46 protein-coding genes and 1 pseudogene are annotated in these 50,095 nt (G+C 64.2%); 24 read left to right on the top strand and 23 right to left on the bottom strand.

Translation table 11 applies throughout. The features are described from left to right. Positions 1-46 precede the first annotated feature (46 nt). Together ARC63_RS17285 and ARC63_RS17280 are read right to left on the bottom strand one after the other, a co-directional pair. Positions 47-1,015: a polysaccharide deacetylase family protein gene (locus ARC63_RS17285; RefSeq protein WP_057503915.1), complete on the bottom strand. Its 969-nt coding sequence runs from the start codon at positions 1,013-1,015 to the stop codon at positions 47-49. A gap of 70 nt (positions 1,016-1,085) precedes the next feature. Next, positions 1,086-1,745 carry a hypothetical protein gene (locus ARC63_RS17280; protein ID WP_057503914.1) on the bottom strand — a complete coding sequence of 220 codons (660 nt, stop codon included), beginning with the start codon at positions 1,743-1,745 and terminating at the stop codon, positions 1,086-1,088. A 133-nt stretch (positions 1,746-1,878) separates the two neighbouring features. On the opposite strand from ARC63_RS17280, the gene ARC63_RS17275 reads away from it, so the two are divergent. Further along, positions 1,879-2,559 (top strand): hypothetical protein, encoded by a 681-nt coding sequence (locus ARC63_RS17275; RefSeq protein ID WP_057503913.1) that lies wholly within the window; start codon positions 1,879-1,881, stop codon positions 2,557-2,559. A gap of 91 nt (positions 2,560-2,650) precedes the next feature. On the opposite strand, the gene ARC63_RS23530 is transcribed toward ARC63_RS17275, so the two are convergent. Then, positions 2,651-2,824, bottom strand: coding sequence for a hypothetical protein (locus tag ARC63_RS23530; protein WP_005412082.1), 174 nt, complete (start codon positions 2,822-2,824; stop codon positions 2,651-2,653). Between the two features lie 9 nt (positions 2,825-2,833). Next, positions 2,834-3,646 (bottom strand): alpha/beta fold hydrolase, encoded by an 813-nt coding sequence (locus tag ARC63_RS17270; RefSeq protein ID WP_057503912.1) that lies wholly within the window; start codon positions 3,644-3,646, stop codon positions 2,834-2,836. A 221-nt stretch (positions 3,647-3,867) separates the two neighbouring features. Here ARC63_RS17270 and ARC63_RS17265 point away from each other — a divergent pair, with 221 nt between their 5' ends. Further along, complete coding sequence (locus ARC63_RS17265; protein ID WP_057503911.1) at positions 3,868-4,347, top strand: DUF4440 domain-containing protein; 480 nt, start codon at positions 3,868-3,870, stop codon at positions 4,345-4,347. A gap of 75 nt (positions 4,348-4,422) precedes the next feature. Beyond that, positions 4,423-4,839 (top strand): XVIPCD domain-containing protein, encoded by a 417-nt coding sequence (locus tag ARC63_RS17260; protein ID WP_049454430.1) that lies wholly within the window; start codon positions 4,423-4,425, stop codon positions 4,837-4,839. A gap of 62 nt (positions 4,840-4,901) precedes the next feature. On the opposite strand, the gene ARC63_RS17255 is transcribed toward ARC63_RS17260, so the two are convergent. The 4 genes from ARC63_RS17255 to ARC63_RS17240 form a co-directional block, all read right to left on the bottom strand. After that, positions 4,902-5,972: an XVIPCD domain-containing protein gene (locus tag ARC63_RS17255; RefSeq protein ID WP_057503910.1), complete on the bottom strand. Its 1,071-nt coding sequence runs from the start codon at positions 5,970-5,972 to the stop codon at positions 4,902-4,904. Between the two features lie 35 nt (positions 5,973-6,007). After that, the gene (locus ARC63_RS17250; RefSeq protein ID WP_010484173.1) at positions 6,008-6,583 is read right to left on the bottom strand and encodes a hypothetical protein; all 576 of its coding nucleotides are present in this window, start codon (positions 6,581-6,583) and stop codon (positions 6,008-6,010) included. Positions 6,584-6,726: 143 nt separating this feature from the next. Beyond that, the gene (locus tag ARC63_RS17245; protein ID WP_057503909.1) at positions 6,727-7,872 is read right to left on the bottom strand and encodes a YncE family protein; all 1,146 of its coding nucleotides are present in this window, start codon (positions 7,870-7,872) and stop codon (positions 6,727-6,729) included. A 179-nt stretch (positions 7,873-8,051) separates the two neighbouring features. Next, positions 8,052-8,978 carry an XVIPCD domain-containing protein gene (locus ARC63_RS17240; protein WP_057503908.1) on the bottom strand — a complete coding sequence of 309 codons (927 nt, stop codon included), beginning with the start codon at positions 8,976-8,978 and terminating at the stop codon, positions 8,052-8,054. Between the two features lie 501 nt (positions 8,979-9,479). On the opposite strand from ARC63_RS17240, the gene ARC63_RS17235 reads away from it, so the two are divergent. From ARC63_RS17235 to ARC63_RS23340, 9 genes are all read left to right on the top strand, one after another. Then, a complete protein-coding gene (locus ARC63_RS17235) occupies positions 9,480-9,989 on the top strand; it encodes a hypothetical protein (RefSeq protein WP_057503907.1) in 510 nt (169 codons plus the stop codon). A gap of 337 nt (positions 9,990-10,326) precedes the next feature. Further along, the gene (locus ARC63_RS17230; protein WP_057503906.1) at positions 10,327-11,196 is read left to right on the top strand and encodes a hypothetical protein; all 870 of its coding nucleotides are present in this window, start codon (positions 10,327-10,329) and stop codon (positions 11,194-11,196) included. Between the two features lie 21 nt (positions 11,197-11,217). Next, positions 11,218-12,543, top strand: coding sequence for an XVIPCD domain-containing protein (locus ARC63_RS17225; RefSeq protein WP_057503905.1), 1,326 nt, complete (start codon positions 11,218-11,220; stop codon positions 12,541-12,543). Positions 12,544-12,629: 86 nt separating this feature from the next. Further along, positions 12,630-12,845 carry a hypothetical protein gene (locus ARC63_RS17220; protein ID WP_019336261.1) on the top strand — a complete coding sequence of 72 codons (216 nt, stop codon included), beginning with the start codon at positions 12,630-12,632 and terminating at the stop codon, positions 12,843-12,845. A gap of 91 nt (positions 12,846-12,936) precedes the next feature. Next, positions 12,937-13,362, top strand: a complete 426-nt coding sequence (locus ARC63_RS17215; protein WP_019336260.1) for an energy transducer TonB — start codon at positions 12,937-12,939, stop codon at positions 13,360-13,362. A 452-nt stretch (positions 13,363-13,814) separates the two neighbouring features. Further along, complete coding sequence (locus ARC63_RS17210; protein ID WP_057503904.1) at positions 13,815-14,183, top strand: hypothetical protein; 369 nt, start codon at positions 13,815-13,817, stop codon at positions 14,181-14,183. Positions 14,184-15,296: 1,113 nt separating this feature from the next. Further along, entirely contained in the window at positions 15,297-16,229 is a 933-nt protein-coding gene (locus ARC63_RS23345) for an HNH endonuclease (RefSeq protein ID WP_064968352.1), read from the top strand. A gap of 96 nt (positions 16,230-16,325) precedes the next feature. After that, positions 16,326-17,723 (top strand): ATP-binding protein, encoded by a 1,398-nt coding sequence (locus tag ARC63_RS17205; protein WP_231298652.1) that lies wholly within the window; start codon positions 16,326-16,328, stop codon positions 17,721-17,723. After that, positions 17,720-18,706 carry an O-methyltransferase gene (locus ARC63_RS23340; protein WP_139042441.1) on the top strand — a complete coding sequence of 329 codons (987 nt, stop codon included), beginning with the start codon at positions 17,720-17,722 and terminating at the stop codon, positions 18,704-18,706. The genes ARC63_RS17205 and ARC63_RS23340 overlap by 4 nt, the downstream gene beginning before the upstream one ends. On the opposite strand, the gene ARC63_RS17200 is transcribed toward ARC63_RS23340, so the two are convergent. Both ARC63_RS17200 and aceE read right to left on the bottom strand, forming a co-directional pair. After that, positions 18,696-19,802 (bottom strand): DNA cytosine methyltransferase, encoded by a 1,107-nt coding sequence (locus tag ARC63_RS17200; protein WP_057503916.1) that lies wholly within the window; start codon positions 19,800-19,802, stop codon positions 18,696-18,698. The genes ARC63_RS23340 and ARC63_RS17200 overlap by 11 nt on opposite strands. A 159-nt stretch (positions 19,803-19,961) precedes the next feature. Further along, positions 19,962-22,649, bottom strand: a complete 2,688-nt coding sequence (gene aceE / locus ARC63_RS17195) for a pyruvate dehydrogenase (acetyl-transferring), homodimeric type (protein ID WP_019660853.1) — start codon at positions 22,647-22,649, stop codon at positions 19,962-19,964. Positions 22,650-23,194: 545 nt separating this feature from the next. Between aceE and ARC63_RS17190 the strand changes: the two genes are divergently transcribed. Both ARC63_RS17190 and ARC63_RS17185 read left to right on the top strand, forming a co-directional pair. Continuing rightward, positions 23,195-23,755, top strand: a complete 561-nt coding sequence (locus ARC63_RS17190) for a PadR family transcriptional regulator (RefSeq protein WP_029379930.1) — start codon at positions 23,195-23,197, stop codon at positions 23,753-23,755. 60 nt (positions 23,756-23,815) lie between these two features. Next, positions 23,816-24,613 carry a siderophore-interacting protein gene (locus ARC63_RS17185; RefSeq protein WP_049454464.1) on the top strand — a complete coding sequence of 266 codons (798 nt, stop codon included), beginning with the start codon at positions 23,816-23,818 and terminating at the stop codon, positions 24,611-24,613. A gap of 170 nt (positions 24,614-24,783) precedes the next feature. Here ARC63_RS17185 and ARC63_RS17180 read toward each other — a convergent pair. Continuing rightward, positions 24,784-25,110: pseudogene (locus tag ARC63_RS17180) on the bottom strand (hypothetical protein); the annotation flags it as partial. 197 nt (positions 25,111-25,307) lie between these two features. On the opposite strand from ARC63_RS17180, the gene ARC63_RS17175 reads away from it, so the two are divergent. Next, a complete protein-coding gene (locus tag ARC63_RS17175) occupies positions 25,308-25,709 on the top strand; it encodes a hypothetical protein (protein WP_010484191.1) in 402 nt (133 codons plus the stop codon). A gap of 157 nt (positions 25,710-25,866) precedes the next feature. Here the strand turns inward: ARC63_RS17175 and ARC63_RS17170 are convergent, their stop codons facing one another. Continuing rightward, positions 25,867-26,574, bottom strand: coding sequence for a YceI family protein (locus tag ARC63_RS17170; protein WP_005407837.1), 708 nt, complete (start codon positions 26,572-26,574; stop codon positions 25,867-25,869). 86 nt (positions 26,575-26,660) lie between these two features. Beyond that, entirely contained in the window at positions 26,661-27,251 is a 591-nt protein-coding gene (locus ARC63_RS17165) for a malonic semialdehyde reductase (protein WP_049412235.1), read from the bottom strand. 126 nt (positions 27,252-27,377) lie between these two features. On the opposite strand from ARC63_RS17165, the gene ARC63_RS17160 reads away from it, so the two are divergent. From ARC63_RS17160 to ARC63_RS17135, 6 genes are all read left to right on the top strand, one after another. After that, positions 27,378-28,337, top strand: a complete 960-nt coding sequence (locus tag ARC63_RS17160; protein ID WP_057503902.1) for a mitochondrial fission ELM1 family protein — start codon at positions 27,378-27,380, stop codon at positions 28,335-28,337. 128 nt (positions 28,338-28,465) lie between these two features. After that, positions 28,466-28,696 carry a hypothetical protein gene (locus ARC63_RS17155; protein ID WP_010484194.1) on the top strand — a complete coding sequence of 77 codons (231 nt, stop codon included), beginning with the start codon at positions 28,466-28,468 and terminating at the stop codon, positions 28,694-28,696. Between the two features lie 48 nt (positions 28,697-28,744). Then, positions 28,745-29,596 carry a DUF2145 domain-containing protein gene (locus tag ARC63_RS17150; protein ID WP_057503901.1) on the top strand — a complete coding sequence of 284 codons (852 nt, stop codon included), beginning with the start codon at positions 28,745-28,747 and terminating at the stop codon, positions 29,594-29,596. 19 nt (positions 29,597-29,615) lie between these two features. Next, positions 29,616-30,119 (top strand): hypothetical protein, encoded by a 504-nt coding sequence (locus ARC63_RS17145; RefSeq protein WP_029379931.1) that lies wholly within the window; start codon positions 29,616-29,618, stop codon positions 30,117-30,119. 33 nt (positions 30,120-30,152) lie between these two features. Beyond that, entirely contained in the window at positions 30,153-30,668 is a 516-nt protein-coding gene (locus tag ARC63_RS17140) for a hypothetical protein (protein ID WP_057503900.1), read from the top strand. A 75-nt stretch (positions 30,669-30,743) separates the two neighbouring features. Further along, on the top strand, positions 30,744-31,304 hold the full coding sequence (locus ARC63_RS17135) for a queuosine precursor transporter (protein ID WP_057503899.1): 561 nt from the start codon (positions 30,744-30,746) through the stop codon (positions 31,302-31,304). Positions 31,305-31,427: 123 nt separating this feature from the next. Here the strand turns inward: ARC63_RS17135 and glnE are convergent, their stop codons facing one another. Further along, positions 31,428-34,223 (bottom strand): bifunctional [glutamate--ammonia ligase]-adenylyl-L-tyrosine phosphorylase/[glutamate--ammonia-ligase] adenylyltransferase, encoded by a 2,796-nt coding sequence (gene glnE / locus ARC63_RS17130; RefSeq protein WP_057503898.1) that lies wholly within the window; start codon positions 34,221-34,223, stop codon positions 31,428-31,430. A 387-nt stretch (positions 34,224-34,610) separates the two neighbouring features. Between glnE and scpC the strand changes: the two genes are divergently transcribed. After that, positions 34,611-36,125 carry a succinyl-CoA:acetate CoA-transferase ScpC gene (gene scpC / locus ARC63_RS17125; protein WP_057503897.1) on the top strand — a complete coding sequence of 505 codons (1,515 nt, stop codon included), beginning with the start codon at positions 34,611-34,613 and terminating at the stop codon, positions 36,123-36,125. A 95-nt stretch (positions 36,126-36,220) separates the two neighbouring features. Here the strand turns inward: scpC and hglS are convergent, their stop codons facing one another. The 9 genes from hglS to ARC63_RS17080 form a co-directional block, all read right to left on the bottom strand. After that, positions 36,221-37,582: a 2-oxoadipate dioxygenase/decarboxylase HglS gene (hglS, locus tag ARC63_RS17120; protein ID WP_043399955.1), complete on the bottom strand. Its 1,362-nt coding sequence runs from the start codon at positions 37,580-37,582 to the stop codon at positions 36,221-36,223. Positions 37,583-37,742: 160 nt separating this feature from the next. After that, the gene (locus ARC63_RS17115; protein WP_057503896.1) at positions 37,743-38,231 is read right to left on the bottom strand and encodes a hypothetical protein; all 489 of its coding nucleotides are present in this window, start codon (positions 38,229-38,231) and stop codon (positions 37,743-37,745) included. A gap of 31 nt (positions 38,232-38,262) precedes the next feature. Continuing rightward, a complete protein-coding gene (locus ARC63_RS17110) occupies positions 38,263-39,015 on the bottom strand; it encodes an HAD family hydrolase (protein WP_057503895.1) in 753 nt (250 codons plus the stop codon). A gap of 83 nt (positions 39,016-39,098) precedes the next feature. Further along, entirely contained in the window at positions 39,099-39,515 is a 417-nt protein-coding gene (locus ARC63_RS17105; protein WP_019662197.1) for an EF-hand domain-containing protein, read from the bottom strand. Between the two features lie 232 nt (positions 39,516-39,747). After that, entirely contained in the window at positions 39,748-40,119 is a 372-nt protein-coding gene (locus ARC63_RS17100; protein ID WP_049413267.1) for a hypothetical protein, read from the bottom strand. A gap of 209 nt (positions 40,120-40,328) precedes the next feature. Continuing rightward, positions 40,329-41,042 carry a M15 family metallopeptidase gene (locus ARC63_RS17095; RefSeq protein ID WP_057503894.1) on the bottom strand — a complete coding sequence of 238 codons (714 nt, stop codon included), beginning with the start codon at positions 41,040-41,042 and terminating at the stop codon, positions 40,329-40,331. Further along, positions 40,975-42,531, bottom strand: a complete 1,557-nt coding sequence (locus ARC63_RS17090) for a serine hydrolase domain-containing protein (RefSeq protein ID WP_057503893.1) — start codon at positions 42,529-42,531, stop codon at positions 40,975-40,977. Before ARC63_RS17090 ends, ARC63_RS17095 begins: the two co-directional genes overlap by 68 nt. Before the next feature lie 55 nt (positions 42,532-42,586). Next, positions 42,587-45,610, bottom strand: coding sequence for a TonB-dependent receptor (locus ARC63_RS17085; RefSeq protein ID WP_043399995.1), 3,024 nt, complete (start codon positions 45,608-45,610; stop codon positions 42,587-42,589). A 51-nt stretch (positions 45,611-45,661) separates the two neighbouring features. Beyond that, positions 45,662-47,134, bottom strand: coding sequence for a transglutaminase-like domain-containing protein (locus ARC63_RS17080; RefSeq protein ID WP_057503892.1), 1,473 nt, complete (start codon positions 47,132-47,134; stop codon positions 45,662-45,664). Between the two features lie 132 nt (positions 47,135-47,266). On the opposite strand from ARC63_RS17080, the gene ARC63_RS17075 reads away from it, so the two are divergent. Then, complete coding sequence (locus tag ARC63_RS17075) at positions 47,267-48,706, top strand: SH3 domain-containing protein (RefSeq protein WP_057503891.1); 1,440 nt, start codon at positions 47,267-47,269, stop codon at positions 48,704-48,706. Next, on the top strand, positions 48,703-49,797 hold the full coding sequence (locus ARC63_RS17070) for a dipeptide epimerase (RefSeq protein WP_012478950.1): 1,095 nt from the start codon (positions 48,703-48,705) through the stop codon (positions 49,795-49,797). Before ARC63_RS17075 ends, ARC63_RS17070 begins: the two co-directional genes overlap by 4 nt. The last annotated feature ends 298 nt before the right edge of the window (positions 49,798-50,095 follow it).

Here is a 50,095-nt window from a genome sequence, read left to right as displayed (position 1 = left end):
GTGAGGCTCAGCGCTTGACGGTGTGCTGGCCGTCAAGCGCTGAGCCTCACTCCGAATCCACCTTGGCCAGCTTCATCACCCACGCCGGCACCTCGGGTTCACCGGCGTAGAACTCCTTCGGTTTCTTCTCCGCCATCGCCCAGCGGTGCAACCAGCTCGGGCCGTAACGGCCGCTGTAGCCTTCGGCACCACGTGCATAGGCCGGGTCACGCATCGCTTCATCCAGTGAGATGAAGCGATAGCCGCGGCGCTTCGTCGCCGCCACCAGTTCGGCAAACGTGGCTGCATTGAGTTCGTTGGCGTGCATCAGCCAGACCTGTGGCAGCGCGTAGCCCAGCAGTGCCTGCGACTGCTTCTCGTAGTAGTCCAGCTTGTTCAGCATGTACGGCACGTAGCCCTTGCGCAGCTGTGCCAGCGTCGCCTCGCGCGCCGGTGAATCCGGCTGCTCGTTCATCACGTTGGCGTAGGCGAACGCCCACACCCACTCGCCGTTGTCGACCGTCACCGGTGCCACGCGGTAGCCATGCTGCCTGAAGAACGCGTCCATCTCCGCGCGTTCTTCCGGCGTGCGCCCGGCACGCAGATAGGGGTGACGCATCCACTGCGGCTTCAGCCCACGCTCGACCAGCAACGGCCGCAGCACCGTCTCGCCACGCAGGAAATCCTGCTGGAACGCAGGTACGCCCTTGGCGTTCAGATCCATGTGCGAGTAGGTGTGGTTGCCGAGCACATAACCGGCGTCCAGCCAGTCGCGCAGCATCTGCACCCGCGCCGGCTGCACCTGCCCGTCGATCTCAAGCTTGTTCCCGTTGACGAAGCCGACCACCGGCACGTCTGCCTGATGCAGCTGCGCCATCAGCGCTTCATGCCGCGACTGCAGGTCCGGCGGAACGATCTGGTCCACCCGCGCCCAGGGCAGGTCGTCGATGGTCACCGCAATCCGGCGATCCACTTCGGCGGCGTGCACCGCCAACGAACACAGCAGCAATGGCACAGCACGCAGCAACCAACGCATCAGCACATCCTTGCAGGAGCGAAGTGCTGACTTTAGCGCGATTGTGGATGCATGGTCGGCCACGCACCCGCTATGGGCTGCGCGACTGCACCTGACGCTCGCGCACGATCGCCCGCCACAGCATGAATCCCGCAGCCATCGCCATCAGCATCAACGCGACCAGCACCAGGGCAAGGTCATCGGGATTGCGCAGCAGCGGCGCGTGCTCGCGGGTGAGGATGCCGAATACCACCTGTTGCGCCTGTGCCAGCGGCAGCCGGCCCTGCTCGCCCAGTTCCACCAGGCACGCCGCTGGGGACAGTTTGGCTACGCTGATCCACGCCATGTCGTACAGATGCAATGCCCTGACGGCCAGCGCCAGGATCGCGGCGTGCAGCGCCATCAAGCCCCAGTTGGCGCGTCGCAGGCGTTCCGACAAGCGGCCCAGGCGGTAGACACTGATCGACATCGCGCCCAGCAGCGCCAGTGCCACGCCTGCCATCGGAATCCACTGCAACGGTTGCCATGGTGCAAGCGCAGTGGACCGCGCCAGCAGCTGTTCGGCCACCTGCATGCGCGCGACCGGGTCGGGCCCGCCGCATGCATCATCCACCGGCTCCAGCAGCAGTCCCACGCGGTAGTGGAAGAAGCCGGCTGCAAGGGCTACCGCCAGCAGCGCCACCACCTGCAGTGCCAGCAGGATCGGGCCAGGACCACAGATACGAGAGAAGCGGGTAGCAGCAGAGACCATCGGTTCATCCGTGACAACAAAGGACCATCCTAACCAAGCGCCCTGTGCTTGTCGGCTGGCGGATACGACAACCGTCGCGTGGTCCCGGTAGGATGTGGATGAGCATGGATGGTCGTATGTAGAGGTGTTGCGGATGGTCACGCTGTATCTGTGGGTGAGAACGCTGCTTCCGCTGCTGGCATTCGTGATCGCGTGGATGCTGCTGTCGCGCCTGATCAAGGCCCGCGTAGCGCGCCTTCCACGGGTTCCCTTGAACCTGCCCGAGCACAGCACCAGCCCGCGCCGGAAGGACCGGCGCATCTACGCACGCAAACTGCGGCGCAGAACGGGCCTGCGCACCGCAACGCGCCCGGCCACCGCGCCGCGCAGCTGGAACCTCGCGGCCGTGTTCGTCTCGTTCTCCGCATTGATCGCCACCGTGCTGGTCATGCCGGATGGCGCGCGCTTCCAGGTGATGGTCGAGAGCCTCACTGGCTACCCGGCCACGATTGCAGAAGTACAGGTTCCCGCTGCCGGGCAGCCTCTCGTGCTGCAGGCGTGGCAGCCCGCACTGGCGCAGCTGTCGCGGCCGGTAGCGATGCGCTACCCGATCGGGCGCACCGGCGGCGAGCACGACGCGCACGCCACGCTTCCGGTACAGGTGAGGCATCAGGGTGATCGGCTGCAGGTGGCTGCGGCACTGCCGGTGGATACCAATGTGCTGCGTGCAGAGCTTGCACGCCTGGCTGGGGTACCAGTTGAGGCCATCACCGTCCGCCAGAACAAGATCGCGCCCTGGCTGGAACCCGGCTGGAAGCCGCTGGCCAACCTGTAGAGCCGAGCCCACGCTCGGCTGCTTTTGCAGTAGATCCACGCCATGCGTGGATGGATGCAGAGCGGAGTCGAGCATGACTCAACTCTACAGATCACGATCCGCGCGGCAGCTTCGCGGCCCACATGTTGTCCACCAGATTCGGGTAACGTCGCCCATTCTCTTCCGCCCGCTGTCGCGCCGCCTCTTTCTGCGCAGGCGACAGCGGCTGCGAGGTCTGGCCCTTGGGGTTGGGCTTCTTCCACGGGGGTGTCTTGGTCTGGCGCATGGCCGCAGCTTACCGCTTCAGGAAGTTCAGCAGCGCCAGATTGAAGTGGTCCGCATGGCTGGTATTGCACCCATGTGGTGCGCCTTCCAGGATCACCACTTCGCTGCCCGGAATGGCCCGGTGCGTGCGCTGCCCAGAACCTTCAAACGGCACGATGGCGTCACTGTCACCGTGCAGGATCAGGGTTGGCACCGTGATCTTCTTCAGGTCATCGCGGAAGTCCGTGGTGGCAAACGCCTTCATGCAGCCGAGCGCCGCCGTCTGGTCGGATTGATGGCACAGCGCGATGGCCGCCTGACGCGTCTCTTCGGTCACCATCAACTGGCCATTGGCGCTGAAGAAATCGCGGGTGAAGCCATCGAAGAACGCCTCGCGATCTTTCTCCAGACCACTGCGCATTTCGTCAGCCTTGTCCTGGGTCAGCGGGCCGTCCGGGTTGTCGTCGCTGCGTAGCAGGAACGGCGGTACCGCTGCTGCAAACACCACACTGTGCAGGCGTTCCTGGCCATGGTTGGCCACGTAACGCGCTACCTCGCCACCGCCCATCGAGAAGCCGACCAGGGTGACGTCGCGCAGGTCACGTTCCTCGATCACCCCGGCCAGATCCGCCGCCAGCGTGTCGTAGTCGTAACCTTCTGCCGGCTTGTCAGAACGGCCGAAGCCACGCCGGTCGTAGCTGATCACCCGGTGCTGCGCGTCGCGCAGGATCGACACCTGCGTCTTCCAGGCATCGGCGGACAGCGGCCAACCGTGAATCAGAATGACCGGGCGGCCATCGCCACCGGTGTCTTCAACGTGCAGGCGGACGCGGGAAGCAGGCATGGGAGCTCCTGTGGAAGGGGAGGATTTCAGGCTATGGGCCAGCCCCTATCGCGACCGTGATGGAATCGCCGGTCGCCATGACACCGCCTGCACAGGGCACGCCACCCGGCCAATCCATAGATGCGGGCATTCACGCCCTGGAAATTCCGTTTCGTCGCAGCGCGGCTGCGGCCCTCGGAGCGCCGTGCGAGCCTGCATGAATCCCGCCCTGGAGCCTCGCCATGCTGCTGCTCACCCTGCCCCTGCTGGCCGCCGGCCTCGCCGCCGCACCCGCGCCCTCCGATGACCTGCGCGAGCAGATCCGCCAGGCCGACGCGCAGCTGTTCGCCGCCGCGTTCGACGACTGCGATGCCGACAAGGCCGCAGCCATGACCACTGAAGACATGGAGTTCTTCCATGACAAGGCGGGCAAGTCCGCCAGCAAGCGTGACGACTTCCGCCGCAGCGTGGCCGCCCTGTGCGACAGCACCCGCGCCAACCGCACCCATCTGCGCCGCGAGCTGATGGAAAGCTCGCTGCAGGTGTTTCCGCTGCACGACGATCGCGCTCTGGAGATCGGCGACCACCGCTTCCACGAGCGCGATGCAAACGGCATCGAGCACTGGACCGGCCAGGCCCGTTTCATCCAGGTCTGGCGCCGCGTGGACGGGCGCTGGCTGGCCGAGCGGGTGATCAGCTACGACCATCAGCCGGCGGACTGATCGCCGCGATGCGGTGGTTCACGGACCGGTTCTATACTGCCCAGGTCCGTCACGACTACCGCTGCAGATCGCCCCATGGCAGAGATCACCCCCAACCATCCCGAGTACGGCCTCAACCAGCAGATCCGTCAGGGCGTGGCTGCCCTGGATGCCCAGCATGGCCGTCCGTTCGACCAGACCAGCGAGCGGCTGACCGCCAGCCTGACCGTGCTGGCCCGCGAGCAGGGTCTGCAGCAGGTCGACCACGTGCTGGTCAGCAACGCCACGGCCAACCAGCCGGCGGGACACAACATCTTCGTGGTACAGGGCGACCCGGCCAATCCGGCGCACCTGCGGGCGATGATGCCGACCGCAGTGGCCGCGCAGATGCCGGTGGAGCAGTCGATGCAGAAGCTCGGCATTGCCCCGCAGCAACCGGCCATGGGGCAGCTGCCCGAACAGCAGGCCCGTGAGCAGGAACAACAGCAGAACCCAGCACACCGCCTGGGCTGAGCCGCCTCCAGCGTTACCGGCGGCCCACCGCGAGAACGTCGGCTCGCCTTACGCTTGCCGCCCTAGGCCATGCGCGGCCCGGACTGCTCCTGCACCTGGCGCTGCTGCAGCTCATCCTGCGTACGCGTCTGCCCAGACTGCGACAGCTGCTCAGCGCGCTCGAAGGAGATTTCTGCCGGTGTCTGCGCGGCCACCGCCGTTGGCATGCTGGCCCGCAACTGTGCCGGGTCGTTGCGCTCCCCCTGGACGATGAAGATGCTCTGCGCCACATCGGCCTGCGCGGTGCGATCGCTCAACAGCACATGGTCGACCTGGGTCAGGCCATTGGCCTTGGCCAGCGCGTACAGGCTGGCACTGATGTTCTCGCTGGTGGCATCGAAGGCACGGCCCCGCTCTGCATCGAGCCGGGCCACGCCCTGGTGGATCTGCGAGAGCAGCGGGTCGTTGCTGTGCCGGGCCGGAAGATCACCGCTTCGTTCGCCCATGCCCTCGGCATCACTCAGCATGTGTTGCTTGAGACTGCGCTCCGGCAGGGGATTGGTTTTCCTCTGGTTGAGCTCGCTGTCCGGAAACGGCGGATCAATGCTATCCACACCGTGGATGTTGCGCAGCGGTCGGAATGCATCCTTGCCTGCCCCCTTGATGTCAAGAGGAATGCGAACATCCGGAAGAAGCTGGCCGGCGGGACCACCCAACGCGTTCACGTCGATGCTGCTTTTCCGCTGGATGCCCGCGTGATTCAGCGCTTCCCAAGTGAAGTCCACGCAGTTGTGGCGAACATCCTGATAGTGCTTGCTGAAACCAAATTTCTCCGGGTCCGAGCCGAACTGCTGGAGCTTCCTGTACTGCTCTTCGCTGATCTCGAGGGTACGGGTGTAGCGCGGGTCTCTATAGACCGTTGCGTCATCCTCCATGATGGCGCCAGGACCATTCATGCTTCCGTGCTCCTTGGGAGCAAATCCATAGCTCTTCGCAGGCACGCCGGGTGCATGCAGGACGTAGAACATATGCCCTGGGGCGGACGTCTGCGGAACACCCTCAGCGTCGACGGCCTGCTTGTGCGTCCTGGGGTCGATCAGCGGTGTGCCAGGTGCAGCAATAACGATCTCTACGGTATAGCGCGGCTTGTCCATAAGGTGATTCCTTCGTTCCTTCCAATGGTAAGTGATTACTTGCCTGGCGGCCGGGCTGCGTGTACCCGCAACTGAGCCGAGTAATGCTGCAGTTCCGGCGAGGCCTGCGCAGTGCGAACCTGTACGCGATAGCGGGTATCAAGCTCCAGTGGCAGAGCAACCAGGCTCAGCGTGTATTGGCCGTCACTGCCCATGTGCGGCGACGTATACCGCCATTCGCTGGATGCATGCCATTCCGGAAGCTGTTCACCTGCATTGAGCACCCCGGCCTGATAGCTGTCGTAGGTGGGAACATCCTTCCAGGCATCAGTGCCCCATTGCTGCAGGGTCACCTCGAACGGGACCCTTGATGTGCCCACGTCAGGCTCGTCCGGCCTTCGTGTCCCTTGGCGCTGCAACTCCAGCTCCAGCGCATACGTGCGACCCGGCTTGAAGTTGCGGGCATTCGTCTCGAACTCGAACCGCACTGCCTGGCCGGGCTCGGCAACGATGATTGGCTTGACCAGATCCAGTGGCTCCGGCGCATCCGGTACGCGGCTGCTGCAGGCGCCGAGTGCGCCCGCCAGCGTGAAGACCAGGCCGGCGCGCAGCCAGCGGTGGATACCCAGCATGATTCAGATCCTTTGGCTCCCTGCCATGAGGTTCAACCCTAGCCGCCGGCTGCTGGCGCCGCAACCGGCCAATGAAAAAGGCAGGGTCTTCACCCTGCCTTCGTCACGCGGCTCGCCGCCGGGCGTGCCCCGGCGTCACCCCATTACAGCTGAATCCGTGCCACGCTCTCGTCAGCGCCCTTGTCATCCTTCTCGCCGTTCTTGATGCTCACGAACAACACGTTGTTCTTCGCATCCAGCGCCAAGCTGTTCGGGTGGGTCGGCACCTTGTAGGTCGCCACCTTCTGGTAGCTGTCACTGTTGTACGCGGTCACCGTACCGGCTTCGCGGTTGGTCACGTACAGGCGCTTGCGCGGTGCATCCAGCAGGATGCCCAGCGGGCCGGCATCGGTCGGGATGCTGGCCAGTTCCTTGCCGGTACTGCGGTCCAGCACCAGCACGCGCTGGCCCGGATGCTTGCTGACCAGGCCGCTGCTCTTGGCCTGGTAGCCACGCAGGAATTCCGAGCCCTGGTCGGTCACGAACAGGCGCTTGCCGGCCGGGTCCAGCGCGATGTTCATCGGCTGCTCGGCGGCGATCCTGTGCTGTGCCACCACCGTGTTCGAATCGGTGCCCACCACCACCAGATCGGCCAGCAGGTTGCTGGTGTAGACGCGCTTGTTGGCCGCATCCAGTGCCAGGCCCGGCGCTTTCGCATTGCCCAGGCCGTCGATGGTGTTGATCACCTTCAGCGTGGTGGTATCGATCACGAACAGAACGCTGCTCACGTCCGGCTGGCTGCTGTGGCCGGTCACGTACAGGCGGTTGGCCGCGCTGTCGACCACCAGCTCGCGCAGGTCGTGGGTGTAGGCGGCCTTGCCGTCCTTGCCGGTCTTCTTCTCCATCAACTGGATGGTGCCGACGGCCTTGTTCTGCGCGGTGTCGACCACGGTCACCGACAGGTCCACGGTGTTGCCCACGTACAGGCGGTTGTGGGCGTCGTCCAGCACCACGCCGAACGCCTTGCGCTCCAGCGGAATGCGGGTTTCCACGGCCAGCGTGGCCGGGTTCAGGCGCAGCACCTGGGCCGGGCCGGCGTCATCACCGAAGCCACCGGATGAGGCCACGAACACGGCGTTCTGCTTCGGGCTGTAGGCCAGCTCGTACAGGCCCTTGGCCACGGCCTGGCGCTGCACAGCGGCGGTGGCACTGGCGGCGGGCGCGTTGTCGGCGAACGCCGAGGGCGCGCCGAGGCTGAGCGAAACGGCAACGGCCAGGGCGGCCGAGCGGAAGAGAGGAGTACGGAACATGCGAGCGTCCTTGAATGGGCACGGGAAGGTGTCCTGGCTCGCTGGGCCGTACTGCGACGGCCCGACCTGCATCTGTCTGCGCGGGTGGGCTGGCTGGGGTTGCGGGGGAATGGTAGCAGGGGAATGGTAGCAGGTGGGGGGCGTGGCGTGCGCCGGCGCGCGTATGGCAGACGCGCGGGTTACTGCTCCTTCAACCGCAGCGAATCGGCCACATCGGTCTTGGCCGCCACTTCGGTGGCGATGCTGGCGCGGCGGTGCCCCGGGTCATTGCGATCGCCCTGCACGATGAAGATGCTCTCCGCCGCATGGCTGCTCTTCGTCGGCTGGCTGAGCAGCACGTGGTCCACGCGCGAGAGATTGTTCTGCTTGGCCAGCACCAGCAGGCTGGCGCTGATGCGCTGGCTGGCCGCATCGAACGGGCGGCCGTGCGCGGCGTCCAGCTCGGCCACTTTCTGGATCAACTGCGCGAACAGGCGATGGTCTGGATGCGAGGGGTCCAGCAGCGTGCCGGCCACTTCGATCGGCGTCGGTGGCGGCTCATCGCTGGCGCGGTCACCCTGGCGATGGTTTTCGGCCTCGCGCTCGGGCATCGCATGGTGGGTCTCGGCATTCAGGTCGCTGCCCGGGAACGGCGCGGCAATGCACTGGATTTCCGGCAGGTTGAACAGCACCGCGAACTCGCCCAGATTGCTGCCGCCATCCAGCGGTGCCGGCAGCGGATGCAGACCGGCGTAGTGCAGCGCGGCCCAGACGAAATCGCTGCAGCGGTTGATGGTGACCGGGCGATCCACATCGAATTCGAACTCGGCCGGTTCCTCGGCGAAGTCGCGCAGGCAGCCGTAATGCTCCTCGGTGATTTCCAGGGTGCGGCTGTAATACGGATCCAGATGCTCGTCGGCATCGTCATGGCGCACCTGCGCGTATTGCGCGCCGGTGGGGGATTTGCCCGGCGCGTGGCGCGGTGGTGCGAAGCCGTAGCTGTGGGCCTCGTCGCCTGCTGCTACCTGCAGGTACATGTGGCCGCGCGGCGAGATGCCCCCGCTCTTCAGTGGGGTGCCGGGCGCGGCCAGATAAAGGGTTACGGTGTAGCGTATTGCCTGCTCCATGCCTGCTCAGCCTTGTTGGGTACTGCGGTCCTGGCCGGATGATGGCATAGGTGGGATGGGGGGCAGGTGGAGAGGCGCAAGCTGCTGGATCGGCTTTCTGAATGTGTGAACCAGCGTGCATTCCGGCGGCGTAGGGCCGAGGATGTGGAGTGCGGCGGGAGGGAGTCGTATATTCTTTGGAAACAGAGCAATGGAATTGCTGATGAACACATCTTCGCAAGTCCGCGTGCCGCAATCTGAGCATGATGAGCCCCCCAACGGGACAGCGGGCAGAATGCATTCTGCCGTGTGTGATCAGGAAGATCTTGGGGGCACAGACCTTGGCCACAGACGCGACGCCTACTCCACCTCCATGCAACGGTTTCGGCCGGAGTTGATGTATGGCGCATCTCGTGATTCCTGAACCTGTGCAGCTACAGCGCCTGTTGGCGAAAAATAGCAACGCACAGGCACGCCACATTCATCATCAGCACCAATCAGCACCAATCCCAGGAAAAGACGATGCCCATTGAATTCAGGCCCGACTCCAACTCTGCATTCGATGCAACCAGCACGGTGAGAATTTCTTATCCACGGGTTCTACCTGCCACGCTGTCCGATGGACGTGACGTCACTGAGTATCAATACACTTTCCGTCGTGACGGTGAGCGAGTAGCGTCGCTTGGCATCTTTGGAACCGAAGCGCTTGCAGTTGGCGAAAACAGCCGTGAGCGAGTTTACACGTTGGACCTTAGCACCAGCGAAGTACTGAAATCGATCATCAGCTTCAAAGATGAAATCGGAAATACCGATGAGGCTTATGCATTCATCCGTGCCGTCGCGCAGGGCCTGATTAATGTGTTTTCCAATCAGCCCAGCATTTTCGAGAACATTCGCTACATCGCAGTAGCTCGGGCTGATTCATTGCTTCAACTTGGTATCGCGGTGCCGGCAGACAGCATTCGGTTACGGGACGAGGCAGTAGTCCTAGGCAGCTTGTTCGTGCCGCAGAAGCAGGCCGAGGCAGGGTGATATGCCCCAGTTCTCATTTGAAAGTTTCGCACTGACGACCCTGATGCCTGCCACAGATGCGGCCAGTGGGGCACAGCTCACCGACCAGCAGAAGGCAGAGATAGTCAGCTACCTGAAATCCCCAGGCTCCGGGCCCGACGGAGTAACTACGGTCCTGGCTGGATGATGGCATAGGTGGGATGTGGGGCAGGTGGGGGATAGAGGACGCCGATCGCGACTTACTGAATATGTGAGCCAGCATGCAGTAATGTCCCCGCGGTGGCCGTGGTCCCGGCTGCGACTGGAGCTTGCCATTCCACCGTTCTATAGTCGTTTCGATCATGCAAGGGAATCGCCCATGAGCAGAGCACCGGCTTGCCGGCTTGCCTCCTTCGCCCTGGTGGCCGTGCTGAGCACCACCGCCTGCGCGAAGGCCCCATCCACGGAAAAGGACCCGAACGGAACCAACATGTCCGAAACCGCAACCAGCCCACGAACGGTGGGTGGACATACCTATACAACGGAGCCGGTAGAGGCACGATTGGGCCCGCACCGCTTCATGTTCCCGGCCAACCTCTACTACAACCAGACGGGCCCCTTGGCCGATGGGGGCGTCATGCTCACTGTGTTCTGGCCTGATTTCGATGCAGCGCCTCCTGGTGATCGCCCGGTGCGCAGCACGCAGGACAGCCGGCGGCAGGTACTGGTCGAGCTTAGGTACATCGATCGCGTTCCCATCCAGAACTATCTGGCACGTCGGTCCAGCAGTGAGGCCACCAGCGCGCCGGGGTCGCTGGAGCGAAGAGACCCGGTAGAGAATCTTGCGCTACGCGTTGCACAACCCGAGCGATGGGGTCTGACGCCGTATGCGATCGACCCATCGTTGATGGAAGCCTATGCAAAGGAGTCAGAGGCTGCGCTGGGCAGGCCTTACGTGCACAACCCGGGGATGGAGCCAGACTGGTATGTGGCCCGCTCGGCGGAGGGACAACTGACAACGTTCATCAGCTGCGACCCGGCAGATCGCATTCCTGACGGACTTGTAGCTCAGGGAAAGACACTTGAACGCGTCGGAGAAGGCCAGATCGCAATGTGCCGCCATTCCATCGTGGATGTGGGCGACAGCATCGCCATCGAGATGAACTATGCACGCGTAATGCTGAGCGACTGGCAGCGTCTGGAAACCAGCGTGCGTGATCTTCTGAGCCGCTATCGCGTTCAGCCGTAAACCGCATCTCAAGGATGAATCATGAGCGGACTTACCGATAAGGATATTCGTGTCCTGTCCTCCTACGCGAAGGAGGGAAATCGCGAGCTGTATTGGAACTATCTCGCGCAGCTTCCCGACAATGATGGCTACGGCCTGCTTGCGTTGGGTGTTGTGCGCAACGACAGCCTCCCCGGCCGGGTGGCCAACAGCTTTGCAACCGCCGTTGCCGAGCAACAGGCCACGCTGTTCGGCAACGAGAAGAACGTAGCGTTCACCGAGCGCAGGCAAGAAGCCTTCGGCCAGGATCTGATCAGGAACGACCTGGCGGAGCGCAGAAGTTGGATGGAGGCCGGCAGGCCCGATCTGGCACTCAACCTGCCCTACACCAGCACGCTCAAATCCCACGATGTTTCGTTCGAAAAGAACGACCTCAATGTGAACTGCTGGACGCCACGCTTGCTGCTGGTGTCCACGGAGCACAAACGCGGTGAGCAGGCAGCCGAAAAGGTCTGGCAGAACATGCTCGACAACAGCGCTGCCGGCGCATTCCGTGCCGGCAAGACGGCCGTCAGCGTGCACCTGGATATGCCGCAGCCCGCTGGGCATTTCTACTTCGTTGAGCTGAGCAAGTTCGACGGCGCAGCGCTCCTGCAGCGCGACGCCGTAGATCCGAACGTGATTGGTACCAAGTTCGACTATCACAGCTACGACCCCAAGGACGGCAGCTGGAACCGCACAGTGGGTGTTCCCCCACTCGATAGAACAACCAAAGAGACCGATCCCGCCGAGATTTCCATGTTGAATGAGACCCGCGAGGTTCGCTTGGAACGCGAGGCCAAGGCGAAGCAGTTTCATCCTGAAGATCCCTACAGAGAGATCGCCAAGAGCCCGCGCGTGGTGTCTACGCAGGAGCCCGAGCCTCTCTTTACGGAAGGACGCCGCATCGCGGCGATAGAGCCAGGCAGCCCGGACTACGCGCTCCATCAGCAGATTCGCCAGGGCGTCGCTGCCCTGGACGAGAAGCACGGCCGCCCCTTCGACGCGACCAGTGAGAACCTCGCCGCCAGCCTGACAGTGAAGGCACGCGAGCAGGGTCTGGAACAGGTGGACCATGTGGTGCTGAGCAACGCCACGGCCAATCAGCCGGCGGGTCACACCATCTTTGTTGTACAAGGCGACCTATCTGACCCCGCCCACCTGCGTGCAGGGATGCCCACTGCCGTGGCTGCACAAACGCCGGTGGCTGAGTCGCTGCAGCAACTGGCTGTGGTGGGCGATCAGCGCGAGCTCGCCCGCCAGAATGAACAGCAGGCGCTGGATGCACGTACGCAGGAACAGCAGAGCCACGCCATGCGCATGGGCTGAGCGCCCAAGGTTGAGGCGGCCTCCCTCGGCGCCAGAGATCTCAGTCCCTGAGACCTTCCCAGGTCATCCTCCCCTGCTTCGGGAGGATGACCGTGACCAAGATCGACCCCGCATGGCTGGAAGCCTTCGACAAAGAGCTCCTCCACCTGTTCGCCATCGACCATGGCGACGCCGGCATGGATGAGTACCTGCTGCGCTGCTACGCAGACCTTCCACCACGCGAGGCCGCGCTTGCCTTCGGCAGCGACTACGACCTGGAGCGCGACGACGCGCTGTGGCCACGGCCGGGCATGGCTGTGTGAACCTTGCAGCCGTCCGGCATGCCGGCATTCAAGACAAGCGATGCCAGAGGATGGCCGCTATGCTTGCAGCGCACCGGAATGGAAACCACGCATGCCCCGCTTCAACACCGCCCTGGCACTGAACCTCGCTCTGATGCTGCTGGGCGCTACACCTGCCATGGCCATGGCGGCAGACCCGCAGGTCTCCACTGAAGTGTTCGTAGAGCGCGGTGACAACCCCACCTTCGAGCTACAGCAGGCGCCTGCCATTGAGTATTCAACGGCCCCTGCCACGCCGCCCGATACCTTCCTGCAGGCTCCCATGCAGGTGGTGCTGGTTGCCCAATTGGATGAGCTGGGCCACGTTTCCAACGTGATGGTGGTGCGGTCCAGCGGACTGCGGGAGCTTGACCGTGCGGCCTTTACCGCAGTGGACCAGTGGCGCTTCGAACCAGTCGTGGTTGAGGGTGTCGCGCGGCATGCGCGGGTTCGGGTGCGTTTGAGCTTCGTGCCTTCGGCCGAGGCGCCGCCCGGCTGAGCCGCTGGCCCAATCTGTCGCGATTGGCCCTACGCCATGGCCCTGACTGCGGGCATTCCTACGCTTGGGGCCAATAGCGCCAAGCCCTCCGAGACCGTTGCGGCGCAACCGCTTACCGGCTTAACACCGTGTGCGACAATGCCGAAAGCGTCAGGACTGGTAATCATCAGTTCTGCAGTTTCTTGGCATTTGGCTGCTGCACGGGTATCTCTTGGCGTGCCACCGGAAAAGGGTGGCGCGGGACTCGAAAACCCGTCTATGTACCAGATGTATGCGCTTGCCGGCCGGCGTCACCTTTTGTGTGGCGCCGGCTGGCAATCCGTTCGCGTTCCATGGCGGGCGGTGCGTGGGGATCTTTGGATCCGCCGGTCTGGTACATACCGGTTTTCGAGCCCGCACCGTCCGCCACCTTTATTGGTGGCGCTGCTATCTGTCCTGTACGGAGCATTGCCATGAACACATCGGACTTCCGTTCCCTGCACGCGCAGTACGATCCGGACAACGCCGAACCCGAGCGCGAACCGTCTGCCGACCCCAACGCCTTCGTCGCTACGCTGCACCGCATCGGAACCGGTGCGGCTGCGGATGGCCAGCCTTGGCCGGAGCGGCATCAACTGCCTGGGCGTTGCCTACAGCTAGCGGATGCAGATTGCGCGCTGGCGGGGCTGCGCGTGGTGGCGGAGCTGATGCTGGCTGCGGAGCGGACTCGGCAGAACGGCGCGCCCGAGGAGTACCTGGGGGATCGGGTGATGGAAGGGTTGAAGATGGCGTGTGTAGCGTTGACTGCGCAGGTGACTGAGCGGTTGCAGGTGCGGGGATAGAACGCGACGATCACAGATTTAGGAGCAACTTGTGAGGCCCGCTGACGAGCTTGTGCGATCATCGATCGTTCCCTTACAGCATAGAGCTGCAGGGCCTCCCACAAGTGTCCGCGACACATCATTGCTCTCGTGGCAGCGCTGATAGACGCATCACTCGTCACCTTCATCTACCCAAGGCTGGGCCTGAGCTTGTGACTTAGCCCCGGTCTCCGAGTTTGAGATTGTGACCTCATCTGAAGAAACTACGCGTCTAGTGGATGAAGCTAGGCGCTGGTAGCTTCCGAGGTCGCATCTTCGAGCTGATGCGTCAGGTCGAGTCATTCCCGATGGTGAGAGATTCACCAGCGCGGGTTCTAAGCATTGACCTGAAGGCCTGCATGTCCAAGGCGCCTCGCTCGAAGTCTCCTTTGCAACGTCGGAGAAGTTGACTGACTGGTGCGCGAAGTACATCCAGGGTACCTGCACCACACGTGAGCTCCCTAGTTGGCAGCCATGCGCTTGTCATCCATGATCTACATCCTGCTTCTATACTTAGCAACCGCGGCTACACGTCACTGAGCACCGTTGCGTACACGCGCGATAGCAGATCGACGCTCAGCCAATGTCGACTTCGCTGCCGGCTGTGGTTTAGCCGGGCTCTTCCTGCGTGAAGCGCGAAGCAGCAAAGCCCCTTCATCCTAAATCCTTCACTTGTGGCTCGCCGCGTACCAGGCAGCACCCGCGTGCCGGGAATACTCACCCGGGACGCTGTGAGCAAGGGTGTCCCGTTCCGAGGAAGACCATGCGACATCCGAGCAGTAAGTCCATAGGTTTGCTCGGGGCACTCAACCCAGAAATCGGTCCTTTCTTCTCCCGGCGCCATCCCCGCATTTAGAGATTATGCCGGAACTGGATTGTCACCTAGACATGCGCCGCGAACCGCTATGCAGACCGGTTCATTGCTGAATGTAGTAGTCGTTCAACACGCTACCACTTACGGCGCCCCCCGCGTTCTTCGCACAGATGATCCCTGAGCATCACTACTGGCGTGGTACGAATCAACCGAGCCGGTGCCAATCATGACTTCATATGTCGCAACAGGCCTGCTAGCCTTGCCATCCAACAGGAGGGCATGTGGCCAAGGCAATTTTCACTTCTTCCGAGATATCTCCATATCGGGATCTCAAGGAGCAGTGGTATCACTTCTCAAAGAACTTGCTTGCCCGGGTGCAAGAGACTATAGGTGACTGGGTCATTTTCTATGAGCCCCGGCGAAATAGCGGCCCAAGCAGCTCCGGAGGAGCTCAAGCCTATGTTGCTCTCGCGCGCGTTGTACGCATTCGTCCAGACCCCACTGCAGCGAATTACTATTTCGCCGATCTTGCGGAGTACATTGAGTTCGACCATCGGGTTCCCTTCAAATATGAAGAGCACTACTTCGAATCTGCGCTTCGAAAGGCCGATGGATCTGCGAACAAAGGAGCATTCGGGCAATCCGTTAGAGTCATACCAGATTGCGAATTCCACACCATATGCAACCTTGGATTCAAGAGCTCGCTGTCTCTGATTGATTCCGATGACCGGACCAATAATGCGGATGCTCACTATCCGGGAGATGTCAAACGCGCGATCGCCACTACAACAGTGAGCCGTGCCGTAAGGGACACTTCATTTAGGAAGCGAGTCCGCCATGCATATGGAAACCGCTGTGCATTCACCGGACTCATGTTGCTTGATCGACTTGGAAATCCTGAGGTTGAGGCAGCGCACATTCGGCCGGTATCAAAAAATGGACCAGATACAGTGAGTAACGGGATTGCATTAACAGGAACTGTCCATTGGATGTTCGACGCCGGCATCGTTTCAATTGATGAAGATCATCGAATTCTCGTGGGTAGCAACTGCGCCTCTCTTTTCCATTTGACGAGTCTGTTCCCCGATGACGGAAGAGTATGCCTGCCACGACTTCCGGACGAGAGACCTCATCGTAGGTACCTGGAGTGGCACCGTAAGAAGGTCTTTAAATCAGAAAATCTCGACAATGAATCCCCCCTTGAATTGCCATAAAAACTGACAACAGCATGGGCTTGTAGGAATTCCCCTACACCACCAACTGTGACTAGATGTCAGAATGGCCGCTCAGCCGTCCAACAGGGGACCAAATTGAGCACCGCACAAGCCTTTCCGGCAAAGCGTTTCTTCGTCGACATGCTCGTTAGAGATATCGAACTAAAGGACGCTATATTGGACCTTCTCGACAATTGCGTCGATGGTGTTATGCGATCTCCAACTCAACCAGAAGATCCGGCGATCCCGTACGCTGGCTATTGGGCCAGGATTGAGTTTAACGAAAACTCCTTCACCATCAAAGATAATTGCGGCGGAATACCTTTCGAGATCGCAGAGGAAAGCGCATTTCGTCTTGGACGAAAGAACGCGGAGCTAGACGCAGAGCTACCTACTGTGGGTCTTTACGGCATCGGAATGAAACGAGCCATTTTCAAGATGGGAACTTCAGCTCGAATTAAAAGCGAAAGATCGGACAAATCATTCTACGTAGATATCACTCCGGAATGGATGCTGGATGATGACACCTGGACTTTCGACATGGTTGAAATTCCGAACCCAGAGGAATTGTCGTTCGGAACCACCATACGCATTGGAAATCTTCGACCAGCGATATCCAATAGTTTTTCACGTGATGAGTTTCTGAATGAGTTCAGAGAGGCCGTGCGGGCTTACTACGGGTACATCATTGAGAAGGGATTTAAGGTCTTCATCAATGATGTCGAAGCAGATTCACGGAAGATCAAACTAATTCTAGAAGACAATCCCGATGACTCAGGTCAAAGCATCGCCCCATACATCTACAGGCGAGAGGGCCAGCCTGATGGTGTGGACGTCCACCTTTCCGTGGGGCTTTATAGAAACTCCCTAAGCGACGAAGAGGAAGAGCAGGAACTGGAAGGTCGGGCTTCTTCGGAGAGCGCTGGTTGGACAATTATCTGCAATGACCGTGTGGTTCTTCATGCCGACAAGTCTCGGCTTACCGGCTGGGGAGAATCAGGCGTTCCGTCTTATCACACTCAGTTTGTTGCGATCGCAGGAACGGTTGTATTTAGATCAAATGATCCATCCAAACTTCCACTGACGACAACTAAACGCGGTGTGGACGCCAGTAGTGAAATTTATCTTCAAGTAAAAGATTTCATGCGGGACGGCCTTAAACTCTTTACAAACTATACTAACAAATGGAAGAAGCGCCCTACTGAACGAAAGGAACGCGAGTCCCAGACGGAGTCCGTGTCGCTTTTGCTTCCTGAGGAAATTGTGAAGAACGGCAGCCTGAAGTTTACTACCGTTCGAAAGACTATTGGCGGCGAGCAGTTTAGGCCCGCATTACCGGCACCTGAATCATTCACTGATCAGTGGATAAGATTCTCAAGGCCGAAGTCAGAAATTGAAGCACTTTCTGATCTCTACTTCGGCACGACAGATGCGAAGCCATCCGAGGTTGGGGAGGAGTGCTTCTCTCGAGCCGTGAGGGAACTCAGCAAATGAGTGGGGGGAACATCGCCTATCATCTGCGGCCAAATAAGGCGGCTGACAGAGCTCTCTTCCTGGATTTGCTCAATCGGATTGGAAGAACATCCTTCAACATATCCGATTACAAATATTATGGATTCGGTGGCCCATTCATGGAGGATTTCCGGGCGATACATGCTGCCACCAGGATTTCGGACATGACATGCATTGAGCGAGATGCCACCGTTCAGGCCAGGCAACGCTTCAACTGCCCTCTCAGCTGCGTCAGCTTCCAACTAACTGACTCTTCAACCTTCATATCTGAATTTAGCTCAGACTCACCATCGGTCGTATGGCTCGACTTTACTTCTCCCGGAGAGCTTAAGCAGCAGCTTGATGACACGTTTAATCTCGTTAACAAGCTCGCTCACGGGGATATCTTTAGAGTTACCCTCAATGCGTCGGTATCTGCGCTTCGAGAGGACAGCGGCAACCTGAAGCAGGATGAATTAGTTGCTCTCCGGCGAAGAGTGTTTATTGATCGATCTGGGATAGATTGTCCAACTACAATTAAGGACTCCGACTTTCGAGCGAATCAGTACCCAACCATTCTCCTGCAGGCACTTAAACTCGCCGCAATTCGTGCCACTAACCACTCCCCATTGGTGGTCCAACCGTTATCAGCCTTCACCTATTCCGACGGAACCACGATGCTAACCGCAACAGGAATCGTTCTGGACTCCTCAAAATTGAAAATTGAAGAATTCCCCATTGATAGCCGGATTGCCCACTGGCCCTTTGCAAATACTGACTGGAAGTATCCACACGAAATCGACCTTCCTACGCTCTCCAGTAGAGAGCGCCTCGCACTTGAATCACTCCAACCAAATGGAACAGTTGATGCGGCTAGAAATATTCTAAAAGATGCGATTGGCCCAGACGGCATCACGGAGAAAGCAGTACGGTCATATGGAACTTTCTACCGCATCTATCCAGAGTTCGTCCGGATTAACGCTTAAGGGCATTGAAGATTACCGAAAGAACTCTCTCAGCGACAATCGGACTCACGCTATTCCCGATCTGTCGGAATGAGTGCCACTTGGTCGGATGAAACAAGAACCAGTCAGGAAAGCCCTGTAGTCTCGCCGCTTCACGCGGCGAAATTACTCGGGGATGCCTTGGGTGAATGGGCCTAACAGCCTGATAGCTTCCCTTATCAGAGTTGGTTCCCGCTCTGATCGTTGGACATAGTCCCTTCGGATCTAAGCGAGGAGACCTGTAGACCTTGTCCACCTCACCTGGTCTAAGTTTGGAGAATCGCGCGACTGTCTCGTCAGAATGTCGGGTTCCAAGGAAGCCAGAAACGAGGTTTTTGGCAGAGTGCAGCACCGCCTCTCTGTTACCGACGCCAGGTGGGATCACCCCCCTCGCGCGCTCATGAAATTGACTAGAAGTTACTGGCTTTATCTTTCGCCAGCTTTGACTCTCCTCCTGCCAATCCGCACTAACATTTGGAAGCCCTTTTAGCGCATCTGATACTGTCGTTCCCTGCCACTCCGAACTAGGGGAAAATGACTCCACAGACAAATCAGAAATTTTCTTCGGATCAAAGCCAATGAAGAACACACGAGTTCTAGTCGTTGGTGCACCAAATGTGCTTGCCCTAATTTTAATGGGCGCAAGCAAAGTGTAATTTGAAGGAATCTGGCCTAACGCCTGACGCACAAAGTCAGCACTTGCTCCGTTGAGAATTCCAGGAACATTCTCGGCCACGTAGAAGGCCGGCCGCGTTTCAGCTACCAGCCTGAAAAAATGCATGAAAAGCTGATTGCGAGGATCTAGCTCATCGCGCCTACCAATCAGACTAAAACCTTGGCAAGGCGGCCCGCCGATCAACCCGGAAAGCTCTCTTTGGTTTAACTTGCATCTTTTTAGCAACTCAGCTCCACTGATATTTCCCACGTCCTCCAAGAGATGCTGAGTCTGCGGAAAATTTAGTGCATGATACTCGGCTGCAATTGGATCAATCTCGACACTTCCTGCGACATGAAATCCAGCCCTGGCCGCGCCGAGGCTTAGCCCGCCAACTCCGGAAAATAGATCAATAACGTTCAAGTTGCCCATTGGTGGGAATAGCGCCGTTCGTTCTGAAGCAGAATATTGGAAGAACCTATGCCTTCGACGTGAAACGTCTGGGGAAAGGCCCAATACGCAAATGAATTTGCATAAAGAAGAAGCGGCCCAAAGGCCGCCTCTCTTAAATCACAGTGGGAATCAAACCCCAACAGGATTAGCCTTCTCCGGATCAATCTTGTACTGCTTGATCGCCCGGGCCACATCCTTCGCGGTCATCTTCCCTTCCTTCGCCAGCGCCGCAATCGCGGCATGCGCGATGTAGTACCGGTCAACCTCGAAGAACCTACGCAGGTTCGCACGCGTATCCGAGCGGCCGAAACCATCCGTACCCAGCACCGTGTAGCTCATCGGCACGAACGCACGGATCTGGTCCGCATACGCACGCACATAGTCGGTGGCGGCAATCGCCGGGCCCTGGCGGCCTTCCAGCAGCTCGGTCACGTAGGCCTTGCGCTGCTCACCTTCCGGATGCAGGCGGTTGGCACGCTCCACGTCGAAACCATCGCGGCGCAGTTCGTTGAAGCTCGGGCAGCTCCAGATGTCAGCGGTCACGCCGAAGTCCTTGTCCAGCAGCTCGGCGGCGGCAATGGCTTCGCGCAGGATGGTGCCCGAGCCCAGCAGCTGCACGCGCAGCTCGCCCTTCTTCGGCTTGCCGGCGTCGGTCAGCAGGTACATGCCCTTGACGATGCCTTCGGCCGCGCCTTCCGGCATTTCCGGGTGGGTGTAGTTCTCGTTCATTAGGGTGACGTAGTAATACTCGTCCACCTGGTCTTCCATCATGCGCTTGGTGCCGTGCTGCAGGATCACCGTCACTTCGAAGCCGAAGGTCGGGTCGTAGCTGCGTACGTTCGGGATGCCACCGGCCACCAGATGGCTGAAGCCATCTTCGTGCTGCAGGCCTTCACCGTTCAGCGTGGTGCGGCCGGCGGTGCCACCCAGCAGGAAGCCGCGGGTACGCATGTCGGCGGCCTGCCAGGCGATGTCGCCCACGCGCTGGAAGCCGAACATCGAGTAGTAGATGTAGAACGGCAGCATCGGCACGTTGCTGACCGAGTAGCTGGTACCGGCCGCCATCCACGAGCTGATCGCGCCCGGCTCGCTGATGCCCTGCTGCAGCACCTGGCCGCTCTGGTCTTCGCGGTAGAACATCAGCTGGTCGGCATCGACCGGCTTGTACTTCTGGCCGAACGGCGCGTAGATGCCGATCTGGCGGAACAGGCCTTCCATACCGAAGGTGCGGGCTTCGTCGGCCACGATCGGCACGATGTGCGGGCCCAGTTCCTTGTCACGCAGAGTGATGTTCAGGCTCTGCACGAAGGCCATGGTGGTGGAGTAGCTGCGCTCGCCGCTGCTCTTCAGCAGGCGTTCGTACGCTTCCAGCTTCGGCGCCACAAAGGTCTTGTCGGCCTTGCGGCGGCGCTGCGGCAGGTAACCGCCCAGTGCGGCACGGCGTTCCTGCAGGTACTGCACTTCCGGCGAATCCGGGCCCGGGTGGTAGAACGGCACCTGGCCGTCGGCCAGCTGCGCGTCGGTCACCGGAATGTTGAAGCGGTCGCGGAAGTGGCGCACCGCTTCGTCGTCCAGCTTCTTGGTCTGGTGGGTCGGGTTCAGTGCCTCACCGGCGCTGCCCATGCCGTAACCCTTCACGGTCTTGGCCAGGATGACGGTCGGCATGCCCTTGGTGTTCACGGCCTGGTGGTAGGCGGCGTACACCTTGTGCGGGTCGTGGCCACCACGGTTCAGGCGCCAGATGTCGTCGTCGCTCAGGCCGGCCACCATCGCAGCGGTTTCCGGGTACTTGCCGAAGAAATGCTCGCGGGTATACGCGCCGCCGAAGGCCTTGCAGTTCTGGTATTCGCCGTCGACGGTTTCCATCATCAGCTTCTTCAGGACGCCGTTGGTGTCCTTGGCCAGCAGGGCATCCCAGTAACCGCCCCACAGCAGCTTGATCACGTTCCAGCCGCCGCCACGGAACACGCCTTCCAGTTCCTGGATGATCTTGCCGTTGCCGCGCACCGGACCGTCCAGGCGCTGCAGGTTGCAGTTCACCACGAAGATCAGGTTGTCCAGGCCTTCACGGCCGGCCAGGGCGATGGCACCCAGGGTTTCCGGCTCGTCGCTCTCGCCGTCGCCGATGAAGCACCACACCTTGCGGTCGGACTTCTCGATCAGGCCACGGTTTTCCAGGTAGCGCATGAACTGCGCCTGGTAGATGGCGGCCAGCGGGCCCAGGCCCATCGACACGGTCGGGGTCTGCCAGTAGTCCGGCATCAGCCACGGGTGCGGGTACGAGGACAGGCCACCGCCGTCCACTTCCATGCGGAACTTGTCCAGCTGCTCTTCGCTGATGCGGCCTTCCAGGAAGGAACGCGCGTAGATGCCCGGGGCGCTGTGGCCCTGGATGAACAGCAGGTCGCCCGGGTGGTTTTCACTCGGGGCGCGCCAGAAGTGGTTGAAGCCCACGTCGTACAGGGTGGCGCCGGAGGCGAACGAGGCGATGTGGCCGCCCAGGTCACCCGGCTTGCGGTTGGCGCGCACCACGGTGGCCATCGCGTTCCAGCGGATGATCGAACGGATGCGCCATTCCAGCTCGGCATTGCCCGGGCTCTTGGCCTCGAGCTGCGGCTCGATGGTATTGACGTACTCGGTGGTGGGAGAGAACGGCAGGTAGGCGCCCGAACGACGGGTCAGTTCCACCATGCCTTCCAGCAGCTGATGCGCGCGCTCGGAGCCCTCGACATCAATAACGGCCTTCAACGACTCGATCCACTCCTGGGTTTCCACAGGATTCGGGTCGTTGTTCAGCACCTCGTTCAACCAGTTCATTAGCGCTCCCATAACCGCACGCACGCGCGCGACTGTTGTATAGATTTCTAGACCGCAAAGTGTAGCGCACCAAGGGCTTTCGTCACTTGGCTACGCAGGCGTATGGATGCAACCGGCCAGTGTCCGCAAGGGGCTTGCAAGCGCCCTTGACGGCCCTGCGGCGGGCCTTGGCGGCTGCGCGGGCTGTCGCTTGCGGGCCGCTGCGCCCATGTGCAGGACGCAGTGTTACCGCTGCCGATGACGGTTGTAGGGCAGCGCCGGGGCCACGGGGGGCGCCGTTCGGGCGTCGGCACTGAACCGGCGACAACGTGTCGCACCTGCCTCTGGATTGCCGCTGGCCGTGGGCCCAAGGTGGCCCGTGAGTGATGGGCCCGGTGGCCCTGCTCCCTTCCACAGCATCGCCGGGGCGCCTCGCAAGGGGCGCCCCTTTTGCTGTGGGTGGGGCTGGCCGTGGCCCAAATTGCACCTGCTTGTGGCCGGATCGGGTGTTGTCGCTTTCGACATATCGATATATCGTTTGCACACTCGTTTACCGATATATCGAAATGAGCCGAAGCCCCTCTCCCAGAGCCCGTTCCACCGATTCGGCGGTACCCCGTCGCAATGGCCAGCCACGTGTACTGAGCCGCGGCGACCTGCGCCTGCTGGTGCTGGCCCTGATCGGCGAGCAGCCGCGCCATGGCTACGAGCTGATGCAGCTGATCAGCAACCAGTTCATGCAGGCCTATACGCCCAGCGCCGGCACCATGTACCCGCTGCTGGCCAGCTTCGAGCAGGCCGGCTGGATCGAGGCCGAGGAAGTGGATGGCAAGCGGATCTTCCGCATCACCGCCGCCGGCGAGTTCGAGCTGAAGGTGCAGCGCACCCAGGTGCGCCTGGCGCAGCGACGTGCCTTCGACCGCGCCCGCGAGATCACCAAGGCCTCGCTGCCGCCGCCGCTGGCCTGCGCCCTGCGCGAGTTCAAGCGGGCGCTGGTGCACCACCACGGCCGCTGGGCCGAGGGCGAGGCGGACGAAGTGGCCGCGCTGCTGACCCGGGCCTCGGCCCTGCTCAACGGTACCGCCGGTAACGAGCAACCACCGATTTCAATGACCCAGCCAGACTGACGCCAGCCAGGTCTTCCCTACGCCGCGCGCCCCCGCGCGACACCTTTACAGGTAACCCCCATGACCGAACACAACAACACGCGCCTGCGCCTGGATGTGCGCTTCCGTGAATTGACCGTGCTGCGCACTGAAGAGGTCACCCCGCACATGCGCCGCATCGTGCTGGGTGGCGACGCGCTGGCCGGCTTCGATTCGCCCGGCGCCGACGACCACATCAAGCTGTTCTTCCCCAACGCTGCGGGCGAGATGGTGCTGCCGGTGCTGACCGCCGAAGGCCGCAGCTACCCGGACGGCAAGGAGCCCTCGCCCGCCCGCGACTACACCCCGCGCTGGTGGGACCACGAGACCGGCGAGCTGGCCATCGACTTCGTGCTGCACGACCAGGGCATTGCCGGGCCGTGGGCCGAGCGCGCGCAGCCGGGCGACGTGCTGGTAATCGGTGGCCCGCGCGGTTCGTTCGTGGTGGCCGACACCTACGACGCCTATGTGCTGATCGGCGATGAAACCGCGCTGCCGGCCATCGCCCGCTGGCTGGACGTGCTGCCGGAGGATGCCGAAGTGCAGGCCTTCATCGAAGTGAGCGATGAAGCCGAGCGCCAGGACCTGCCGCAGTACGAGAACGTGCGCATCCACTGGCTGGAACGCAACGGCTTCCCGGCGGCCAGCAGCACCCTGCTGGAAGACATGCTGACCGACTTCGAGGCGCCGGAAGGTGATGTCTTCTACTGGATCGCCACCGAATCGCGTCGCGCCCGCATGATGCGCAAGTTCATCGAAGGCCACCTGGGCGTACCGCGCGACTGGATCCGCTCGACCGGCTACTGGAAGGCGCACCCGGACGAAACCGACGGCGATTGACCGGGCAGCCGGTGGGTGCGGACCCTGCTTGGTGGGTGCGGACCGTTGGTCCGCACGCCCTTGACGCACCTTCCTGGGTGGGTGCGGACCGTTGGTCCGCACGCCCTTGACCATGTAGAGCCGAGCCCATGCTCGGCTGCTCTTCGTTCCGCGATCGGCGAACCCTCGCGCTACGCGCGATGAGCCGAGCGTGGGCTCGGCTCTACAGGAGCACTGGGCGCCGCCTGCCGCGTCCACCCGAACCGCTTCGCGGCCCATATCTCCAGCGCCACCAGCAGGGCGATGATCAGCACCGGCAGCAGCAGCCCGAAGTACACGCCGGGCATCATGCCATTGATCTGCGCCTTCACCAGCCGCAGCACGCCACGGGTGTGCAGCAGCTCATCCACGTGCATGGTCAGCGCCTCGCGCACCACCTTGGGCTCCAGGCCGAGGGTGCCCGCCTTGTCCACCAGCGTGTCTTCCACCATGCCGCGGAGCAGACCTTCGCGCACTTCCGTGGGTGATACAGCGGGCCATTGTAGAGCCGAGCCAATGCTCGGCTGCTCTTCGTTCCGCGATCGGCGAACCCTCGCGCTGCGCGCGATGAGCCGAGCGTGGGCTCGGCTCTACAGGTATTCCGCCGCCCGGTTCAACGCATCAGCCGCCAAGCAATGCGACAATCGCGCTCCTTTCCTGCAGCAACGAGGCCCACATGGCCAAACTGACCCTGGCCAGCGTGGATGCGCTGCGTACCCGCTTCGCCGATGACACTGCCTGCGATGCGGCGCTGGCCGCCTTCGCCGACACCGTTGCCCTGCGCACGCCGCTGCGCGAACTGGTGGAAGCACAGCACCGCTACCTGCAGGCCGAGTTCGAAGTGGCGCAGGTGGCCGATGTGCTGCGCCGCGACCAGAAGTACGCACCGGTGGGCCGCCCGTCGGTGCACATCGTGCAGCTGCGCAAGCAGCAGGCCGCGACCAAGCAGGCGGCGTTGATCGCACGCCAGGTAGTGGCGCAGGCAGCGCAGACCTTCGTGCGCGTGAGCGGGATGACGGTGAAGGCCAAGCAGAGCCCGAGCGAAACGTGCGTGGCATGGTTGGGCGCGCTGCGCTGAGCGCGCATACCCGGTAGTGCTCAACCTTGGTTGGCCTGCGGAGTGCTCTTGCGCCAACCAAAGTTGGCATCTACCAACGCGTGTTCCCCAGCACCCAAAAAGAAGGCCCGCTTTTCAGCGGGCCTTCTGCCTTCTCACGACGAGTGAGTTGGATGCATCAAGCCGCCGGCTTTTCGCCGGTGGCTTCGGTGGTGATGCGGATCTTCACTTCATCGCTGACGTTCGGGGCGTAGGCGCCGACGCCGAAATCGCTGCGCTTCAGGGTGGTGGTGGCATCGAAGCCGGCGGCCGGAACCTTGGCCATCGGGTGCTCGCCGCCGCCGTTGACGGTGACGTCCAGGGTGACCGGCTTGGTGATGCCCTTGATGGTCAGGTCGCCGGTGACGGTCAGCTTGTTGGTGCCGGCCGCTTCCACCTTGGTGCTCTTGAAGGTGGCATCGGCGAACTTGGCGGCGTCGAAGAAGTCGGCGCTCTTCAGGTGCTCGTCGAACTTGGCGGTGAAGCTGTTCAGGCCGCTCAGCGGCAGCTTCACTTCCACGGTGGACTTGGTCACGTCTTCGGCGTTGTACACCAGGGTGCCTTCGACGTTGCCGAAGTGCGCGCTCGGGTTGGAGAAGCCGAAGTGGCTCCACTGGGCCAGCACGTCGGTGTGGGTCGGGTCCAGCTTGTAGGTGCCCGAGGCGATCTTGATCGCTTCGGCGGCCGGCGCAGCGGCGGCGGCATCGGCAGCCGGGGTGGCGGCCTGCTCGGTGGTGGCCGGGGCGGCGGCATCGGCGGCCGGGGCAGCGGTGTCGGCCGGCTTGGAGCAGGCGGCGATGGCCAGGGTCAGGGCCAGCGGCAGCAGCAGTTTACGGGTGGCGCTCATCTCAGGAACTCTCCGGATCGTAGGGTGGGTACACGGTGCAGCAAGAGCCCGCCGCGGGACGGCGGGCCCGAAACCGATACAACGACTTACGCGATGCGCGCCGCTTCGTCGAACGACAGGCGCGGCAGACGCGGGAACAGGCCCGCCGAGTCACCGTAACCCAGGTTGACCAGGAAATTCGACTTGATGGAGGTGCCGGCGAAGAAGGCTTCGTCCACCTTGGCCGGGTCGAAGCCCGACATCGGGCCGGCATCCAGGCCCAGCGCGCGTGCGGCCAGGATCAGGTAGGCGCCCTGCAGGCTGCCGTTGCGGATGGCGGCTTCGTGGCGGCCTTCCTGCGGGCCGTCGAACCAGGCCTTGGCATCGGTGTGCGGGAAGAGGTAGGGCAGCTTCTCGTGGAAGTCCAGGTCGAAGCCGATGATGACGGTGACCGGGGCGGCCATGGTCTTGGCCAGGTTGCCTTCGGACAGGGCCGGGGCCAGCTTGTCCTTGGCGTCCTTCGAGGTGACGAAGACGAAGCGGGCCGGCGTGGTGTTGGCGGCGGTCGGACCCCACTTCACCAGGTCGTACAGTTCCTTCAACAGGCTCTCAGGAACCGGCTTGTCCAGGAAAGCATTCTGGGTGCGGGCAGTACGGAACAACTGATCGAGGGCAGCAGCGTCGAGCGCGTGGGACATCGGTGGATCTCCAGGGCAGCGAAGGGAAGTCAGTGCCCGCGGGCGGCGCGGGGCGAATCGACGAGCCGCAGTGTAGAGTGTCGCGACTGTTGCAACACCCAGCAGGGCTGAAACGAATTAATGCCAATGGTGAAACGATCGAGCGCACCCTGGACGGTCACTGACGGCCGCGCGGGCAATGTCCGCCAGGCGGTTGCGCTGGCCTCGGCGCTGCGCCAGGGCACCCATCGGCCGCTGGTCCTGCAGCCCCGCGCGCCTTGGCGCTGGCTGTCGCCGCGTCGCCTACCCGGCGATGTGAATGGCTACGGCGAGGCCTTCGCGACGCTGGCTGCCGATGCCCCGGCGCTGGCGATCGGTTGTGGCCGCCAGGCTGCGGGTGCCCTGCGCGTGCTGCGTGCCCGTGGCAGCCAGGTGGTGCAGATCCTCGACCCGCGCATCAACGCTCGCCATTGGGATGTGGTGGTGGTGCCCGAACACGACGCCCTGCGCGGCAGCAACGTGCTGACCCTGCTCGGCAGCCTCAACCCGGTGGACGATGACTGGCTGGCCTGGGGCCGCGCCGCGTTCGCCGGCTTCAGCACCCTGCCCGGCCCGCGCACCGCGCTGCTGGTGGGTGGACCGACGCCGCTGGCGCCGTGGGATGAAACGTCGATGGTCGGTGTGTTCCGCGCGCTGGCCGACCAGATCCACAGCGAGAGCGGCAGCCTGCTAGCCACCACCTCGCGACGCACGCCGCCCGCCTTGGCCGAGATCCTGCGCGCGACCTTCGTGGACCTGCCGCACGTGATCTGGGGCGACGGCGGCGACGGCACCAATCCCTATGGCGGCCTGCTCGGCTGGGCCAACCGCGTGGTGGTGTCGCCCGATTCGGTGAACCTGCTGTCTGAAGCCTGCGCCACGCGCATGCCGGTGATGGTGGCGCTGGCCGATACCGCGCAGGGTCGGCTGGCGCGCTTCCAGCAGCAGCTGCGCGAGCGCGGGCGGTTGCAGGCGCACTGGCTGGACTGGCAGTACGACCGCATCGAGCCGCTGCGCGAGACCGCTCGGGTAGCGGCAGAAGTGAAGCAGCGCCTGGCATTGGGGTAGTGCCGGCCGCTGGCCGGCAATCCTGGGCGCCCGGCATCACGGTGGTGCCGGGTGCGCAGCGATTTCTGAACATTTCGATCCGCCCGCACCGTTAGAGTCCAGCTTCCCCCATCACGCTGAACGTCTTCATGCGCACCCTGCTCCTGCTGCCCCTGACCCTGCTCGCTGCCTGCTCCACCGCGCCCACCGAACTGGACCCGATTTCCTACCAGTGCCAGCAGCAGCTGGACGCGTATCGCGAACAACCGGCCTTGCGCGATCCGAAGACTGGCGAGCGCCCGCCGCTGCCGATCGCGCCGATCAGCGATGCCTGCGACAGGGAACTCAAGCGCAAGGGCGTGGACCGCCCGCTGCGCTGAGCGGCGTATGATCGGCGCGCGGGCCTGCCCGCCGTTGAAGGTATCGACATGGATCGTTTCTCCCGCCTGCCCCGCGCCGCCCTGCTGATCGCCAGCCTGCTGGCGACCGCACCGGCATGGGCCAAAAGCACCGAGTGCCGCGAACGCTACCCCAGCGTCGCCTCGCAGGCGGCGATGCTGGACGTGGCCTGGACCACCGCCGAGCGCCTGGATGCGCTGCCCGATGTGGACGTGGTGGTCGCCGCACGCGGTGGCCAGGATCTGAGCCGCTACGGCCTGCGACACAGCCACCTGGCCTTCCTGCTGCGCGAGGACGATGGCCGCTGGCGCGCGATGCACCTGCTCAACCGCTGCAAGACCGACAGCTCGCAGCTGTACCACGAAGGGCTGGGCAACTTCGTCGGCGAGAGCGGCGGCCATACCGACCTGCGCATCGGCGTGCCGGCGGCGCCGCTGCGTGCCGCGTTGAAGGCGATGCTGGTGTCGCCCTCGATCCAGCCCAAGGCGCTGCACGAAACCAGGTACAACGTGGTCGCCTACCCGTTCGCCACCGACTACCAGAACTCCAACCAGTGGGTGCTGGAGGTGCTGACCGCGGCAATGGCGCAGGCCGAAGGCGCGCCGGCCATCGTCAAGCGCGAACAGGCCCAGCAGTGGCTGCGCCAGCAGAAGTACCAGCCCAGCGTGCTGCATATCGGCCTGGGCAAGCGCGTGGGTGCGCGCCTGTTCGTGGCCAACGCCACCACCACCGACCATCCGGCCGGCGAACGCATCTCCGGCAACTATTCGGTGGTGACGGTGGAATCGGTATTCGACTTCCTGCACCAGCGCAGCCAACTGCAGCAGGAACTGGTGATCCCCCATGTGCCGGTGGCCGGTGCTGCCGCCGCCACGCCCTGAATCCAGCAAGGAGAACGACATGCGCACCCTGCCTGCCTTCCTGATGCCGATGCTGATCGTCGCGAGCCTGGCCTGGTCCACAGCCGCTCATGCAGAGCGCCGCATCGTGATCATCCATGACCCGGGTCCGCAGGGGCCGAGCCTGGAGATGTCCTCGCAGATGGTGAACTCGGCCCGTGCGGCGGCGGCGAAGGAAGCCCAGGATGCCGCCGATGCTGGCCAGCCGCTGGCGCGCCCGCAGCAGATCAAGCTGCCACAGATGCAGGTGAGCGCCATCGCCACCACCGTCGACGGCCGCCGCGAAGTGCTGCTGCGTGATGCCAACGATCCGCAGAACACCGCGTCGATGCAGTACCCGCGCGGCATCGGCGATCCGGCCGTGCAGTTCACCGTGGGCCAGACCGTGAACTTCGAGCCCACTGGCAACGACCAGGGCTGGCAGCTGAAGGACAACCAGGGCCGCCCGCTGGAATACCTGCCCGAGGCCACCGGCCCGCGCGACATCTTCGATACCCGGCGCTGAGCCGCCGTCCCCCACCCTGACCAGGAGGTCTCCATGTTCCGTTGCCTGCGCGTTCCCGCCACTGCCCTGCTGCTTTCGGCGCTGGTGGTGCCCACCGTCCATGCCGGCGCCGCGCCACAGTTGAACAGCGGCCAGACCAGCGTGCTGGTCACGTCGCTGATCGTGCTGTCGATTCCGTTGGCCACGTCGATGGGATTGGCCGAACTGTCCAAGGCCCCGTTCAAGGCCAGCGAGCGCAACGGCAAGGTCGCCGCACGCACACCGGCGGTTCCGCTGCCGCCGATGGAGGTGAAGCAGGTCGCCACCACGCCAGCCGGTGATCGCCAGGTGCACCTGCAGGTACCCGGCAAGGCCGACCAGACCGCAACGCTGCAATGGCCGGCGGCTGCAGGCGATGACCCGGTCGCCGGCTTTGTCGTTGGCCAGCAGGTGCGCTTCGACCCGACCGACGCCGGTGCCGGCTGGACCGTGAAGAGCGCGCAGGGCCAGGCGCTGGCCTATGTGCCGACCGCCTACGCCGCCGGCGACGTGCTGAGCGAGGTGCTGTAAAGCTGAACGACCGGTTTTGGCTTTGCCGCGGGCCGGGCGGATAATGGGCGATCCCCTTTGTCCCCCTGGCTCGCCATGTCCGTGCGTCCTGCCCCTGTGTTTGCCCCGCTGACCCCGCGCGCCCTGGTGCTGGCGGTGCTGGCGATGGGCGCAGTGGTGCTGCTGTCCAACGTACTGGTGCAGTACCCGATCAACGATTGGCTGACCTGGGGTGCCTTCAGCTATCCGGTCGCGTTCCTGGTCAGCAACCTGATCAACCGCCGTTTCGGCCCGGGCCCGGCGCGCCACGTAGCGTGGATCGGCTTCCTGGTAGCGGTGCTGCTGTCGATCTGGGTGGCCACGCCGCGCATCGCCATTGCCTCGTGCTCGGCGTTCATCGTGGCGCAGCTGCTGGACATCACCGTGTTCGACCGCCTGCGCCGTGGCAGCTGGTGGCGCGCGCCGATGGTGGCCACCACCTGCAGTGCGACGGTGGATACCACCATTTTCTGGTCGATCGCGTTTGCCGGCTCCGCCCTGCCGTGGGTGAGCTGGGCCGCCGGCGACCTGGCGGTGAAGCTGGCGATCGGCGTGTGCCTGCTGGCCCCGTTCCGCGCGTTGCTGTGGAAGATGGCGCCGCTGCGCGCCGCCAGCTGACCCCCACATGCCTTGGTAGGTGCCAACCTTGGTTGGCACGCTGTTGCCGGGGTCATGAACGCTGATGGGTTGTGCCAACCAAGGTTGGCACCTACCAAGAGCGCATTCCCGCACGACCGTGCATCACCCGAACGGCAACGCCGCGGCTCTGCACGCTGCCGTAATCGCGGCACACGCCTCTTCAATCGCGGGCGTGGTCGGTGCCAGTCGCGGACGTCGATCCAGCGTGCAGGCCAGGCCTACGTCCAGCAACGTGGCATGTGCGCCATGCAGCGCCTCTGCGGTGTCTTCCGGCAGGAAACCGACAACCGCCAACGCGTCGATCAACGACGGGGTATCGCGCGGCTGTAGCAGCGCCGCGTGCTGCGCGCTGCGCGCCAGCACACCGGTCTGCAGCAGGAACTCCAGGTCCACTACGCCACCGGCGCCCTGCTTCAGGTCCAGCCGCACGGCATCGCTGCGGTCCAGCTCGGTGCGCATGCGTCCACGCATCTTCAGCACATCGGCATACAGCGTGGCCGGATCGCGCTCACGTCCCAGCGTCTGCGCACGCACCTGTTCGAAGTCGGCCAGCAGGCTGGCATCACCGGCCACGCCGCGTGCGCGCACCAAGGCCTGGTGTTCCCAGGTCCATGCGCGTTCGCGCTGGTATTCGGTGTAGCTGGCCAGCGAAGACACCAGCGAACCCTTGCCACCGTCCGGGCGCAGGCGCACGTCGATGTCGTACAGGCGGCCCGCAGCAGTGACCGCACCGAGCAGCGCCATCACCTTCTGCGCCAGGCGCGCATACCAGCGCCCCGGCTCCAGCGGACGCGCGCCGTCGCTGGCGTCCACGCCGGCCGGATTGTCGTGCAGGAACACCAGGTCCAGATCGGAGCCGAAGCCCAGTTCCAGGCCACCCAGGCTGCCGTAGCCGATGATCGCGAAGCGGCCACCGGGAATCTCGCCGTGTGCGGCGCGCATGTCCGCCTCGGCCATTGCCAGCACGGTGACCACCACCGCCTGCGCCAGCTCGGCCAGTTGCCGGGTGCTGTCCACCGCCCCTTGGCGCCCGTCCAGCGTGGCCATCGCCATGCGGAAGCTCAGCGCCAGCCGCGTCTCGTTGAGCCAGCGCAGCGCAGATTCGGGATCCTCCACCGCCAGCACCTGCTGGCACTCGGCCAGCATGCCGGCGGCATCGGGCATCGGCCCGGACACGCGCACGTCCAGCAGTTCGTCCAACAGCAGCGGATACGCCGCCAGGCGTTCGGCCAGCAGCGCACTGCGCGCCAGCACATCGACCAGGCGCGCCAATGCACTCGGTTGTTCGTCCAGCAGCGCGAGATAGCTGGTCCGGCGCAGCACCGCCTGCAGCAGGCCAAGCACGCGCTTGAGCGCGGCGTCCGGCTGCGGTGAACGCGTGGCGGCATGCAGCAGCGCCGGCAGCACACGGTCCAGGCGTGCGCGGGCCGCGTCGGACAGTGACTTCACGCCGGTGCCCTGGGCGAAATCGCGCAGCGACTGGTCGGCGCCGTTGGCGTCGAGGAAACCGGCTTCGGCCAGCAGCGGTGCGTTGCTGCCGTCGGGCAGGCTGCGCCAGTAGTTGGCCAGTGCATCGGGCGCGGCCTGGCCCTTGCGCGGCGCGAGCAATGCGGCGAATTCGGTACTGACCCGTGCCTGCTGCACGGCCAGCGCCGCGCACAGCACGTCCCAGTCCGGATAGCCGAGGCCGACGGCGATGCGCTCGCGGTCCAGCGCATCGCTGGGCAGCACGTGGGTCTGCGCATCGCGCAGCATCTGCAGGCGGTTTTCCAGCCGGCGCAGGAACAGGTAGGCCTCGCGCAGCGCGCTGCCATCTTCGGGGGCGATCTGCCCGGCGGCGACCAGCGCGTCCAGCGCCACCAGCAGGCGGCGTTCGCGCAGTGCCGGTTCGCGACCACCGCGGATCAGCTGCAGCGCCTGGCACAGGAACTCGATTTCGCGGATGCCACCGGCGCCACGCTTGATGTCCTCGTGCAGCTCGCGGCGCGCGACCTCGGCGGTGATTGCTGCCTTCATCTCCCGCAGGCCGTCGAGCGCGGTGAAATCCAGATAGCGGCGGTACACGAACGGGCGCAGGGTCTGCAGCCACGCTTCACCGGCGGCGATGTCGCCGGCCACCGCGCGCGCCTTCAGCCACGCATAGCGCTCCCAGTCGCGGCCTTCGCGCTGGAAGTACTGATCCATCGCTGCGAACGACAGCGCGACGCGGCCGGCGCTGCCGAACGGGCGCAGGCGCAGGTCGACGCGGTGGCTGAAGCCATCGACCGTGGTTTCGTCCAGCAGCTTGGCCAGGCGCTGGCCGAGGCGTGCGAAATACTCTTCGGCGGCCAGCGCGCGCGCGCCGTCGGATTCGCCGCCGTGCGGGTAGGCGTAGACCAGGTCCACATCGGAACTGAAGTTGAGCTCGCCACCGCCGAGCTTGCCGAGGCCGAACACCACCAGCTGCTGTGGGGTGCCTTCGCCATCGCGGACCACGCCGTGGCGTTGGGCGAATTCCTGCTGCAGGGCGTCCAGTGCCAGCCGCAGGCAGTCTTCGGCCAAAGCGGTGGCGCCGGCGAGGGTCTGCGGCACGTCGTCGAGGCCGGCCAGGTCGCGCCAGATCAGCCGCGTGGACATGGCGGTGCGCCAGCGCCGTATCTGCGCCGGCCAGTCGCTGGGCTGCAGCGGATCGAGCACCGGCGCCGGGATCGGCGGGCAACCGGGCGCGGCCAGCTGCGCCAGCAGCGCCGGTTGCCGCACGAGGGTGTCCAGCGCGAAGTCACTGGTCACCGCCAGCCGGGTCAGCAGCGGCAGCAGCTCGGCAGGAACGGGCTCGGGCAGGACCTGGGCCAGGCGCGCCAGGGCGCGGTCGACAACGGGCTGGAGGACGGCGGACAGTTCGGCGGGGGCGAGGGTCATGCCCTGATTCTCGCGGGGTCGGATCCCTTTGCCAACGGCGAAGGGCTCTGCCCCCGAGATGCCGCCGCTTGATGCCGCGGGTGGGGTCAGAGCCTTTTGCCCTTGGCAAAAGGATCCGACCCTGAAGGGGTGCCGCGTATTCATACTGGGCGGCAGGCAATAAAAAAGCCCGCTTGCAGCGAACTGCCAGCGGGCTCTGCTCCCTCCCCCACGTCGGGATGCAGGGCCATCGTGCGGGCTGCGAAAGCACTTTGCACGCTGCACTGCAAAACAAAACCGGCGGGTATGGGTGAGCCCTCCGGGGAAAAGCCATTCCACGAAGGTAGAACCCCCCGTACGGATGAGGATGGCCGATAATCTGAATTCCCCCCAGCAACACGTGTCGTCATGTCTGTTGATCGCATCGCCAACGCGCGTCTCCGTGACCGCGTGGTCTCCGCAGAGGCCGCAGCCGCGCTGATCCAGCCCGGTGAAACCGTGGCCATGAGCGGCTTTACCGGCTCCGGGTATCCCAAGGCCGTTCCCGTGGAACTGGCCCGCCGCATCGAATCGGTGCATGCCCAGGGCCAGCCCTTCCAGATCAGCCTGATGACCGGCGCCTCCACCGCGCCGGAACTCGATGGCGCGCTGGCCAAGGCTGATGGCATCGCCATGCGCATGCCGTTCCAGAGCGACCCGGATGCGCGCAACCGCATCAACGAGGGCAAGCTGGATTACATCGACATCCACCTCAGCCACGTGGCCCAGCACGTGTGGTTCGGCTTCTACGGCGAGATCGATACTGCGGTGATCGAAGTCTCGGCCATCCGCGAAGATGGCTCGCTGGTGCCCTCCACCTCGGTCGGCAACAACAAGACCTGGTTGGACCTGGCGAAGAAGGTGATCGTCGAGGTCAACGAATGGCAGCCAGCCGGCGTCGACGGCATGCATGACATCTACTACGGCACCGCGCTGCCGCCGCACCGCAAGCCGATTCCGCTGGTGAACGCCAACGACCGCATCGGCGACACCGCGCTGCGCTGCGACCCGGACAAGATCGTGGCGGTGGTGCGCACCAACGGCCCGGACCGCAACAGCCCGTTCAGCCCGATCGATGCAACCAGCGAACAGATCGCCTCGCACCTGATCGAGTTCCTCAAGCACGAGGTGAAGAAGGGCCGCCTGCCGCCGAACCTGCTGCCGCTGCAGTCGGGCGTGGGCAACATCCCCAACGCGGTGCTGGCCGGCCTGGCCAAGAGCGGTTTCCGCGACCTGGCCGCGTTCACTGAAGTGATCCAGGACGGCATGCTCGACCTGCTGCGCGACGGCGTGCTGAGCTATGCCTCGTGCACCGGCTTCGCGCTGAGCCCGCAGGCCAACGAGACGTTCAAGGACAACATCGATTTCTACCGCGAGCGCATCATCATGCGCACGCAGGAAATCTCCAACCATCCGGAACTGGTGCGCCGCCTTGGCTGCATCGGCATGAACGGCATGATCGAAGTGGACATCTACGGCAACGTCAATTCGACGCACGTGATGGGCACGCGGATCATGAACGGCATCGGCGGTTCCGGCGACTTTGCCCGCAATGGTTTCCTGTCGGCGTTCCTGAGCCCGTCCACTGCAAAGAACGGCACCATCTCGGCGATCGTGCCGATGGCCAGCCATGTCGATCACACCGAGCACGACGTGTCGGTGATCGTCACCGAACAGGGCCTGGCCGATCTGCGTGGGCTGACCCCGCGCAAGCGCGCGCAGGTGCTGATCGACAACTGCGCGCACCCGGATTTCCGCCCGCAGCTGCAGGATTACTTCGACCGTGCCAGCCGCGAAAGCTACGGCAAGCACACCCCGCACCTGCTGCCGGAAGCGCTGTCGTGGCACCAGCGCTGGCTGGATACCGGCACGATGAAGGGCTGATTATTCTCGGTTCGCCGGGCATGGCCCGGCGCTACCAGCTTCCAGTGGGTGCGGACCTTGGTCCGCACCCACCACGCGCACCAAAGCGGTGCCGATCAGGCGCGCAGCGCCGCCAGCGATTCCGCCTGCAGCCGCTCGTAGATTTCGAACTCGTCATTCACCGCCACGCCCAGCGCCTGCTCGAAGGCCTCGCGGTTGGCGTGCGCGGCATACGCGCGCTGTTCTTCGCCGCCCAGGTTCGACTGGAAGATGCCCGCGGCACTGACCGGCAGGAAATCCTCGTAGACGATCGGATCGGCCGTGGCCAGTCCGGCGGCCACCAGCACTTCAGCCGGCAGATCCGCCACGCGCTCGGGCGCGGCACGGCCGGCGTCGGTCAGCTGGTAGCGGTAATAGCCCAGCCCTTCCTGGCGCAGCGTGTCATGGTCATCCGGGAAGCTGGCGAACACCGCCTGCAGGCGCTGGCCGTAGTCGCCGCCGGTGCTGCCTTCGCCACCGGCATCGCGTGCCTGCGACAGCAGCTGGTCGTACAGCGCGCGGCCCTTCGGGGTCAGCGCAAGGCCGCGCTGTTCGATCTCGCCGAAGCGCGCGGTATGCGTGCCGGCATCGCCACCTTCCGCGTCCGGGAAATGCACTGCCTCTTCCAGCGCCTTGAAGCTTGTCTGGCGCAGCAGGATCGGGCAGGCGCGGCGCGGCGGGCCTTCGATCACCGCCTTGGCCGCCATGCCGTGTTCGATCATCGCCGCCTGCGCAGCGTCGATATCCAGCGTGCGCGGGGTCAGGTGATTGATGTGCGGGCCGCGGAAACTGACCACGTCGGCCACCAGCCGATGCGCGTTGTGCAGCGCATGGTAGGTCGGCAGGTCGACCGTGGCATCGCCGTGCCAACGGAAGGTTTCCAGTGCTTGCTCGACGAAGCGCTCGGCATCGGCCTGCGCCAGGCCACCGTCACGCTCGGCCTGGTCGATCAGTGCCAGCGCGCCGTCGGTGAAGATGCGGCGGCGTGCGAGGATCTTCGCCGACTCGGCACGCAGGGCTTCGTCTTCGATCAGCTCCAGGCGCAGCAGCGAGGTGAACACGCGGAACGGATTCTGCGCCAGCGCCGCGCCGGTCAGCGGGCGGAACGCGGTGGAGTGCACCGGCACGCCGGCCACCGACAGGTCGTAGTAGCCGACCGGGTACATGCCCATCACCGCGAACAGGCGGCGCAGCGTCGCCAGTTCCTGCACGGTGCCGACGCGGATCGCGCCGTGGCGCTCTTCATCCAGGCGTGCGCGCTCGTCGTTGCGCTGCAGCTGCGCGGCCAGCGCCGGGTCCTGCTCCAGCACCTGCGCGTTGATCCGCTCCACCAGTTCCACCAGCGTGCCGTACAACGGCACTTCGGTGCGGTACATGCGGGACATGGCCTGTGCGAACAGGCGGCGGATCACATCAGGCGAAACGAAAGAGGCGCTCATCAGTCACTCGATTACGGGAACGGGGAACAGCTCGAACCCGTATTGTCGCCGGAGTGCGTGGCGGCGGCGATATGCAGAGCAACATGAAACATCGGTAGCGCCGGGCCATGCCCGGCGGATCCCAAGGCCGCGCTGCGCGCTCGCCGGGCTTGGCCCGGCGCTACCGCTTCAACTGGCGCCTGAGGGTGGCATCCAGGGTGATCGGCCGGTCCCAGTGCTGGTAGCTGGCCACGATGGCATGGCGCACAGCCCGGTAGTGCAGATTGTCCGGCTTGGTGGGCATGCGCTTGACCACCGCCTCCCAGCCGCCCTCCGGGTCCTGGCTGAAGGCACGCACGCTGTCGCGGCAGGTCTGGCCACTGGCCTTGGCCCAGAAGCAGGCGAAATAAATGTCTCCTGCCTGCCAGCCGTGGGTGGTGAACAGCGCGCTGATGTAGCCGCGCGGCACGTCGGCATAGCGCGACACTTCGTCGAGGAAGGCGTCGGGGTAGCGTTCGGCGTAGTGGTTGATGTCCTGCAGCTGGGCGTCGACCCAGCTGTCGCCGGTGTCCACTTCATAGGTGGCCGAACGCTCGGCGGTCTGCTGGGCCAGCACGGTGGCCGGCGCCAGCAGCAGGAACAACATCAGCGCGCGCAGTCGGGGGTTCATGGCCCGATTCTGCCGCAGCCGCCGGGCCCTGTCAGGCCGCCGCCGCGGCCTTGGCTTCGATCGCCGCCAGTGCGGCCGGCCAGTCGTGGGCGGTATCGGCGGTGACCATGCGCGGTTCATCGTCGGCCACGCCGTGCTGGGTCTCGTGTGCCCAGGTCACTGCATACGGGGTATGCACGCCCCAGCCACCGAGGGTGACCACCGGCTCGATGTCCGAGCGCAGCGAGTTGCCGACCATCACGAAGCGCTGCATCGGCAGGTCGAATTCGGCCAGCACGCGGGCGTAGGTTTCCGGATCCTTCTCCGAGACGATCTCGATGCGCGGGAACAGCTCGGCCAGGTTGGCGACCTTGATCTTGGCTTCCTGGTGGAACAGGTCGCCCTTGGTGATCAGCACCACCGGGTAGTGCTCGGCGATGGCCGCCACCGCTTCACGCACGCCGTCGATCAGCTCGACCGGGTGGCGCAGGGTGTCGTGGCCGATCTCCAGAATGCGCTGGATGTCCTTCGCGTCGATGCGCTGGCCGGTGATGTCGATGGCCGCTTCGATCATCGACAGGGTCATGCTCTTGACGCCGTAGCCGAAGGTGCCCAGGTGGCGCTGCTGCACTTCCAGCAGGTGGCGGGCGGTCTGGGTGTCATGCACGTCGACATAGCGCGACAGCAGGTCAAGGTAATCCTGCTCGGCCTTGCGGTAGTAGTCCTCGCTCTTCCACAGCGTATCGTCACCGTCAAAACCGACCAGGCCGATGGCGCGCGACGGCGCAGGCGTGGGGGTGTTCATCGCCCAAGGATACAGGGGCCATGGTGACGAAAAAACCCGGGCGGCCGAAGCCGCCCGGGTTCCCATACGCCCCGATGCAGGACTTACCTGCCCTGCGCACCCTGCGCTGCGCCACCCGCACCAGCCTGCTGGGCGGCCACGTAGGCCTTGTACTCATCGGCACTCAGTTCGCCGTCCTTGTTGGTATCAGCCTGGTCGAACACCTGGGCCAGGCCGGCGTTCACCTGCGCCTCGGTCTTGCTGATGGTGCCGTTGCCATCGGTATCGATGCTGGCCCAGGTCTGGCCACCGCCATTGGCCTGCGCCGATGCCGCTGCGGCCGCATTGGTCGCCTGGTCGGCGGCCTGGCCGGCCTGTGCAGCCGCCTGCTGGGCCTGAGCGGCTTCGTTCTGCGCCTGCGCGGCCTGCTGCTTGGCCGACTGGGCCATCGCCGGGATGGCCAGCACGCTGCCGGCGGCGACGATCAGGGCGATCAGGGGCTTGCGGTTGCGAATAGTCATCAGGAGTGTCTCCTACCGATTGGGTGGTGTTGCGCGGCGTGTTGATTCCGCACGGCACCTACCCTGCCACCGCGTTTCTGAATCGATTTTGCGTCGCGAGCGGCGCCCACACGCGCGATTAACCACTGGCCTCCACGCATGCTTTAGCGCGGTGGTTAGGGTGAAGTGAGTGGCTCATAAGATGCGCATTCAGCGCCTCTGCATTTAACCGGCAGGCAACGAAAAACCTGCGTCAGTCGACGGTTTTTTCCGATGACCGCGAACTGAACAACACCCATGCAAGAGCAACACCGGCGAGCGCACCGGCGATTTCCAGCACCACACGGCTGCCAAGTTCGTTCGGATCGTGGATGGTGGCCAGGAAGATGCGCGCGTACAGCGGCGATTCCAGCCGCACGATGCCCATGTAGAACAGCTTCCACGCATCGATGCCGGCGGCGATGATCACGGCGATGACGCAGGACCAGCCGATCGCGTGCCCCATCGACCACCGCAGCAGGCGGCACAGCTGCGACCACAGGAGGTACACGAGCAGGCCGACCAGCAGGGCAATGGCGCCCGCTTCCAGGGTGCCGAGCAGGCCGAAGTGCAGGGGAAGGTTCATCGGGTGGGCAGGGATGAAGAGGCGGCCAGTGTAAGGGATCTGCTTCGGACCCAATCGGCAGCCACAGTAGATCCACGCCATGCGTGGATGAGTCTCCATCGAGATCGAATAATTCGACGATTGAACAAAGAGCAGCCGAGCATGGGCTCGGCCCTACAACGGACCGCGCGGGAAACTGTCAGAGGCTGGGCGGTGCCCTGCCGTTACCCCTACCGTACCGGAACGTCGTACGCGGTGCCGGGATCCGGCTCGGGCTGCAGGGTGTAATGCCACCACTCCTGCGGGTAGTTCACGAAGCCACGGCGCGCCATCGCCTGCATCAGCTGCTGGCGATTCGCCCGCTGCGCATCACTCAGCCCGCTCGTCCGTGTATGCGCGCGCGGGCCAAAGAAATCGAAGTCGGTGCCCATGTCCAACGGCATGCAATCACCGCTGCGGCAATCCAGCAGGCCCAGATCGACCGTGGCGCCGCGGCTGTGGCCGGAGCGCTCGGCGATGTAGCCGTCGGCCAGCAGGCGCGGCTTGTCCAGGTCCGGGTACTGCAGCGCCTTGCGCGAGAGTTCGCCGGGGTCGTTCACCCAGGCCATGAAGGCCTGCACCGAACGCACCGGCCGATAGCAATCGTAGAGCCGCAGGCCGAAACCCTGAGCGCGCAGATCCTGTTCCACCTGCGCCAGCGCTTTCGCGACCGGCGCCAGCAGGTAGCAGGACGGCGCCTCGTAGCCGGGCACGCGCGCGCCGGTGAAGTTGTTGGCGCCGGCGTAGCGGATGTCCATGTCGATGCCTGGCGACAACGTGCGGATCTCCACCAAACCAGCGCTGGCCGCGTCGGTGGCCGGTGAAACACGCGGTGGCTCAGCGGCGCTGGTGGTCGCCGCCAGTGCAGTCGCCAGTACGAGTGAAATGCAGGTCCTGGAAGTCATAGCTGAAGTCGATGTCCGGATCGATGGCGCGCAGGTCCAGCGTCGGTACCGGGCCCTCGCCTGGCTGCAACCACGCCTGCGCTTCGTCGCCCAGCGTATCCCAGCGCAGCAGCCAGCGCCCCTGCAACTTCAGCACGGCCGCCTGCAGCGCTGGCGACTTGTCGACGCTGAAGCGCAGGCCGTCCTTGCCCGGGCACAGCGAGGCCGGGCCCAGCCAGGGATCGGCGTAGCGGCCCCGCCAGCGCTGCAGATCGGAAGCCGCGAGTCGCTGCGCAGATGAAGTCACAGGTCGCTGATGCCCGGTTGCCGCACGAGCGGCCTGGTCCGCCTTCAGTTCGGCCAGGTACTCCATCGCCGGGCGTGCATCGTCGGGTGCGGTGAAGCGCTTCAGCATGGCCTGCATCAGCGCCGTGCGTGCATCCTCGCCCTCGCCGTTGATCAGCATCACCACGCCCACCCTGCGGTCGGGCAGCAACGCCAGCGACGAATACATGCCTGACAGCGTGCCGGTATGCGCTACCTTCCACTGCCCGTCCATGTCCGATACCCGCCAGCCATACCCATAACCGTAGAAATGCGCGTTGTCCCAGCGCCGCTGGCGCTCGCCCAGTGGCATCGGCATGTGCAGGGTCCACAGCGTGCGGCGTTGCGTGCTGTCCAGCCAGTCAGGTACCAGGGCGGGATCGAGCAGCACCTGCATCCAGCGCGTCATGTCGCGCAACGAACAGCGGATGCCCCCGGCCGCCATTGAGGGCAGATCCGGGCTGATCGCTCCATCGGCGTTCACCACTTCATTATTGCGATCACCGCGCCGGGCATGCGGCTGCGCCACGTTGCCCACGCGCTTCACCGACCACGCCCCCACCTGGCAGCGGGTCATCCCCAGCGGCTCAAACACCCGCTCGCGCATCAGCTGGTCATAGGGCTTGCCACCGGCGGCCGCAGCCACCTCACCGGCAACGACGTACATCAGGTTGTCGTAGGCATAGCCGCTGCGGAAACTGGTGACCGGTTTCAGGTGTGCCAGCCCGGCGATGACGTCGCTGCGGGTGAAGGCATTGGGCTCAGGCCACAGCATCAGGTCGCCGGCACCCAGGCCGAGGCCGCTGTTGTGGATCAGCAGGTCGCGCACCTGCATCTGCTCGCCCACCCACGCATCGTGCATGCGGAAGCCCGGCAGATGCCGCCGCACCGGATCCTCCCAGCGCAGCTTGCCCTGCTGCACCAGCCGCGCCAGCAGCGCGGCGGTCATCGCCTTGCTGTTGGAGGCGATCTTGAACAGCGTGTCCTGGTCGATATGGCCGCCATCGCCGCGCGCGCCCTCGGCATGCTGGTACACCACACGCCCCTGCTCGACCACCGCCATGGCCAGCCCAGGCAGGTGCTCGTGCTGGACCACGGCGACGACGTCGGCATCGAGGGAGGCGATGTCGGTCGCCGAAGCGGACGGTGCGGCCAGTGCCGCCGCGACGATCAGCAGGTGGTACATGCGCGCAGCCCTTCCATTGCCCGCGCCGTCACGGTGGACGGCGCGGATCGTGGCCTCAGAAGTTCCAGGTCACCACCAGCTGGGTGTAGCGCGGGGCCTGCCAGCGCGTCCCGGTGCCGAACGTCGCCTCGCGGTACTGGCCGGGCTGCGCTTCATAGCGCTGGTGCACGTTGATGGTCTTCTGGTTGTTGAACAGGTTGTACACCGACAGCCGTGCACTGAGGTCGATGCCCTCCACCGGCAAACGCCAGGTCACATTGGCGCCCATGGTCCAGGTCCACGGCAGGCGACCGAACGCACCGCGTGGGCTGTACTCGAACTGCCGCTGGTTGTACGGGCCCGAACAGTTGGCCACGCACAGCCAGCCGGTGCCACCACCGCTACCTTCGCTGGAGGTACTACCACCGGCGATGGAATCGTTTGGCCACATCACGCCGTAGGCCGTGATCGGACCACCGGACTGCACCTGCAGCGTGGTTCCGAACGACCATTGCTTGTTCAGCGCGTAAGCGGCACGCAGCTTGAACTGGTGGCGGAAGTCGTTGAACAGCACGCCATAGCGCTCGTTGGTGGCCGGATGGTCCCAGAACTGAACCATGCCCGTGTCGCCGTAGTTGGTATCGGAATTCACAGGGCCTTCGAAATTGCCCTCGCTCTTCGACCACAGGTAGGACGCGTTGAACATCCACTTCTCGTCCCATGCACGGTCGATCTGGAACTCCAGTGCCTTGTAGGTGCGCTTGGGCTTGGAGTAACCGATCACCTCGCCGCTGCCACCCTTGCGATAACCGCTGTTGGCGGTATCGATGGTGATCCAGCCCTCGTTGGCGCAGCCGATGCTCTTATCACCCCAGATCGTCAGGCTCTCGCCCGGGTTGGCGATCGGCCACAGCGTGCTCGGGGTCGGGCCGCACGGGGTGTAATTGATGCGGATGTCGTCCAGCGCACGGGTCATCCGTCGATAGGTGGCGTTGACGCCCCACGACCATGCCTGGTTGATCATGTTCTGGAAGCCCAGGATGTACTCGTCCTGGTAGACCGCCTTGAGGTCGCGATCCACACTCTGGCGCAGGTCGGCACCGCCGGTGTTCATGCGGGTGTCGGTCGGGCCGATCTGCTGGCCGACGATCGGTGCCATGTACGGTGAGCCTGTCGGCGAGGTTTTCCGCTCCCAGCCGTTGAGCACGTAGTAGCTGTATTCGTCAGTGAGGCCACCGGCGAAGTTCACGTTGATGTTGTTGGTGACCGGCAGGTAGTAGCGGCCAGCGTTGCCGAACAGCTTGGTGCTGCCGTCACCGCGCATGTCCCACGAGAAGCCGACACGTGGCGCGATCAGGTCGTCCATCTTGATGAACGCCTTGCCGGCGGCAGTGCGGTTTTCGAAACGGTCCCAGCGCACGCCGAGGTTGAGCATCAGGTTCGGCGTGATGTTCCAGATGTCCTCCACGTAGAAGGCATTGGCTTCAGTCTCGAACGTGCCGCCCGATTTGCGGTTTCGCGCACGCAGCATTTCGGTAACGCCCGCCGGCACGTAGGCGTTGGCGCCATCCCAGACTTCATCGCCCGGTCGCGCCACGTAGGCGGTATAGCTCAGTTCGGTCGGACCGGGGTAGCGTGTGGATTGCTTGGTGGTCATCAACTCGCGGTCGACACCGAAGCGCAGCAGGTGATCACCCAGCTGCCATTCGAAGTCCAGTCGCGCCACGTCACGGGTATCGTCACGCTCGGCCACCGCCGTACCGGTAGGATGGCAGCCGGCACGAAGACCCTGCAGCTTGCCCAGTCGCGGGCCATACGTACTGTCGGTGAACACCGGGCTGCAGGCCTGGTCCAACGACGAATTGGTGAACGCACGCTGGTTGTTCTGGCCGACCATGGCACGGGCGGTGAAGTTCTGGCCGAAGTGGCCGGTGTAGGTGGCCGACCAGTTGCGGCCGCCGGTCTCGGTGACCGAATCGCCGCCCCAGGCGCCGAGCTGGTCGGCGTTCCAGTTGTAGCCGTACGACGCATTAGTGACATCGCCCTCATCCGAGAACGCCAGCAGCGCCAGGCTGTGGTTGTCGTTGATGTTCCAGTCCAGCTTGGTGCCCCAGAAGCCGTTGCCGGAATCATTCTTGAACCAGGTGCTGCCATCGGACGAGGTGTTGTGTCCCTTGTCGCTGCGGTCTTCGTACATCGCGAACAGGAACAGCTTGTCTTTGATGATCGGGCCGGAGCCCCACACGTTGGTCTTCAGGAAGGAGTTGTTGTCGCGGCTGCCATAAGAATGCGGGGTTCCATCACGATGGAAGTGATCGCCGCCGCTGGAGCGCCATGCACTGGGTTCAGCGGTGACTTCCACGCCGCCTTCGAATTCGTTGCTGCCCGAACGGGTTACCGCATTGATCACGCCGCCGGTGGAGCGCCCGAACTCGACCGAGTAGCCACCGGTCTTGACCTGGAATTCCTTGAAGAACGCAAATGGCGCCGTGCTGAAGCCACGACGGGTGTACATGTCGGTGACATTCAGGCCGTTGATGAAGACCGCATTCTCGGCCACCGATGAACCGGCGAACGACAGGCCACCGAATGACGAGTTGCCGCCGACCACGCCCGGCGCCATCAGCGCGACCGCAGACAGGTCCTGCGCCACCGGCAACCGCGAGATTTCCTGGCGGTTGATGTTGAAGGATGTCTCGGTGGAGTAGACGTCCACGCGGTTGACCACTCGGGTGCCGACCACCTGCAGGGCATCAAGATTGGTGACGCCGCCGCCACTGGCCAGGTTGACCGTGGTGGTACCACCTACCGCCACACTGACAGCAACCTGATCGCCCAGTTTCTGGCCATCGCGGCTGAGCTGCAGCTGGTAGTCACCTACCGGCAGCTGGCCGAGGCGGTAGCTGCCATCGGCGCCAACGGTGACGGTACGGGTCAGGCCGGTGCTGCTGCTGACCACGGTCACCTGGTCACCGGCGGTTGCACGGCCGGCGACTGCACCGCTCACGTTCTGTGCCATCGCAATGCCTGGCAGCACTACGCCCAGACACGCCCCGAGGGCGACGCACAACGCCGCCCGCTTGATGCTGTAAGCCTTCATCCCCTGCTCTCTCCTGCAAGAATTGAATGGTATGAGTTGCGATGTGTCGCGCTAGCGTTGCCCGGCTGGCAGTACCCGCCACTGGAAGTCGTAGCTCCATTGGTCGAAGTACAGGTTGCCGCCTGCCCACTCGGCCTCGCCGCGCTGCGAGTCGACCGTTTCCGAGCGGTAATGCTGCTTGGCCGGCACGAAGGGCTGGCCGAAATCGTCGTTGAAGGCGATGCGGTAGCCGTCGAGGCCACCCAGATAGAAATTGCGCAGTGCAGGCACATCGCTGGCGAGCGCGCCGGTGGTCACGTCCATCGGCAACCAGCCGTAGGGCGCCAGGTAGACCTGCCCCCAATCATGCAGGTTGTTGTAGCCACTGCCATCGTCGGAGAACACCATCCCCGACTGCCAGCGCGCGGGAATGCCGTTCATGCGTAGCAATGCGATCAGCAGCAGGGTCTGCTGGCCGCAGTCGGCATGGCCAGCGCGCAGGGCGTAATCGCTGATGTTGCTGAGCGTGGAGTATTCGCGCGCGCCCGCCCATGGAATGCGATCGACCGCCGCGAACAGCTTGCGCACTACTTCATACGGGCGCGCCTCGCCCTGCAGCACCTGGTCGGAGAACAGCTTCAGCGCGGGGGTGAAGCGCACATGCGGCAGCTGTTCAGCCAGGTAGGGCTTCAATGCGGGATCGTTCGGTGTGGCCTGCACCTTGGCGGGATCGATCGCGGTATGCCGCGCGAAGATCGTCACCGCGTAGCGGATCTCGAAGCGGGTCGGCTGCCCGGCCACCGCTTTGGCTTCCAGATAAGCGGTGCGCTGCAGGGTGCTGGCTGGCGCCATGCGTGCCTTACCGGGCGCGCTGCCCAGCCACTGCACCTGCTCCTGCTGGCCCGGAATCTCGCGCGGGTACGGAATCCAGGCGCGCACGGTTTCGCCGGCCGGTACGGCCTCGGCTTTCACCGTGAGCGACTGGGTGAATTCAATGCGCTGCGGCAGTACCGACGCCTGCCCACTCTGCTGGGCCGCGGCAAGCACGTGCGCGTGATGTGCATTGAGCACCTCGTTCGGGCCCGGCGCCGGCACCGGTGCATCCGCGCGGCGGCGTGCGCGTGCCTCATCGCTGAGCAGGAACAGGTTCGACGGTGCGCGCTTGAAGTACCAGCGCGTGCCGTCGATATCGAGGTGTTCAATCAGGCCGAGCTGGTCCCAGCGCGCGAACTCCTCGTCGGTGAGGCCGGGAATCCAGCGGCGCACGGCGGCCTTCGCGGCGGTTTCGTCGAGGGAAAAATCCAGGCGGATGCGGCGCATGCGCTCACGCTGGAACGCGCCTTCGGCAGCATCGCTCCCGGTCGCCAGCAGCGCGTCGGCGTCGCTGAAGCGGCCGCTGTCGATCAGGTCGATCACCTGCGTTTCGCGCGCACGCTGCTGGCTGCTGCGCCCGTCCGCCGCCTGCGTGGCCGACGCCCACAGCAGCAGCGCGGCACACAGGCCGGCAGCAGCAGGCAGACACGGTTTGCGAACGGCAGACTCCACAGCGACACTTCCCCAGCGCGGGTGGTAACGGCTGTGTAACACGGGCCGGGATGCCGGTCAATAATTTATTCTTGATTTCGAAGCCGAAAGGAATAAATATTCCAACAGGCATTCGAGGAGGGTGTGCACCGCATGAGCCTGGCTTCCCGCGAACCGCGCCGGCGTTGGCCGCGCCGGTTGACCCTGGCCCTGTGCCTGCTGGCCGCCCCGGCCTTTGCACAGCCTGCCGTGGCACCCGATCCCGGCGCACCGCTGCCCTATGTGATCGGCCTGCACGAGGCCTACCTGACCCCGCAGTACTGGGCCGCGCGCCTGGGCAACGCCGATGCGCCGATTCTGGACCGCGCGCAGATCGAGGCACAGAACGCGCGGATGCGGGCACAGGACAGCCACATCCAGGACATCGCCGCACTGCCCGCCCAGCTTGATGCAGCGACGGTGCGTGCCAGCATCACCGCGCTGTCGAGTTGGCCCACCCGCGCCCTCTACAACGACAAGGGCCAGGCGATCGCGACCGCACTGCGCAGCGCGATCGAAGCCAACCTCGGCCTCGATGCGATTCCTGCCCAGGTGGCACCGGCCTACGGGCTGGTGGTGAAGCGCGCGGCACTGCGTACCTTCCCCACCCGCGAGCGGGTCTTCAGCACTGCCGGTGACACCGACATCGACCGCTTCCAGGAATCGGCACTGTTCCCCGGCGACAAGGTCGCGGTGGTCCATCGCAGTACCGATGGCCGTTGGCTGTTCGTGCACAGCGAGCGCTACAGCGCATGGATCGAGGCCGATGCCATCGCCAGCGGCGACAAGGCCACGGTGCTCGGCTATGGCACGAAGGGCCCGTACCGCATCGTCACCGGCGCCACCGCGCAGACCGCCTACACCCCGGAGGAACCGCGCGTCTCGCGCCTGCAGCTGGACATGGGCGTGCGCCTGCCGGTGCTGGCCGACTGGCCCGCTTCAGAACCCGTGAACGGCCAGCAGGCGCACGCGTCGTGGGTGGTGCAGCTGCCGGTGCGCGAGGCCAACGGGCGCCTGAAGCTGGTGCCGGCGCTGCTGCCGCGCTCGCAGGACACCGCCGCCGACTACCTGCCGCTGACCCCGCGCCTGCTGCTGCAGCAGGCCTTCAAGTTCCTGGGCGAACGCTACGGATGGGGCCACGACTACGACACCCGCGACTGCAGCGGGTTCGTTTCCGAGATCTACCGCAGCTTCGGCGTGCTGCTGCCGCGCAATACCAGTGCACAGGCGGTCAGCCCCGCGCTGGATCGCCTGCCCTTCACCGGCAAGGACGGCAAAGCGGTACGCGACCGCGCCGTCACCGACCTGCAGGTGGGCGACCTCGTCTACATTCCCGGGCACGTGATGATGGCCATCGGCCATGTCGACGGCCGCACCTGGGTGATCCACGATACGGCGGGCGGCAGCTGGTTCGGTACCGACGGCACGCGCGTACAGGCCCACCTCAATGGTGTTTCGGTCACGCCGCTGGAGCCGATGATGGCCAGCGATACCGTCCGCTACATCGACCGCATCACCAACATCCAGCGCCTGCGGGCCAAGACTCCTGAATGAAGATCACTGCCATCGAACTGGGCATGCTGCGCGTGCCGCTGAAGACGCCGTTCAAGACTGCCCTGCGCACGGTGGAAACCGTGGAAGACGTGGTGGTTCTGATCCGCACCGACACCGGCCACACCGGTTACGGTGAAGCCCCGGCCACTGCGGTGATCACCGGCGATACGCACGGCTCGATCATCGAAGCGATCCGCCACTTCATCGCCCCGCGCCTGATCGGCCAGGACGTGGTCAACCTCAACCATCTGTGCACGCTGGTGCAGACCGCGATGGAGCGCAACACCAGCGCCAAGGCCGCGGTGGAAATCGCGCTGTACGACCTGTGGGCGCAGCTGCACGGTGCGCCGCTATATCAGATGCTCGGTGGCGGCGACCCGGTGATCACCACCGACATCACCATCAGCGTGGACTACATCGACAAGATGGTGGCCGATTCGCTGTCGGCGATCGAGCGCGGCTTCGAGTCGCTGAAAATCAAAGTCGGCAAGGACATCGGCCTGGACATCGAACGGGTCAAGGCGATCCATGCGGCGGTGGAAGGCCGCGCCCTGCTGCGCCTGGACGCCAACCAGGGCTGGACCGCCAAGCAGGCGGTGCATGCGATGCGCACGCTGGAAGAGGCCGGCGTGGTACTGGAGCTGCTGGAGCAGCCGGTGAAGGCAGCGGACATCAGTGGCCTGAAGTACGTCACCGACCGCGTCAACACGCCGGTGATGGCCGACGAAAGCGTGTTCAGCCCCAGCCAGGTGATGGACCTGATCCAGCAGCGCGCGGCCGACATCATCAACATCAAGCTGATGAAGACCGGCGGCCTGTCCAACGCGATCCGCATCGCCGACATCGCCGGCATCTACGGCGTGCCGTGCATGATCGGCTGCATGATTGAATCCAGCATCAGCGTCGCCGCCGCCGTGCACCTGGCGGTGGCCAAGAGCGATGTGATCACCAAGGTCGACCTCGACGGCCCCTCGCTGGGCCAGTTCGACCCGGTCAGCGGCGGCGTGCATTTCAACGAATCGGAGATCAGCATCAGCGACGTGCCGGGGTTGGGCATCACCGAAGTGCGTGGGCTGGAGATGCTGGGTTGAACCGCGCAGTCGAGCATGGCTCGACTCTACAAGGGCCACGGGTGACTGACGCCTGGTCGGGCGTTACTTTTCTTTTTGCGAAAAGAAAAGTAACCAAAAGAAACGCTCCGCCGACCGCGAGCCGGTGCTACGCACCGGTTCCCTGCGCTCCTCGGCCCGTCGAGGGACGGCGCGGGAACTCGCTACGCTCAGACACCCGCGCCTCTTCGCCCTCGCCGGACCTGCGGTGCTCGGCTCGCTTGAAGGCGGACTCAACGTCAAAGGCAACAACTGCATCCTGTAGATCCACGCCATGCGT

It is taken from the genome of Stenotrophomonas geniculata ATCC 19374 = JCM 13324, from assembly GCF_001431625.1.
Classification (GTDB): Bacteria; Pseudomonadota; Gammaproteobacteria; order Xanthomonadales; family Xanthomonadaceae; genus Stenotrophomonas; species Stenotrophomonas geniculata.
Note: the sequence above shows the minus strand (reverse complement) of the source record. Positions and strands in the feature narration are given on the sequence as shown.

Coding starts and splice junctions, on each gene's coding strand:
- ARC63_RS17285 (WP_057503915.1), bottom strand. CDS start 1,015: ATGCGTTGGTTGCTGCGTGCTGTGCCATTGCTGCTGTGTTCGTTGGCG.
- ARC63_RS17280 (WP_057503914.1), bottom strand. CDS start 1,745: ATGGTCTCTGCTGCTACCCGCTTCTCTCGTATCTGTGGTCCTGGCCCG.
- ARC63_RS17275 (WP_057503913.1), top strand. CDS start 1,879: ATGGTCACGCTGTATCTGTGGGTGAGAACGCTGCTTCCGCTGCTGGCA.
- ARC63_RS23530 (WP_005412082.1), bottom strand. CDS start 2,824: ATGCGCCAGACCAAGACACCCCCGTGGAAGAAGCCCAACCCCAAGGGC.
- ARC63_RS17270 (WP_057503912.1), bottom strand. CDS start 3,646: ATGCCTGCTTCCCGCGTCCGCCTGCACGTTGAAGACACCGGTGGCGAT.
- ARC63_RS17265 (WP_057503911.1), top strand. CDS start 3,868: ATGCTGCTGCTCACCCTGCCCCTGCTGGCCGCCGGCCTCGCCGCCGCA.
- ARC63_RS17260 (WP_049454430.1), top strand. CDS start 4,423: ATGGCAGAGATCACCCCCAACCATCCCGAGTACGGCCTCAACCAGCAG.
- ARC63_RS17255 (WP_057503910.1), bottom strand. CDS start 5,972: ATGGACAAGCCGCGCTATACCGTAGAGATCGTTATTGCTGCACCTGGC.
- ARC63_RS17250 (WP_010484173.1), bottom strand. CDS start 6,583: ATGCTGGGTATCCACCGCTGGCTGCGCGCCGGCCTGGTCTTCACGCTG.
- ARC63_RS17245 (WP_057503909.1), bottom strand. CDS start 7,872: ATGTTCCGTACTCCTCTCTTCCGCTCGGCCGCCCTGGCCGTTGCCGTT.
- ARC63_RS17240 (WP_057503908.1), bottom strand. CDS start 8,978: ATGGAGCAGGCAATACGCTACACCGTAACCCTTTATCTGGCCGCGCCC.
- ARC63_RS17235 (WP_057503907.1), top strand. CDS start 9,480: ATGCCCATTGAATTCAGGCCCGACTCCAACTCTGCATTCGATGCAACC.
- ARC63_RS17230 (WP_057503906.1), top strand. CDS start 10,327: ATGAGCAGAGCACCGGCTTGCCGGCTTGCCTCCTTCGCCCTGGTGGCC.
- ARC63_RS17225 (WP_057503905.1), top strand. CDS start 11,218: ATGAGCGGACTTACCGATAAGGATATTCGTGTCCTGTCCTCCTACGCG.
- ARC63_RS17220 (WP_019336261.1), top strand. CDS start 12,630: ATGACCGTGACCAAGATCGACCCCGCATGGCTGGAAGCCTTCGACAAA.
- ARC63_RS17215 (WP_019336260.1), top strand. CDS start 12,937: ATGCCCCGCTTCAACACCGCCCTGGCACTGAACCTCGCTCTGATGCTG.
- ARC63_RS17210 (WP_057503904.1), top strand. CDS start 13,815: ATGAACACATCGGACTTCCGTTCCCTGCACGCGCAGTACGATCCGGAC.
- ARC63_RS23340 (WP_139042441.1), top strand. CDS start 17,720: ATGAGTGGGGGGAACATCGCCTATCATCTGCGGCCAAATAAGGCGGCT.
- aceE (WP_019660853.1), bottom strand. CDS start 22,649: ATGAACTGGTTGAACGAGGTGCTGAACAACGACCCGAATCCTGTGGAA.
- ARC63_RS17190 (WP_029379930.1), top strand. CDS start 23,195: ATGAGCCGAAGCCCCTCTCCCAGAGCCCGTTCCACCGATTCGGCGGTA.
- ARC63_RS17185 (WP_049454464.1), top strand. CDS start 23,816: ATGACCGAACACAACAACACGCGCCTGCGCCTGGATGTGCGCTTCCGT.
- ARC63_RS17175 (WP_010484191.1), top strand. CDS start 25,308: ATGGCCAAACTGACCCTGGCCAGCGTGGATGCGCTGCGTACCCGCTTC.
- ARC63_RS17170 (WP_005407837.1), bottom strand. CDS start 26,574: ATGAGCGCCACCCGTAAACTGCTGCTGCCGCTGGCCCTGACCCTGGCC.
- ARC63_RS17165 (WP_049412235.1), bottom strand. CDS start 27,251: ATGTCCCACGCGCTCGACGCTGCTGCCCTCGATCAGTTGTTCCGTACT.
- ARC63_RS17160 (WP_057503902.1), top strand. CDS start 27,378: ATGGTGAAACGATCGAGCGCACCCTGGACGGTCACTGACGGCCGCGCG.
- ARC63_RS17155 (WP_010484194.1), top strand. CDS start 28,466: ATGCGCACCCTGCTCCTGCTGCCCCTGACCCTGCTCGCTGCCTGCTCC.
- ARC63_RS17150 (WP_057503901.1), top strand. CDS start 28,745: ATGGATCGTTTCTCCCGCCTGCCCCGCGCCGCCCTGCTGATCGCCAGC.
- ARC63_RS17145 (WP_029379931.1), top strand. CDS start 29,616: ATGCGCACCCTGCCTGCCTTCCTGATGCCGATGCTGATCGTCGCGAGC.
- ARC63_RS17140 (WP_057503900.1), top strand. CDS start 30,153: ATGTTCCGTTGCCTGCGCGTTCCCGCCACTGCCCTGCTGCTTTCGGCG.
- ARC63_RS17135 (WP_057503899.1), top strand. CDS start 30,744: ATGTCCGTGCGTCCTGCCCCTGTGTTTGCCCCGCTGACCCCGCGCGCC.
- glnE (WP_057503898.1), bottom strand. CDS start 34,223: ATGACCCTCGCCCCCGCCGAACTGTCCGCCGTCCTCCAGCCCGTTGTC.
- scpC (WP_057503897.1), top strand. CDS start 34,611: ATGTCTGTTGATCGCATCGCCAACGCGCGTCTCCGTGACCGCGTGGTC.
- hglS (WP_043399955.1), bottom strand. CDS start 37,582: ATGAGCGCCTCTTTCGTTTCGCCTGATGTGATCCGCCGCCTGTTCGCA.
- ARC63_RS17115 (WP_057503896.1), bottom strand. CDS start 38,231: ATGAACCCCCGACTGCGCGCGCTGATGTTGTTCCTGCTGCTGGCGCCG.
- ARC63_RS17110 (WP_057503895.1), bottom strand. CDS start 39,015: ATGAACACCCCCACGCCTGCGCCGTCGCGCGCCATCGGCCTGGTCGGT.
- ARC63_RS17105 (WP_019662197.1), bottom strand. CDS start 39,515: ATGACTATTCGCAACCGCAAGCCCCTGATCGCCCTGATCGTCGCCGCC.
- ARC63_RS17100 (WP_049413267.1), bottom strand. CDS start 40,119: ATGAACCTTCCCCTGCACTTCGGCCTGCTCGGCACCCTGGAAGCGGGC.
- ARC63_RS17095 (WP_057503894.1), bottom strand. CDS start 41,042: ATGACTTCCAGGACCTGCATTTCACTCGTACTGGCGACTGCACTGGCG.
- ARC63_RS17090 (WP_057503893.1), bottom strand. CDS start 42,531: ATGTACCACCTGCTGATCGTCGCGGCGGCACTGGCCGCACCGTCCGCT.
- ARC63_RS17085 (WP_043399995.1), bottom strand. CDS start 45,610: ATGAAGGCTTACAGCATCAAGCGGGCGGCGTTGTGCGTCGCCCTCGGG.
- ARC63_RS17075 (WP_057503891.1), top strand. CDS start 47,267: ATGAGCCTGGCTTCCCGCGAACCGCGCCGGCGTTGGCCGCGCCGGTTG.
- ARC63_RS17070 (WP_012478950.1), top strand. CDS start 48,703: ATGAAGATCACTGCCATCGAACTGGGCATGCTGCGCGTGCCGCTGAAG.